General features: G+C 45.6%; 45 protein-coding genes, 3 tRNA genes and 1 pseudogene. 19 read left to right on the plus strand and 30 right to left on the minus strand.

Annotation, left to right across the window (positions count from 1 at the left end; all coding sequences use genetic code 11):
• Positions 1-91: 91 nt before the first annotated feature.
• A pseudogene (locus tag QUA83_RS13700) lies at positions 92-328 on the plus strand (pentapeptide repeat-containing protein); the annotation flags it as partial.
• A 106-nt stretch (positions 329-434) separates the two neighbouring features.
• Here the strand turns inward: QUA83_RS13700 and QUA83_RS13705 are convergent.
• The 9 genes from QUA83_RS13705 to QUA83_RS13745 form a co-directional block, all read right to left on the minus strand.
• Positions 435-788, minus strand: coding sequence for a XisI protein (locus tag QUA83_RS13705; RefSeq protein ID WP_333293668.1), 354 nt, complete (start codon positions 786-788; stop codon positions 435-437).
• Positions 776-1,192 (minus strand): XisH family protein, encoded by a 417-nt coding sequence (locus QUA83_RS13710; RefSeq protein WP_333293669.1) that lies wholly within the window; start codon positions 1,190-1,192, stop codon positions 776-778. Before QUA83_RS13710 ends, QUA83_RS13705 begins: the two co-directional genes overlap by 13 nt.
• A 117-nt stretch (positions 1,193-1,309) precedes the next feature.
• The gene (locus QUA83_RS13715; protein WP_333293670.1) at positions 1,310-2,578 is read right to left on the minus strand and encodes a WcaI family glycosyltransferase; all 1,269 of its coding nucleotides are present in this window, start codon (positions 2,576-2,578) and stop codon (positions 1,310-1,312) included.
• A 161-nt stretch (positions 2,579-2,739) separates the two neighbouring features.
• Complete coding sequence (locus QUA83_RS13720; RefSeq protein WP_333293671.1) at positions 2,740-3,177, minus strand: ATP-binding protein; 438 nt, start codon at positions 3,175-3,177, stop codon at positions 2,740-2,742.
• 547 nt (positions 3,178-3,724) lie between these two features.
• Complete coding sequence (locus QUA83_RS13725; RefSeq protein ID WP_333293672.1) at positions 3,725-4,723, minus strand: sugar transferase; 999 nt, start codon at positions 4,721-4,723, stop codon at positions 3,725-3,727.
• Between the two features lie 396 nt (positions 4,724-5,119).
• On the minus strand, positions 5,120-5,788 hold the full coding sequence (locus QUA83_RS13730; RefSeq protein ID WP_333056576.1) for a DUF3318 domain-containing protein: 669 nt from the start codon (positions 5,786-5,788) through the stop codon (positions 5,120-5,122).
• A 173-nt stretch (positions 5,789-5,961) separates the two neighbouring features.
• A complete protein-coding gene (locus QUA83_RS13735) occupies positions 5,962-7,590 on the minus strand; it encodes a DUF2079 domain-containing protein (protein WP_333293673.1) in 1,629 nt (542 codons plus the stop codon).
• Between the two features lie 26 nt (positions 7,591-7,616).
• Complete coding sequence (locus tag QUA83_RS13740; RefSeq protein WP_333293674.1) at positions 7,617-8,393, minus strand: polysaccharide deacetylase family protein; 777 nt, start codon at positions 8,391-8,393, stop codon at positions 7,617-7,619.
• The gene (locus QUA83_RS13745) at positions 8,386-9,114 is read right to left on the minus strand and encodes a glycosyltransferase (RefSeq protein ID WP_333293675.1); all 729 of its coding nucleotides are present in this window, start codon (positions 9,112-9,114) and stop codon (positions 8,386-8,388) included. Before QUA83_RS13745 ends, QUA83_RS13740 begins: the two co-directional genes overlap by 8 nt.
• Positions 9,115-9,667: 553 nt before the next feature.
• Here QUA83_RS13745 and QUA83_RS13750 point away from each other — a divergent pair.
• On the plus strand, positions 9,668-9,970 hold the full coding sequence (locus tag QUA83_RS13750) for a hypothetical protein (protein ID WP_333293676.1): 303 nt from the start codon (positions 9,668-9,670) through the stop codon (positions 9,968-9,970).
• Position 9,971: 1 nt separating this feature from the next.
• On the opposite strand, the gene QUA83_RS13755 is transcribed toward QUA83_RS13750, so the two are convergent.
• The 10 genes from QUA83_RS13755 to QUA83_RS13800 form a co-directional block, all read right to left on the minus strand.
• Positions 9,972-11,027: a hypothetical protein gene (locus tag QUA83_RS13755; protein WP_333293677.1), complete on the minus strand. Its 1,056-nt coding sequence runs from the start codon at positions 11,025-11,027 to the stop codon at positions 9,972-9,974.
• A gap of 28 nt (positions 11,028-11,055) precedes the next feature.
• The gene (locus QUA83_RS13760; RefSeq protein WP_333293678.1) at positions 11,056-11,262 is read right to left on the minus strand and encodes a hypothetical protein; all 207 of its coding nucleotides are present in this window, start codon (positions 11,260-11,262) and stop codon (positions 11,056-11,058) included.
• Complete coding sequence (locus QUA83_RS13765) at positions 11,243-11,881, minus strand: glutathione S-transferase family protein (protein ID WP_333293679.1); 639 nt, start codon at positions 11,879-11,881, stop codon at positions 11,243-11,245. Before QUA83_RS13765 ends, QUA83_RS13760 begins: the two co-directional genes overlap by 20 nt.
• A 106-nt stretch (positions 11,882-11,987) precedes the next feature.
• Positions 11,988-12,356: a type II toxin-antitoxin system HicB family antitoxin gene (locus QUA83_RS13770; protein ID WP_333293680.1), complete on the minus strand. Its 369-nt coding sequence runs from the start codon at positions 12,354-12,356 to the stop codon at positions 11,988-11,990.
• On the minus strand, positions 12,328-12,597 hold the full coding sequence (locus tag QUA83_RS13775; protein WP_333108421.1) for a type II toxin-antitoxin system HicA family toxin: 270 nt from the start codon (positions 12,595-12,597) through the stop codon (positions 12,328-12,330). The genes QUA83_RS13770 and QUA83_RS13775 overlap by 29 nt, the downstream gene beginning before the upstream one ends.
• Before the next feature lie 84 nt (positions 12,598-12,681).
• Positions 12,682-14,091 carry a ferredoxin:protochlorophyllide reductase (ATP-dependent) subunit N gene (locus QUA83_RS13780; RefSeq protein WP_333293681.1) on the minus strand — a complete coding sequence of 470 codons (1,410 nt, stop codon included), beginning with the start codon at positions 14,089-14,091 and terminating at the stop codon, positions 12,682-12,684.
• A complete protein-coding gene (locus QUA83_RS13785; RefSeq protein ID WP_333293682.1) occupies positions 14,072-14,338 on the minus strand; it encodes a hypothetical protein in 267 nt (88 codons plus the stop codon). The genes QUA83_RS13780 and QUA83_RS13785 overlap by 20 nt, the downstream gene beginning before the upstream one ends.
• Before the next feature lie 228 nt (positions 14,339-14,566).
• Positions 14,567-15,961 (minus strand): DUF5331 domain-containing protein, encoded by a 1,395-nt coding sequence (locus QUA83_RS13790; RefSeq protein WP_333293683.1) that lies wholly within the window; start codon positions 15,959-15,961, stop codon positions 14,567-14,569.
• Positions 15,962-15,995: 34 nt separating this feature from the next.
• Positions 15,996-16,862 carry a ferredoxin:protochlorophyllide reductase (ATP-dependent) iron-sulfur ATP-binding protein gene (gene bchL, locus QUA83_RS13795; RefSeq protein ID WP_006634709.1) on the minus strand — a complete coding sequence of 289 codons (867 nt, stop codon included), beginning with the start codon at positions 16,860-16,862 and terminating at the stop codon, positions 15,996-15,998.
• A 914-nt stretch (positions 16,863-17,776) separates the two neighbouring features.
• Positions 17,777-19,939: a CBS domain-containing protein gene (locus QUA83_RS13800; protein WP_333293684.1), complete on the minus strand. Its 2,163-nt coding sequence runs from the start codon at positions 19,937-19,939 to the stop codon at positions 17,777-17,779.
• 181 nt (positions 19,940-20,120) lie between these two features.
• Here QUA83_RS13800 and QUA83_RS13805 point away from each other — a divergent pair, with 181 nt between their 5' ends.
• Positions 20,121-22,643 (plus strand): PhoD-like phosphatase, encoded by a 2,523-nt coding sequence (locus tag QUA83_RS13805; protein WP_333293685.1) that lies wholly within the window; start codon positions 20,121-20,123, stop codon positions 22,641-22,643.
• Between the two features lie 515 nt (positions 22,644-23,158).
• On the opposite strand, the gene QUA83_RS13810 is transcribed toward QUA83_RS13805, so the two are convergent.
• The 3 genes from QUA83_RS13810 to QUA83_RS13820 all read right to left on the minus strand — a co-directional run bounded on the left by QUA83_RS13810 (position 23,159) and on the right by QUA83_RS13820 (position 25,400).
• Positions 23,159-23,230 (minus strand) — tRNA-Thr (locus QUA83_RS13810).
• Positions 23,231-23,303: 73 nt separating this feature from the next.
• Positions 23,304-23,385, minus strand: a tRNA-Tyr gene (locus QUA83_RS13815).
• A 197-nt stretch (positions 23,386-23,582) separates the two neighbouring features.
• Entirely contained in the window at positions 23,583-25,400 is a 1,818-nt protein-coding gene (locus tag QUA83_RS13820) for an ABC transporter ATP-binding protein (RefSeq protein ID WP_333293686.1), read from the minus strand.
• 350 nt (positions 25,401-25,750) lie between these two features.
• Between QUA83_RS13820 and QUA83_RS13825 the strand changes: the two genes are divergently transcribed.
• From QUA83_RS13825 to QUA83_RS13845, 5 genes are all read left to right on the plus strand, one after another.
• A complete protein-coding gene (locus QUA83_RS13825) occupies positions 25,751-25,981 on the plus strand; it encodes a hypothetical protein (RefSeq protein WP_333293721.1) in 231 nt (76 codons plus the stop codon).
• Between the two features lie 68 nt (positions 25,982-26,049).
• Positions 26,050-26,121 (plus strand) — tRNA-Gly (locus QUA83_RS13830).
• A gap of 248 nt (positions 26,122-26,369) precedes the next feature.
• Positions 26,370-26,774 carry a hypothetical protein gene (locus QUA83_RS13835; protein ID WP_039888086.1) on the plus strand — a complete coding sequence of 135 codons (405 nt, stop codon included), beginning with the start codon at positions 26,370-26,372 and terminating at the stop codon, positions 26,772-26,774.
• 4 nt (positions 26,775-26,778) lie between these two features.
• Positions 26,779-28,044 (plus strand): glutamate-5-semialdehyde dehydrogenase, encoded by a 1,266-nt coding sequence (locus tag QUA83_RS13840; RefSeq protein WP_333293687.1) that lies wholly within the window; start codon positions 26,779-26,781, stop codon positions 28,042-28,044.
• Between the two features lie 332 nt (positions 28,045-28,376).
• Entirely contained in the window at positions 28,377-29,516 is a 1,140-nt protein-coding gene (locus QUA83_RS13845) for a fatty acid desaturase (protein WP_333293688.1), read from the plus strand.
• Between the two features lie 125 nt (positions 29,517-29,641).
• On the opposite strand, the gene QUA83_RS13850 is transcribed toward QUA83_RS13845, so the two are convergent.
• Together QUA83_RS13850 and QUA83_RS13855 are read right to left on the minus strand one after the other, a co-directional pair.
• Positions 29,642-31,345 carry a lipoxygenase family protein gene (locus tag QUA83_RS13850; protein ID WP_333293689.1) on the minus strand — a complete coding sequence of 568 codons (1,704 nt, stop codon included), beginning with the start codon at positions 31,343-31,345 and terminating at the stop codon, positions 29,642-29,644.
• Positions 31,346-31,666: 321 nt separating this feature from the next.
• A complete protein-coding gene (locus tag QUA83_RS13855) occupies positions 31,667-32,800 on the minus strand; it encodes a class I SAM-dependent methyltransferase (protein ID WP_333293690.1) in 1,134 nt (377 codons plus the stop codon).
• 553 nt (positions 32,801-33,353) lie between these two features.
• Between QUA83_RS13855 and QUA83_RS13860 the strand changes: the two genes are divergently transcribed.
• The 4 genes from QUA83_RS13860 (at position 33,354) to QUA83_RS13875 (ending at position 36,512) form a co-directional block, all read left to right on the plus strand.
• Positions 33,354-34,409, plus strand: coding sequence for an adenylate/guanylate cyclase domain-containing protein (locus tag QUA83_RS13860; RefSeq protein WP_333293691.1), 1,056 nt, complete (start codon positions 33,354-33,356; stop codon positions 34,407-34,409).
• 36 nt (positions 34,410-34,445) lie between these two features.
• Positions 34,446-34,919, plus strand: coding sequence for an NUDIX domain-containing protein (locus QUA83_RS13865; protein ID WP_333293692.1), 474 nt, complete (start codon positions 34,446-34,448; stop codon positions 34,917-34,919).
• A gap of 17 nt (positions 34,920-34,936) precedes the next feature.
• On the plus strand, positions 34,937-35,392 hold the full coding sequence (locus QUA83_RS13870; protein ID WP_333293693.1) for an HD domain-containing protein: 456 nt from the start codon (positions 34,937-34,939) through the stop codon (positions 35,390-35,392).
• Positions 35,393-35,630: 238 nt separating this feature from the next.
• Positions 35,631-36,512: a hypothetical protein gene (locus QUA83_RS13875; protein WP_333293694.1), complete on the plus strand. Its 882-nt coding sequence runs from the start codon at positions 35,631-35,633 to the stop codon at positions 36,510-36,512.
• A gap of 301 nt (positions 36,513-36,813) precedes the next feature.
• Here QUA83_RS13875 and fabG read toward each other — a convergent pair whose 3' ends face one another.
• Positions 36,814-37,578 (minus strand): 3-oxoacyl-[acyl-carrier-protein] reductase, encoded by a 765-nt coding sequence (fabG, locus tag QUA83_RS13880; protein WP_172188962.1) that lies wholly within the window; start codon positions 37,576-37,578, stop codon positions 36,814-36,816.
• A 73-nt stretch (positions 37,579-37,651) separates the two neighbouring features.
• Between fabG and trxA the strand changes: the two genes are divergently transcribed.
• The gene (gene trxA / locus QUA83_RS13885; protein WP_333056552.1) at positions 37,652-37,969 is read left to right on the plus strand and encodes a thioredoxin; all 318 of its coding nucleotides are present in this window, start codon (positions 37,652-37,654) and stop codon (positions 37,967-37,969) included.
• A 159-nt stretch (positions 37,970-38,128) separates the two neighbouring features.
• Entirely contained in the window at positions 38,129-38,722 is a 594-nt protein-coding gene (locus QUA83_RS13890) for a hypothetical protein (protein WP_333293695.1), read from the plus strand.
• A gap of 54 nt (positions 38,723-38,776) precedes the next feature.
• Here the strand turns inward: QUA83_RS13890 and prmA are convergent, their stop codons facing one another.
• Positions 38,777-39,667, minus strand: a complete 891-nt coding sequence (gene prmA, locus QUA83_RS13895) for a 50S ribosomal protein L11 methyltransferase (RefSeq protein WP_333293696.1) — start codon at positions 39,665-39,667, stop codon at positions 38,777-38,779.
• 184 nt (positions 39,668-39,851) lie between these two features.
• On the minus strand, positions 39,852-41,435 hold the full coding sequence (serA, locus tag QUA83_RS13900) for a phosphoglycerate dehydrogenase (protein ID WP_333293697.1): 1,584 nt from the start codon (positions 41,433-41,435) through the stop codon (positions 39,852-39,854).
• A gap of 288 nt (positions 41,436-41,723) precedes the next feature.
• On the opposite strand from serA, the gene QUA83_RS13905 reads away from it, so the two are divergent.
• Positions 41,724-42,230: a hypothetical protein gene (locus QUA83_RS13905; RefSeq protein WP_333155102.1), complete on the plus strand. Its 507-nt coding sequence runs from the start codon at positions 41,724-41,726 to the stop codon at positions 42,228-42,230.
• Positions 42,231-42,304: 74 nt separating this feature from the next.
• Entirely contained in the window at positions 42,305-42,919 is a 615-nt protein-coding gene (locus tag QUA83_RS13910) for a Uma2 family endonuclease (RefSeq protein WP_333293698.1), read from the plus strand.
• Here the strand turns inward: QUA83_RS13910 and QUA83_RS13915 are convergent.
• On the minus strand, positions 42,902-44,155 hold the full coding sequence (locus QUA83_RS13915) for a transposase (RefSeq protein WP_333293699.1): 1,254 nt from the start codon (positions 44,153-44,155) through the stop codon (positions 42,902-42,904). The two genes, QUA83_RS13910 and QUA83_RS13915, sit on opposite strands and share 18 nt — an antisense overlap.
• Positions 44,156-44,537: 382 nt before the next feature.
• On the opposite strand from QUA83_RS13915, the gene QUA83_RS13920 reads away from it, so the two are divergent.
• From QUA83_RS13920 to QUA83_RS13930, 3 genes are all read left to right on the plus strand, one after another.
• Positions 44,538-47,816, plus strand: coding sequence for a DEAD/DEAH box helicase (locus tag QUA83_RS13920; protein ID WP_333293700.1), 3,279 nt, complete (start codon positions 44,538-44,540; stop codon positions 47,814-47,816).
• Positions 47,817-47,831: 15 nt separating this feature from the next.
• Complete coding sequence (locus QUA83_RS13925; protein ID WP_333293701.1) at positions 47,832-48,656, plus strand: SWIM zinc finger family protein; 825 nt, start codon at positions 47,832-47,834, stop codon at positions 48,654-48,656.
• Positions 48,657-48,894: 238 nt separating this feature from the next.
• On the plus strand, positions 48,895-49,674 hold the full coding sequence (locus QUA83_RS13930; protein ID WP_333293702.1) for a photosystem II S4 domain protein: 780 nt from the start codon (positions 48,895-48,897) through the stop codon (positions 49,672-49,674).
• Positions 49,675-49,892: 218 nt separating this feature from the next.
• Here QUA83_RS13930 and QUA83_RS13935 read toward each other — a convergent pair whose 3' ends face one another.
• Complete coding sequence (locus QUA83_RS13935) at positions 49,893-51,371, minus strand: hypothetical protein (protein WP_333293703.1); 1,479 nt, start codon at positions 51,369-51,371, stop codon at positions 49,893-49,895.
• 90 nt (positions 51,372-51,461) lie between these two features.
• A partial coding sequence (locus QUA83_RS13940) for a CHAT domain-containing tetratricopeptide repeat protein (protein ID WP_333293704.1) occupies positions 51,462-53,776 on the minus strand: 2,315 nt, incomplete at its 5' end.

Consider the following 53,776-nt stretch of genomic DNA (forward strand, 5'->3'; position numbering starts at 1 on the left):
TATTTTTACCAACGGGGGATGAGGGCTATAAGTCAGATTCAGTCTAGCTCTTAGCCATCTTGTCACCCCCCCAGGTCGAGGAGATTTAGAACGAGCCAATTTAAGCCGTGCCAATCTCAGCTATGCTGATGTGAGTTGGGCTAATCTCAACGGTACTAATTTAGCTGAGGCAAACCTGCACAAAACTAACCTCAGTTGGACGGATTTGGATGGCTCGAATCCCGAACACGCTCGCTTGGGACTGACGGCGCTTACTGGAATTCGCCTCCCTTGGGGCGTCTATGTTATCAACCACAAAAAAGCGCGCAAAGAGCATAACGAGAGTTAGTTTGTAGATTTTGCCCTTTGACTGTCGCGATCGGATATTTTTTATTGATTTATTCAATCCGCGACAGACAAAGGAGTGAAATGAGGCTATAAATTTTTGTCTTTCATCAAACTGTGGCAAATTCTGTCAAAGGTCTTTTGCTAGGATGATGAAACCCCAAAACAATATCGCCCTTAGAAATTCCTGCTGCTAGTAAATCATCAACTACGCACAAATCAGTCCAATCTTCTTCCACCCAAATTTTACCCTCTTTAATCCGAAGATACATGGTAATGTGGCGGAGCCGTTTTTTGCCATCCCAGCCCGAATGAAACCATAGATAGTGATCTCGTTCTTCGTCAAATGCTAGACGATGCTCTGGCTCTAATTCATCTAGTGCGATCGCCCCTTTGACGGTCATTTCATAATATCCAGTCAATATTTGTTTAATTGTATTGCGATAGTATTCTAATTTATCCATTGCAGAATTTCCTCCTTTGCCATTTCAACTACCATTAACAAAACCTGATTTTCATTAGTAATTACTTGGATAGACTTGCGTTTAAAAAAATCTTGGTATACGATATCATCAATTGCCAAATAGAGCCTGTATTCTGGAGCTGTGAGTTGAATCAGATTTCGGTAGACAATGTATTGACCGAGTGCGCCGTGAAAATCATACATTAGCGATCGCCCAATAAAGCTTTTAATTTCAACAACTATTTTTTGTCCTTGGCGTTCTGCGGCGATCGGCTTTTCTGCTGCTATATCGGCATACAACTCGGCATCCTCATATTTGATGAAGTACGGGTCAGCCGTAATTCTCCAACCATCTTTTAGCAGGGCATTTTTAACTGCATTGTGATAGATGTCTTTGGCAGGCATTGTAAAAACAGTTAAATATTACTCGCTCTTTAAATACAGTAAATACATTATAACTCTTAAGATTCGGTTTCACCAAGAAACAAATAACGGTCGGTACTCACTAACCTAATGAGCTTATTATTTCGGCAAAGGCTGCAACAGCTTATCACCATGACTCGCTGCAACCGCCGCAAATAAAGCTTCATAATGATTCAAAGCTTCCTCAAATCCGTAATTCTCTACAGCATAACTTCTGCCTTGCTCGCCCAACGCATCCACCTTAGCAGGGTGCAAGTACAAATCCTCAACAGCCTCAGCCAAAGCCTCCGGATCTTCCGGCGCTACCACCACCCCGCCACCACTTTGCTGCACAGCTTTCTGGGCCGTACCAGTTTCGGGAACCGACGCCAAAATTGCCCTGCCGCTGGCGAGAATTACTTGAATTTTTGAAGGCATATTGAAGTTAGTAACGCGGCGCTTTTGTACGACTAAACTAACATCAGCAGCAGCTAACAATTCGGGCAATTTTTCTCGCGGTTCAAATGGTAGCAGCATTACATTATTAGCTTTGTAAGTTTCGCAATCTTGTTGCAAGCGCGCCAAGGCTGTTGATTCCCCCACAATTACAAAAGCAATTTCGGTTATGTGTTTCAAACGAGCCGCTGCTTGGACAACTGTTTGCAAGCCTTGAGTTAGGGCAATATTGCCAGCATACAGAACGACAAATTTGCCCTTGAGTTTGTGAGTTTCTCGAAATGAGTTACTTTCCTTGGGTAAGGGCCGAATGAAATTGACATCAACCCAATTGGGAACGCAAACTATTTTTTCCGGGGGTACTCCCTGAGAATGCAATTTTTTGACAAAACCGCTGTCGATGACGCTGACTTGGCTGGCTGTGCTGTAGGCCAATTTTTCCAAAGCGTCAGCAATGCGAACTAGCAGTCCGTTTTTTTTGACCAAGCCGACGCGCACGGCTGCTTCTGAGACGATATCCTGAACGTTGAGGACGATCGGGCAAGCGCGAATCCAGCCGTAAAAGGCGACTGGGACGCAAATCGGTAAAGGGGGCATTGTCGAGAAAATCACGTCGGGACGCCAGCCTCTGAAGGCTTGGACGGCGCTGGAGACGACAAAACTGCCGTCTAGGACAAGTCGGTCTAGGAGGCTGGGGTGGGGGCCGTTGACGCGCAGATAGCTGCGCTGAATTGTGACGCCGTTGTGTTCTTCGGTGAGGTAAAATTTGCCCTCATATTGCGGATAAATCCGGCGCTGGGGATAGTTGGGCATTCCTGTGACGACTCGGACTTGGTGGCCGCGCTTGACTAGGCCTTGCGCTAGTTCTGTCATCAGGGGGGCAATGCCGATCGGCTCTGGATAATAGTTATAGGAATAAATTAGAATACGCATAATATTTATTTTGAAGCAAATTGTCCTGCAGCCGCGTGCATCGAGCCTGCACCCGCAGAATTGCAGAGGATGTGCTTGGGTTCCGGGTAGGACAATAGGGGGCGAGGCGATCTTCCACTGCTTGGGAAAGAAGCCGCCCTTACCGGGCGGGTATCGCGCCCTCAGCTAATGTTTTTTCGCATTACCAGGCAGTTGCGGCGATCGTCGGTACGGATATACCGAAGGTCGTCTGTGAGCTTGTACATGAACACCAGTCCCCTTTCTCCCTCTCTGTCCAAAGGATCGCGCTGCTCTTGCATGATCGAGTGCAGCTTTGCTTCTAAGTTGAAGGGTTGACCCCTGTCCCAAATCCTAATTTCTAAGTAATCGGCAAACACTTTTACCTCAATGTCTATGGGCGTTGTGGGGGGCAAGTTCAGGTGAGCGTGGCGGACAGCGTTTGTAAAGCCTTCGTTGATTATCAGCCGGCACTGCCACCAGAAATCCGCTGGTATCATGGGCAAAACGATATTCTCCAACCACTCCAAAACGGATGTTAAAGCATTCAGGTCTGTTTCAACCTGCAGGTGCCACTCGGCCTTTGGTTGCTTGTCTTTCATCTTTCTTCCCCCTGGTCGGCCCCCACCACCGCTGTACTCAGCGGCGGAGGGAGAGAAAAAGGAGGGCAAGGTCTTGGCAACATATTAGTTAAGTCAAGCTTGAGTTGAAGAAGCCCGTTTTGCCTCAAGGTGAGCATTCCTTTCGCACCATTTACTCGCACAGCAAATGAGAGACTTCCGATACTGTAATCCGCCTCGGTAGGGCGTTTAAAGAGGGAAAATTCCCGAGTCAGCTTGCGAGGAAGTGATTTAAGCTTCGACCGTGTTAGCAGTCGCTACTTTTCTAAACACAGGTTAGTTCTTCTCGTCCTCGAAAATCATGCTGGGATCATTCGAGTATGACCTCGAACTGGCTAATTGCTAATTATTAATGCTCTGATTCCAGAGCTGGCAACTAGCTGTGCATTTTCTGGGCGTGTGAATTTTAACACTTAATGCTAACGTAGGTATCGCTAGCGATCGTCTGCTTGACTAAGTATCGAGTTCGAGTTCCCGCCCCCCGTTGGCAACAACACCTCAAAGTTCAGCGGTGGGTTGTTGAGGGTTCCTACACAGCGCCACTATTTTTGTTAAACAGGACTGTTATGGTTTTAACAATTAGTTTGAGGTCATACACCAGGCTCCAGTTTTGTTGGTATTTTAGATCTAAACGGATGACATCTTCAAAATCGCGGACTTGAGAGCGACCGTTGACTTGCCATTCCCCTGTCATCCCGGGTTTGACATCCAAACGCTGCCACTGAGGGACTTCGTAGCGCTCAACTTCGTCTGGAGTAGGCGGTCTAGTGCCGACTAGACTCATTTCGCCTTTGAGCACGTTCCAAAACTGCGGCAGTTCATCGAGGCTGGTTTTGCGTAAGATGCGCCCGACTTTGGTAATCCGCGGGTCGTTGTCATTTTTGAAAAATGCGCCAGAAGCCTGGTTTTTGATTTGGGCTTTCATGGCTTCGGCGTTGGTACACATCGATCGAAATTTCCAAATCCGAAATTGTCTGCCCATCCAGCCACAGCGGGTTTGACCGAAAAATATCGGGCCTGGATCGTTGATAGTGATGGCTGCAGCTATGGGTACGAACAAAATTCCTGTAATCATCAAACCGACGATTGCCCCAACGATATCTATCAGCCGCTTCACCCACGATTGCACTGAGGGGTGGGTCATCGGTAGCTGATTGTCCGAGGGGTTGGTCTCAGTGGGAGTTGAGGTTGCAGAGGGCTGCTCGATCGTCAGCACTTGATCTAGGCTAGTGAGAGCAAATACTGCCATCACCTGCGGCTTGAGGCTTCGGAGCACCAAGTCGCTATCCCGCTGTTTGGCAAATTTCAGATTGCTGACTAAAGCACCTATCCCACTACTGTCGATGAATGTCGTCTGACTGAAGTCTAGGACAATCTTGCTGGGAACGGTGCTGCCCGAAAAAAGTTGCTGGCAGGTTGTCTTGAAGTTTACGGCTTCAAGTACGCTCAAGCGCACGGGTATGTGAACTGAGGGAATCTCGTCCGAGTACGTTACCCGAAAATCTGCCTCTGGGGTTTGACTGACCATGAAGTCCTGGTTTCAAATTTCAAGCTGATGTCTTTAGCCTATTCTGTCCTAGCAGCTCCACCTTTACCAAATATTATGGTTAACAAAAGGCTAGCTTTATACAAACTTTACAAAAACACCTGCAAACTCGCCCGCCGAGAATGATATCAAAGGCAAAAATAGACTTAAGTCTACCAGTGCCAGTTTTGGCCCAAAGATTTTTGAACGCAGTCGCTGCCAAACTTTGATATCGGAATCAAGATTTTTGTGGATTCAGGCCCCTTAATCTTGTCGTTAATCATTTTGGTGCCTGTCTTGCACCGGATAGCCATCGCAGTTAACAGTTAACAGCTAACACAGAAGTCAACAGTTAACGGTTAACTGGAAAACCCCCGTAACAAGCTTCGGGGGATGAGGTTAAGAATTGTAGACGTTTTCTGACTGGGAGGTTTCGCGGGTGATGGGTTTGACTTTGGCTTTGGCTTTGGCTGCGTTGCGTTTGAGGGCCTGGAGACGAGCTTCGTATTTAGCCCGCTGCTGTTTTTTGGAGGTTTGCTCGATTAAGGTTTTTAAGGCGCTGCCAAGGCTTTTGTAGGCGTTTGGGAGAGTGTAGCCGAAGCGGGTGGCTAGGGCGAGGGCTTTTTCGTCGGCGTCTATTGCTTCTTTTAAACTTTTTTCTCCGTTGTTTTTTTGGTAAAGTCTCCAGCCGGAGACGCCGCACAGGGATAGGGCCAGTAACAGCAGCAAGCCGTCTTGCACCCAAAGTTCGCCGACAGCGCCGCCTAAACCAATGGCGAGGGCTGCCATTTCCCAACCGTCTCTGGGGATGGTGTCGTTTTGGATTCTGGCGACTTCGTGCCAAAATAGGAGGTTGCGCTGATCCATTGCTAGCTGTTCCCAGCGGATCAGGTCTATTTGGATTTCTACCTGGTCTTTGCCTATTTCTTCGCTGCGGATCAGGGTAGGATTAACTTCTATTGTTTTTTCTACTGTTACCCAACTTTGGAGTTCTGGGGGCAGTATGTTTTTCAAGCGCCGGATCTCACTCATCTCGGCTCTTGCTGTAGAGGTTGCATAGGATGTCATAGCTCCGGCCTATTGATTTTGCAAAGGTTAATATGTGTATATTTCTGGAGTATAGCAAACCTTTAATCAAAATCTAGTCGAGTAACAGGGGTCGATCGACCAATACTTGCAATTTTACTTGATTTTAGTCTCTGGGGGCGATCGCAACTGCCGACTCGATCATAGACTTTCGACTATTTCATCAATGGTTCGATTTCTTGTCGCAATTTCGACCAAGCCGACAAAACTTCCGCCTTAGAAGTTATGCCTTTTTGAACTAAAACAACTCCGTCCAATACTTCAGCAATTCCGTACAAACCTCGCCGTAGAGCTTCATCGGTAAAACGCACTCCCCCCCGAATTCTACCCCTATCGAGCGGCACTTTTAAATTATTTTGCTGCAACTGCCACAAATCTAACACGGCATAATCGACATCCACTACTTTTCCCTCTTCGTCTTTCATCTGCATCACTTCTAAACGGATGATGTTCCGGCGGCCTGAAAGATGGGAAACTAGATAACCGCTAGTAGAAACGCTAGCATCTTGGGGAATCAAACTTAAGACTTTTTTGACATTAGCTGCGTGTCCGATTTGAGCCGGCAAAGATTGATAAACCCAAGGTTGAAAAGAATAAGGAGAGATGAAATACAAAGCTCGATTCGGATTGGAAGTGTAGGTAAGCAGTATTGACAGACCGATACACCCAATCCAGAAGCGGTGGAACCTGGGTTGGAATTTATCTTGATGTTGCGACCACCACAGGATTGTACCGTAAAATAACCCCGGAATTACAGCAAATGTGTAGCGGGTGTTGATAGAAGTAGCGGACTGATTAACAACTTGCAACAACAGAACCAGTAAAGGAAAAACAGTCATCAACCAGGCGCTTGGAGTGATTACAGGTACAAATGCTAGCGGCAACCAATGACCTAAAAGATATAAAATTCGCCTACTTGCCTCTTTAAAAAATACTTCAATTACGAGATGAGGTTGACTAATAATCGCCCAAAGCAGTTCTAGTGTTGACGGGTTCTCTGTTTTGACAAATTTTCTAAAGTAATTAGCTAAATACAAACGGGAATTGTCAACCGAAAACATCGGCATAATTATATTAGTTATGAACACCACGTAGCTAAAGCTGAGAGCGCACAAAGCTATACCGACGCGGGGGTAGCGGCGACTGACAATTAAATACGCTCCGATGCCAAACAAGCTAATTCCAGTATCTTCGCGAGTGCCTAATGTTAAAACTGCGAACAGCCAAAATAGCGGCCAGCGCTGCTTTTCTAATGCTAGGAGCAAGCTAAATATAAATAGAGGAATTTGGCAGTGTTCGTAAAAATCTCCCAGCGTCGGGCCGATGACACCATTTGCTCCGTAATAGCTGGCTACTATCATTACTGACAGGGTAACAGATAGATAGTGTCTTGCTAAGAAATACAGCACTATTCCGGCTGCTGCAATTAAAGCTACTTGCAAAACTATCAGGGTAATGGGGGATGGAAACAAGGCATAAATCGGCATCCAAATCAGAAAATCGATGACGAAGTGTTGCCCTAAATGGATATAAAATGGGTAGGAAAGTTGTCTGTCCATCAGCGAGGCGCTGGAGGCCGCTGAGGAAAGTGAACCTTGAAAAAATCTGCCGTGTATGCTATTCCAAAATACTTGGTTAAATAGACCGTGATCGTAGTTAGCTAAGAAGCTTTCGTAGCGGATTATACTAAAACTTAAAACTAATATAAAAAAGATGGTGGCTAGGATGGTAACTTGACGCAATCCTGTTTGATTGTTCCAGTAGTAAAGAGGTTTAAATTTCATAGTTTTTGCTGAACCCGATATTTGCTCTAATGTTGACTGAAGTTGTGCTTAAATTCTGAAATAGAAATAAACTTGCCTTGGGTTTTCAGCTTGGTGATGTATTTTTCTAGTTTGTCAACCATTTTGCTGCCTGAGTCTTTTTTGACGTAACCGGGTAATTTAAACTGCGAAATATCTGTGAATTCCCAGGGGTGAAAGTAGATGTTTAGATAAGAGTCTGTTTCTAGGGTTAGTTGGGTTGCTAATTCTATCATTGAGAGGGGAAAGTTTTTAAAGCTCAACCAAAATAAAGGAAATCTGATCAGAGGAGTGACTGACATGGGAAGGTTGAGCAGTTTATTCGTATAATATGCAGTTCTCGGTTTAGATAGGTTGTTGTATCTGCCGGGAATGTAAGTTGGATTCATTGATGAGTTGTATTCGTAGCCTGCTTTTTCTATTTCTGCGTCGTCAACTGGCTGAAGTCTTGCCATCCTGAATCCAGTGATTTGAGTATTAGTTATTTGTTCTAAGGTTTGTTTAGATTTTTGTAAATCTTCTAGGCAAAATTGAGAGTGGTAAAAGCCGTGGGAGGCGATTTCATGGTGTTTGGAAATTTCTCTGATTGTATCTGGGTTGTGGAGTGCAAAGTTAGCTGTAACAAAAAATGTGGCTGTAATATCTAATTTTTCTAGAAGTGCAATAATCTTTGACAATCCTCGATTAGAAATTTCAAATTTGATGTCGGATTCCAGGAGTTGACCGTATTCTTCGGGGATGTCAAATTCTTCTATGTCAAAGCTCAACAAGATTGATTTATTCATAGTAGCCTGCGCGGTCGTTGGCTCTAATTTTAAATAAGCAGAGCAGCATTTTTAGGGAATCTTTGAATATATTGACTTGAGAATTTTTGTAGAGGTGGTGCTGGGAAACTTTTGCGGGAATTTCACCAATTGTATATCCTTTTTTTTTTGCTAAAAAAAGCAGTTCTGCGTCAAACGAAAAGCCAGTAAGTGTTTGTGTTTTAAATATTTCTTGGGCTGGTATTTTGTTAAATCCTTTGAGTCCGGCTTGCATATCTCTATATGGTAAATTCAGAATTTTTCCCGAAATTAAGTTAAATATTTTGCCTGATATTTTTCTGAGCAAGGTAAGATTTCGGAAGTTTTCTCCGTCGAGGTTTCGGCAACCAATTACGATATCAAATTCTTTTAATTTTTTGACTAAGAGTTCGAGGTGTTCGAGGGAGTAAGCTAAGTCGCCATCCATGAAGCAAATGCAGTCCGCGTCTACACATTGGCTGCCTTTTTTGACGGCATATCCTTTGCCTTGACGATTGCTGTAAGAAATTAGTTTGATGTGATGTGTGGGGAAAGTTTTGAGTTGGTTTTCAATAATTTGCAGTGTATTGTCGGTCGAGCCGTCATTAACAATAATAAAATTGTAAGCATGATTTTTTTGAGAAAATTCTAAAATTCTATCAAAGGTTTGCTCAATGCACTTTGCTTCGTTGTAAACAGGCAGAATTACCGCTATCTTCATCATGGCTGTTCGATCGCGCTTTCGGTCAAATATGCTACCACCTCGGGAGGTAAATCACAAGTAAAAAAACTATAGAAAAAATTTTACAGAGAAAATTTCTGGCGGGGAGAGGTATTGTTAACTGCAGATCAGAAAATTGACTTCAACTTCGCCTTGAAAGTGCAAAGACAAAGTGGGACTTTTTGGAACCTTGGAATAGGGGCCAGTTTCGGGGTTGGAGGGTACTCTCGAAATTCCGGCTGTCGATCGCCCATACTGGCTAATTTATCTCAAATGATGATTTTTGAGCAAGCGGAGGATCGCCACTCATCTACCCTGACTTCTGTCCTGTGAACCGGGGTTGGGGGATAAGTGCGATCGAGACAAATTGTATCATGCTGGAGTTGAGCCAGCTTATCTTTACGGAAAACGCGGGCGATCGACAATCTAGATTCTCCCAGCAGCGAAGCCAGAAAAACCCTCTTAGTCCCACCCGAACCTTTTACCTGATGAGGTTGTAATTGTCAATGTAAATTATTTAGTTAACAAATTGCCGGAGTATTTTCAACCGGGTATTATGCTGATAAAAAAACGCATTATTAGCTTTTTACTAGCATTAGTCCTAACTTGCATCACTTATCAAGTAATCTTAGAAATCATCACAGTAGAAATTACATTTTTCGGCTTTCACCATATAGTTTACCTTCCGAATCGCCCGGAAATACCGCCGCTGCGACGACACTTTTCCGGCGACTACAGCCAGCAAAACTTGGAACCTTTTTTAGAGCATTTAGTCAGCCCTAACAATTGGTTTTTGTCATCCCAAAATCTTGGCGATTATTTCATAGCAACTCCCAAAAACTCGGTGCCGATTGAATAGATTAAAGTGACTTCAAAATGCCGCTTTCCAACTGATAAATTGCTGCCATGATTCCACTTTCAGGATTTGTAAGCAGGGACTTTTTGACATCTTTCAAGTATTCTACAATGTGTTCCCGCAAAATCGGTCTTTCTACTTTGACTGTGTGATTATAATCCCACAAATCCCAAATGATAATTCCGATGCCAACAATCGGATCGATTAAACTTACTCCCAACTGACTAGCAACTGTACCGCCTGTTTTTGTGGCTACCTTGGCGGCGGCTTTGCTGGCGACTTTTGCCGTAACTTTGCTGCCAACTTTAGTTGCTACTCCCAAAATTAAGGGTTTAGCAACTAAGTAGCCGCTGCCGCCAACTAATACTTTTAATGATAAATTAGAGACATTTCCTTTGTCGCTAATTGTGGTGGCAATATCGTTCAGATATTTGTCCCACTGTACTTGCGGTATATTATAATTGTTTTGAACTACTTTCACATTCTTGCTAACTTCTGATATGTACAAATTAGCAGTATCTTGAGTGATTAATTGAAATCGCAGTTGAGCGTTTTTGGGTACCAGCACGCGGTTAGCAAATTCTCTTTGAAAGTCTTCGGTTAATTTTTCGGAAACAGCTTGAGAAGCTGCTGTCATATCAAATCTGTTGAGGACGGCAGATTTCACGAAATTAAAAGGTACGGTAAACTCCATCTTTTTTTGAGTGAAGTAATCAAAGTACCAATCGAGGAAACTATTGTCTACTCGTGCAATTACTTCGCTTTCCCATTTATCCAACTCTTTTGAGGCGAAAGTTTCTGCTGTTGTATGGGATTTTTGGATGGCGTTTTTAATGTCTTGGTTGACTTTGCTAAAATCGTGTGGCGGCGAGACTACAACTGCTGTGGTTCCGGTATTTGTTAGTGACTGGGAAATTAGAAAGTTACCGAATAGGGGAATGATGACTACTAAAATTACGATCGTCCAAATCATCGGTGTCACTGTTTTGATAAACTGACCGATAACTCTGAGACGTTCTGTTTTCTCTGAATAGCTAATTTCTTCCTTGTCTTGACTCATGGCGGTTTCTCAACAGATGAGAGTGGGGCTAGTTTCGATTATAGGCGATCGTACCTGCGATCGTGTTACGGGCGTGTGGCCTGGGATTCGGGAGGGGTTGGGGAAAAGTCCGCACGAAGCTATCTCTTTCGTGAATAGTAGGGAATCGCCCATTTTTTATTTTTGTGGGGGTGGTTTGAGTTGGCAGTTGTGTCAATATGATAGTGTGGCTGGCATCAAGAATCGACCTTGGCATAAAAGTCTTCGTCAGCTTGCTGGAAAGCAGGCCGAGCCATCAATCTTTCAGTGTAAACAGTTAAAATTGGCTGATTTTTCAGCATTCCCAATTTTAAAGCCCAGACGAGAACTCCGCCTGCAACAATATCAGCTATAGTAAATTGGTTTTCGACGAGGTAATCTTGATTTTTTACTGCCTCTGTGAGTGGTTGTGAAACGCGGTCAAACCATTCTTGTGCTTCCGGCGCTGAGCATTCTTGGGCTACTTTCTTGGGCAGCAATTTCTCTGGCAAGTGAGGCAAAACATTAAACATGAATTTTTCAACGGGGGGTTCGAGGGTTGCAACTGCATAAAAGAGCCACTGGTAGTAATAGCCTCGCGCTGGTGTCGAGAGTGCTGGCGCTAATTCTTTTTCTGGATATCGGTCAGCGAGGTAAGCACAAATAGCAGCCGACTCGAAGATGGTAACATCTCCATCGATTAAGACAGGTACTTTCCCATGAGGGTGCAGTTTTCGGTATTCTGGTTCTTTCATCACAGCCATCGTTGGTTTTACCAATTCATAAACAATCCCCATCTCTTCCAAACACCACCGAGGTCGCACTGCTCTTGTTGTAGGAATGTAATAAAGTTTCATAGTCTCTCAAAAATTTTTTACTTATGTTAAATTTTCATTCTTTTTGACTTCAGGTCTAAAATCTAAAATCTAAAATCTAAAATTGATTGACTTTGAGGGTTGACTTTTAACCTGCTTTACTTAACACAACCAGAATGTACTGGTCAAGACTAACCCCTTCCCTTTCCGCTTTTTCTGCTAAACTCAAATGTAGAGATTTAGGAATCTGTAAAGAGAGACTTCCGCTATACTCAACCTCCGTTGCAGGTAAAGGAATCTCATGTCCGCACTCATAAGCAGTCTCTATCCACAATTCCCTAGCTTCCTCAATGTTCTCCAGTGCTTCTGACAAAGTTTCTCCTACAGACATACAACCTGGAAGGTCTTTGATGAGGACTGTATAGCCTCCTTCTGGATCTGGGTAAAAACTTATAGCATATCTCAGGCTCAAGTAATATTCTAAAGATTTATTCTTCACTTCTATCTTCTGATTCATTGCTCCATTCCTCCAGTTTCAATAGCGCAACAATTTGCTTTACATATATTCCTTTTACCTTTTGACCGCCTTTTTTAGGAACTGTAATATTTAATCCATCAGCATTGACAAAAGTATGGTGACTTCCTTTCGATCGCTTTTCTTCAAATCCAAAAGCTGTTAGAATATAGCACACATCGTCAAAGCGCACTTCTGGTGGATTTGCTAAAAATTGTTCTACCAGTTTTCCTAACTTGCCCATGAAGTTTTACAGATGCTTGTACTATTCTAATAAACAAGGGCGGGCATTGCCCACCCTTGCTAGGAGTCCGGTGAAATTCAAAAATTAAACCTTCGCTTCATTCTTCACCAAATTACCCCAACCCAAATCCTTCAGCGAATTATTCCGGCGCAACGGACGAGTCACCAACTCCAGAATATCCCGCGCATTACCAAAACCGTGAATCTGAGCAAAAGTAAACTCAACAGACCACTTAGTATTAATTCCCCGCGCTTCCAAAGGATTAGCGTGAGCCATACCAGTAATCACCAAATCAATATTCTGCTCGTAAATCCGCTGCAACTGATTGTAATTGTCTGGTTTTTCCACAATCCGAGGAGTAGGAACTCCCATCTCGTGACAAGTCTTTTCTAACAACGCCAACTCGGCCGCCTGATAGCGCTTGTCCATGTAAGGAATGCCGATTTCCGGGCAATTCATGCCGCAGCGAATCAAGAAACGTGCTAAAGAAATCTCTAGCAAATTGTCGCCCATAAAGAAGACAGATTTGCCGCGAATTATTTGTAGGTAATCTTCCAAACCTGCCCAAATTTGCGCTTCCCGTTCGTCCAAACCTTTTGGTTCAATTCCCAACACTGAGCAAATCTTTTCAATCCAAGCGCGAGTTCCGTCAGGGCCGATCGGGAATGGCGCACCAATTAGCTTACACTTGCGGCGGCGCATCAACGTAGAAGCAGTACGCGACAAGAAGGGATTCATGCCCGATACATAATAGCCTTCTTCCAAGACTGGCAATTCAGTGTAGCGTTTGGAAGGAAGCCAACCGGAAACTTTGATTCCTTGCTTCTTCAATTCTAAGGTTAGCTGAGTAACAACCGGATCGGGCAAAGAACCGAAAAGTACCAGCGGTGTGTGCTTGACATATTCCGATTCATCTGCTGCAACTTCCTCTTTTTTCTTACCGAAATTCAGCAGTTGAGAGATAGCATTTCTTTCTTGCTTCTGAGCTTCTACAACAGGAGCTTTGTCAGGGCATTTAGCAGCCATCGCTGCTAAAACGGTATCTTCCCCTTGAGTAAAAGCGTAATCCAAGCCGTTAGCGCGGGCTGTGACGATGGGAATGCCAATTTCTGCTTCGAGTTTCGGCGCTAACCCTTCCAAATCCATTTTGATGATTTCGGTGGTGCAAGTGCCGATCCAGACAATTACACTGGGGTTACGATCGCGCTTAATTTGCAAACACAGCCGCTTCAACTCATCATAATCGTTTAACTGAGCGGAAATATCGCCTTCTTCCAACTCAGCCATCGCATAGCGAGGCTCAGCAAAAATCATCACGCCCATTGCGTTTTGCAAGAAATAGCCGCAAGTCTTGGTACCGATGACCAAGAAAAAGCTATCTTCAATTTTTTGATAAAGCCAAGCTACGCAGCTAATCGGACAAAATGTGTGATAATTTCCTGTTTCGCATTCAAAGTTTAAAGCTTCCGGTTCATTAGTAGTAATAGCAGTCATATCTCAAATCTTCTCCCTTTAAATTGTTTTTCTTCTCGAACAGGACTTGCGGCGGAGCGAGGAAACACCTGGATTTTGCGATCGTCTCGGTGCGATCGCCCAGGAGAGGAATAGGTTGTTTTTCCTCTCGTTCACGAACAGGCGCAGTGGCGATAAAACACCTGTTTTGCGCGATCGCGCTTTCGCAGCCAACAATAATATAAATACCTGATTTTGGGCTAATTCCTCTGAAAAATAGATGCAACAAACTCAATATTTCCGCAGCCGCAGCATCCTACATTTGAGCTAAAAAATTCTGCGCGAGGGCATACAATCCCTCACAGCAGGGATTTAGTTTTCTTCAACTCGCTAAGGCAAAAAGCCTTTTGGCAGTTGTGAGTTGGAGCTAATTAAAAATTAACAACTCGCAACTCACAACTCACAAATAGAGCGGGAAACTTCAAGACTAGGAGAGACTGGGGCGATCGCAACAACCTCACTTAAAATCAGATAAAAAGCCGGAAATTTCTTCATCCTCATCGTCGGAATCCAAATCGCCGAGACCTAGAGCATCTAAATCATCTTCGTCAGGATCTCCGGTAGTTGCTTCCCCCAGATCGTCAAGTCCGAGATCGTCGAGGTCATCGTCATCAGATACAGAGAAATCGTCAATACCGTCATCGTCCAAGTCCCCCAGATCCATGTCTAGGTCATCTGAGGTCGGTGCCCCAAACGGATCGGGTATTTCTTCGGCGACAAACTCTGCATCTTCTTCCCCAAACGGATCGGAAATCCCCGCTTCGAGATCTCCAGAGGTCAAAGTCCCAAATTGTGAGGCTTCTTCTTCGTCATCGTCGAGGTCGAGACCGTCCAAAGCCGAGGCTTCTTCTTCCTCGTCATCGCCGAGGCCGAGACCGCCCAAAGCCGAGGCTTCTTCTTCCTCGTCATCGCCGAGGTCGAGACCGCCCAAAGCCAAGGCTTCTTCTTCCTCATCGTCGCCCATATCAAAGTCAGATACGGCGTCTTCCTCATCGTCGCCCATATCAAAGTCAGATACGGCGTCTTCCTCGTCGTCTTCGAGACCGAGACCGTCCAAAGCCGAGGCTTCTTCCTCGTCATCGCCCATGTCGAAGTCGGAGACCGCTTCTTCCTCGTCATCGTCCATGTCGAAGTCTGAGACCGCTTCTTCCTCGTCATCGTCCATGTCGAAGTCTGAGACCGCTTCTTCCTCGTCATCGTCCATATCGAAGTCGGAGACCGCTTCTTCCTCGTCATCGCCCATGTCGAAGTCGGAGACCGCTTCTTCCTCAAACTCATCGAAGGATTCCTCCTCTGAGCTCAGTGCTGACGCTGCTGCTGCCAGACCGGCTGCTCCGGCGACTCCGGCGACTACTCCGGCTGCTGCCAAGGCAGCACCGCCCAATTTATTAGATTTGGCTGCGGCGGGTGCAGCAGTGCCAGTTTGAGCTGCTGCGGGTGCAGCAGTGGCAGTTTGAGGGACTGCGGGTGCAGTAGTTGCAGTTTGAGCTGCTGCGGGTGCAGTAGTTGCAGTTTGAGCTGCTGCGGGTGTTGGAGATTTGCCGGCCGTCTGCGGCACGATATTTGAGGGCATACCCAGCGCGATGTCCGGGTCAAAATTTAGTCCCAACACTTCGATCAGGCTGTCTGCATCCGGCTTGAGTTTTGAGAAGGGCAGCATTAATTGCTGGAGTTCCGGCTCCAGGGCAGCCGCAATTCCCAGGATGAGGTAAGAAACAGGCCTTTTCCCGCCGTCGGGTGTGGCGACCGTGTTGTCAGCCGTCATGTGCAGGAGCAGCCAAGCCCGATTTACCTGGTAGTAGTCCAACCACTTCTGTTTGAGAGCAACTGAAAAAGTATCAAAAAAAGCCATAACCTCTTTATCCTCATCCTGATCGCTAGACCTATTAAACCATCATCAGGTCTAGCTCATCTTCCTCCTTCTTGACCACCGGTTGCACTGGATTTAGATAAAAATCTGAAAGTAAGGCAAATAATTCGCGATCGGGCGTGTCGTTGGGCACTACTCCTTCGGGCATTGCCAAAATCTGGTCAGCGATGTTGAGGTAGTAATCGCAGACATAGTTGAGGGAAGGATCGCTTTCTGCCATCTCAAACAATGTTTTGCCTTTGACGCGAGAAACGCGAATGTCTTCAATCAGGGGCAGCACTTCCAGCACCGGCATCGGTACAGAGTCAATGTACTTGTCGATCAAGTCGCGCTTTGAGGTGCGGTTGCCAATTAAACCGGCGAGCCGCAACGGGTGAGTGCGGGCTTTTTCGCGGACTGAGGCGGCGATGCGGTTGGCTGCAAATAAAGCGTCGAACCCGTTGTCGGTAACAATCATGCAGTAATCGGCGTAGTTCAAGGGGGCTGCAAAACCGCCGCACACTACGTCACCGAGCACGTCGAACAGGATGATGTCGTATTCATCGAAGGCATTGAGTTCTTTGAGGAGTTTGACGGTTTCACCGACTACATAGCCGCCGCAGCCAGCTCCTGCGGGAGGGCCGCCTGCTTCTACGCAGTCAACGCCGCCGTAGCCTTTGTAGATGACATCTTCGGGCCAAACGTCTTCGTAGTGATAGTCCTTTTGCTGAAGGGTGTCAATAATTGTGGGGATCAAGAAGCCAGTGAGGGTAAATGTGCTGTCGTGCTTTGGATCGCAACCGATTTGCAAAACTTTCTTGCCGCGCTTGGCTAGGGCAACGGAGATGTTGCAGCTTGTTGTTGATTTACCAATTCCACCTTTTCCGTAAACTGCTAGTTTCACTCTTGGTTCTCCTATAGGTTTCTATCAAAACGATGAGGGCTGGGTTTTCATGCTTTTTTTCGATCGCCCAATTGCAATAGCCCAATTGCAATAGCCCAATTGCAATTCCCTTACTGTCAGTCGATTTGAGATTTCAGATTTGAGATTAAAGAATGGACTCCACAGATGAATCTGGGGCTTCTCTATAACTAAAATTTTCGATCTCGACGACTTTTGTTTGGGGCTTGTATCCGTCTTTGGGTTACGCCAATTTTGGACTCGGCCCTTAGTCACCTCGTTGAAAGCATTATTAGCTAACTTGCGATGAAAAGAAAGGGGGCGTCTCAATGAAAATGCTAGTAAATTTGTTTATTTTGCATCTTTGGGAATCTTAACTGGTTTTGGGATTTAAAAATCTATTTTTAGATTTTTTTTAGATTCTTAATTAATTTTAGGATATTTTTTTAATATAAAGAGGTACAAAAATAAAACAAAAATTAACTTGTCAAACAATCTGGGCTTTTGGCTTTGGGGCTAGGATGCAGGCAGTTGATGGCTTGTGCGGGTAACTGGAACGGGCACAAAGGCGCTAGTGGATGAGGCAAAGGAGATAGTGAGTTGGGCCCATTTGGGTCAGGGGAGGGCAAAGTGATGTTAGCTTTCGGCTGTGGCGGGTGATTTTGCTGGGGTTTTGAGTGTTGTGTAAAAAATTGTGAATTTTTAGGAATTGGCGGGTGAGGGGGAGATTGGGGGAGCGGGAGAGTGGGAGAGTTGGAGATTGGGAGAATATTATTTTTTTCCCAATGACTACTGATACCAGTTAAAAAAAAGAATGCAACTGTAGGCCCGCGCTCCAAACCACGAGCTTCCTCAGTGATTTCCAATTCTTCAATCGAAAATCTAAAATCGAAAATCTAAAATCGTATGGCTGCTGACTAATGACAACTGACGATCGGAATCTCGATCGCAAATTCAGTACCCTGTCCAGCTTCCGAAACGCAGTTGAGCCGCCCCCCGTGCTGTTCGACAACTAAATGGTAAGAAATCGACAGTCCCAACCCAGTGCCCTTGCCGACTGGCTTGGTAGTGAAAAACGGGTCAAATAATTGGCGGCGAATCTCCTCCGGTATGCCCCGCCCGTTGTCGGAAATGCGGATCGCCACAAAATCGTCGCCAACAACTTCTGTGCGAATTGTAATAGTGGGAAGAGTCAATGGAGAACTAGGATTTGACGGGAGTGAATTTTTCCCATCTCTCTTGGCCCATTCCCCTTTCTGGATTTCTTCATCCAAAGCATCAATAGCATTGCCGATAATATTCATGAACACCTGATTGATCTGACTGGCACAGCACTCGATGTGGGGCAAATTGCCATATTCTTTAATAATCTGGATAGGTGGATGTCCGCCGTGGGGTTTGAGCCGATGCTGCAAAATCAACAAAGTGGTTTCGAGTCCCTCGTGAATGTCAACGAGCTTGGTGTTAGATTGATCGGATCTGGAAAAATTACGCATCGACACAACTATTTGGCGGATGCGCTCGGTTCCTACTTGCATAGAAGACACGAGCTTAGATAAGTCTTCTACCAAAAAATCGATTTCCATCTCTGCTGCTGCTTCCCGAATTTCCGAGACTGGTTCCGGATAGTGCTGCTGATAAAGTCCCAAAAGTTGGAGCAATTCTTTGATGTAGTGGCTGGCGTGGGAAAGGTTGCCGTAGATAAAATTAACAGGATTGTTAATTTCGTGAGCGATACCGGCAATCATTTGTCCCAAAGAAGACATTTTTTCGGTTTGCACTAATTGAGTTTGAGTTTGCTGCAACTTTCGCACAGTTTGCTCTAATTGCTGTGCTTGATTTTTCAAGCAAGTTTGCTTTCGCCGCAGCACTTCTTCGACTCGCTGGCGCTTGATAATATCCCGTCTCAACAATTCATTGGATTCTAAAAGTTGAGCGGTGCGTTCTTCAACTTGTTTTTTTAAGTCGTCGTGAGCTTGGCGCAGGGCTTCTTGGGCCCGCTGCCGCTCTAAAATTTCTTGCTGCAAAAGTTCGTTGGCTTTCTGCAATTGGGTGGCTCGATCGTCCACGGCTTGTTGCAACAGCTCGATCGTCCCATACATTTCAGATTGGTTAAAAACTTGCGGCAAACTTGTCTGAGACACAACGCCCAAAAGTTCTCCCTGGCTGCCAACTACTACCAAACGGCGGACGCAGTGGCGCTGCATGGACTGGTGGACACTCCAGAGGGAATCGGCGGGAGATATGCAAAATAAAGGCGCACTCATGACTCTTGCTGCGGGGATTTCCGAGAGGTTTAATTCGAGGGCGTGAAACTGCACGATGTCGCGCTCGGTGACAATGCCGATCGGAATTTGGTAATTTTGTGTTGGTACGATCGCCCGATCGGGATGCTGAGTTTGGTCTTGTACAATGACGACGGAACTAACTCGATGCTTGACCATGAGCTGGGCTAAATCGAGGGCTGAGGCAGTTGTTGGGGCCCAAATGACTTCTTTCGTCATCACATCTGCTGCACAGCGCAAATTGGTTAGCAAGTTAATCGGTTGCAGAGCTTCGTGAATGGCTTCGCGGGTGATGATGCCGACAAGTCGCGAGTCGTCGTCCACTACGGGCAAATGCCGGATCTGGTGCTGGCGCAACGTGAACATAGCTGTGAAAATATCTTGAGACTCGGATTGTTTGAGGGTAATGGGCGATCGAGTCATTACGTCAGCAATTGTCAGTCCGACTGTACAAGCTGCGACGGTAGTTAGCTTGACGATATCCCGTTCTGTAAAAATGCCGATCGGTCGATTATCTTCGACGACTAAGACGCAACTGCGCTTGGCTGCGCTAGCAACAGCGTTTTGTTTTTCCCCACAAAGCTGACAGGAGACGCGCATCGGGTTCATGAGAGCCAACACTTGGGCGATCGGGGTTTCTGGAGCCACGGTGAGGGGGTGGCGGTCGATCGCCCGATCTAAAGGTGACGAGTAGAGCGGCCGGCTGTTGGGGCGTACAGCGGGTTCTGATGATTTAATTACTGGCAACTGCGGGGCTGAATCTCGGAAATGTTGTAATTTTTCTTCTTGTAGCATGATTATTAATTTTAGTTAATGAATTGTTACAATTTTTGAGACTTGGGTTGGCAGACTTAGCATTAATTAAGCGGGTGACAGATGCTCGATCGCCTAAAATCTGATTGCTAGAACACTCTTATTTAATTTTTATTTTTTAAATCCTATGTCGTGGACTCCCTTAAGTCATCGAATTCATCACTTGCCGCTTATCCTTGCGGGCCCGATTTTGCGCCGGACTGAAAGTAGGGCCGTGACAGTTTGGGTGGCTCTGAAAGCACCCCGCCAAGTCGAACTCAAGGTTTATTCGACTGAGGGCGGCACCGGCGAAATTGTCGATCGGCCCTTGCTCCAAGGTGCGAGCTCTACCGTGCAGCTCGGCAAATACCTGCACGTAGTCGCGGTGACTGCTAAACCAATTAATAGCAACCTCTTGACATCTGGGCAAATTTATGCTTATGACATCAAGTTTACTGGGAGTAGCGAGTCGCCGTCGGCGGGTGCAGTCCCAGAAAATGAGACAGAAAATCTCATTTCTTGCCTTTGGCCTGCCGCCCCAGATTTATCGGCTTTGGGGCCGGAGACGATTAGTTATTTCGCTCACCAGTTGCCCACTTTTGCCCTGCCGCCGCAGGATTTAAACTATTTGCGTATCGTTCACGGTTCTTGTCGCAAGCCCCACGGAGACGGCAGAGATGCGCTGCCAATCTTGGATAATTCGATCGAACAGTTTGCTGGAACGGCAAATAGCAGGCCCCACCAACTGTTTTTAACGGGCGACCAAATTTACGGCGACGACGTTGCCGATGCCATGCTGTGGGCCTTGACTGACGCTGGCGATACACTGTTGGGCTGGGAAGAAAGTCTACCCCTGATGGATGATGCCCAAATAAAAAAGAATTTGTGTATCAGTATACCTAAAAATTCGGAAAACGAAACTGCACTTGGCCAAGAGAGGGAAATTTTTAGAGAGTCGCCAATTCAGAAACCGTCTGATGCTGAGTATCAGTCCAAAAAACCAATTGAGTTACAGCCGGGGACTCGCAGCGATATTGCCAGAGATTTTGGCGGCTTTACGGCGATGTTGGTGAATAAACCCAACAATGCTAAAAGTCACTTGTTTAGCTTGGGCGAATATTATGCGATGTATTTGTTAGTTTGGTCGCCGGTACTCTGGTGTACGAGTTTTCCGAAGGGTAAGGATATTTGTCCAAATTCTAAGCAGGCAAAAGTCTGGGATAGAGAAGTTGTTGAACTTAACGGTTTTGCTCGCAATTTGTGGAGGGTGAGGAGGGCGCTAGCAAATATTCCTAGTTATATGATTTGCGACGACCATGATGTTAGCGACGATTTTTATTTGAACCGAGAGTGGTGTTACCGGGTGCTGGGGAAGCCGCTGGGCCGCCGCGTGGTGCAGAATGCTTTGCTGGCTTACGCTGTGTTTCAGGCTTGGGGAAATACGCCTGCACAGTTTGATCGCGAAAAACCGGGAGATAAATTATTAAAGGCTGCTGAAAAATGGTCAGATTCGGCGGGGACTGATGTTTCTGCTTGGGAGGAGGCGGCTTCGTATTTGGGAATTCCAAGACTCGAGCCGAAAACTCATTTGCCTAAGTTGAAATTAGATGAAGATGTTTTTATTTTGGATCGGGATGGCGAGGGTGTAAGTGAGGTTTTGAATTGGCATTTTACTGTGAGAAGTTTTAAGCACGAGGTGATTGTGCTGGATACGCGGAGTTGCCGGGGGTATCCGGTGAAAAGCGCGATCGATCCACCGATGCTTTTGACTCACAAAGGTTTTGAGGAGCAAATTCAGCAGCCTTTGAAGGAGACTGCTTTGCTGAACAAAACTGGGGAGTTTGAGATTGAGGTGACTCTGGTAGTTGTGCCGACAAATTTGGTGGGTTTGTCGATTATTGATGCGGTGCAAAAGTGGGATGTGGAACAGGGGAAGGTTTTTAATAGTGATGCGGGGGATGCTTGGAATTTTCATGAGTTAGCTTTTGTAAAGCTGTTGTCGGAGTTTTTTAAGCAGCGCGATCGGGTGATTGTGTTGACGGGGGATATTCACTATGCTGCTGCTGTGCGACTGAGTTATTGGTCTGATTGTCATTTTGGCGATTCTCGATCGAATATTGAGCCTTTGAAGGGGGAGAATGATCGGTCAAATTGTCAAAATTCTGTGTTGGCGCAGTTGACTGCTAGTGCTTTGATCAATGAGGAGTGGACAACGCATTTAGTTCATACTAAGATTAAGTCGCTGTTTCCTGAGCGATCGCACGAATGTTTGGGATGGAATGAGCCGCTGGAATTAATGAAGATTTCGAGGGGTGGCAGAAAGAAGGCTATGGCGGCTGCTGTCAGAAATAGACAATCTCTGCCTGATTGGGGCTATCGGATTGACTGGATTAAACGGCAAAGAGCTCGGGTATTTTTGCTGCTAGAAAAGGGAACTGCGTCAGATAGATCGCATAAAAATAAACAATTGTCACTGCTGCATAGGTTGTGGAATTTTATATCGCTGTTGTGGCGCAATCGCTGGCTGCAAGAGGGTGATGAGATTGTGGGATATAGCAATATTGCGATCGTCAGTTTTCAGTGGCCTGCTGAGGGTGATGGGGAGAAAGCGGTGATGCAAAATGTTTATTGGCGGCCTCTTTGGGAGCCGGATAGTGTAGTTTATAGTCAATATTTTGTGCCACTGGGATTGGATGAGGATGATTAGATTCACGATTTCTCGAAGAAGTCGGGGATTTCGATACGGGTACAATATTGTGATGAGTTTGTGGCCGTGTCCGCCGGGGGTTGAAACCCCAGTCTCATAGCTAAATTCGGTTGGAACTGAGAGGCTACACCATTCTCGCTTAACAGGCAAGATGCCTGTTCCACAAAAATTCAATGTTCTTGTGGAACAGGCATCTTGCCTGTTCATAAAAGATTTATCGAGAATGGTGCAAGATGTCAGTTGGAACTGAGATGTTTCACCATTCTCGCTTAACAGGCAAGATGCCTGTTCCACAAAGAATAAGTTTTCTTGTGGCGAGTCGCAGAATTTCCATAGCCAGCCGACTTGATCAACCAGTTGAAGACCATACGCAAAAAGTCCGGGGCCAACTTGGCAGATATGGAAGTCGTTTTGGATATATTAGAAAACCCATCAGCACGAAAGTTCAGCGGAAAAATAACCTTCTTGCTGTGCGATGAACGTGAAGCCCTTGATGGATATAGGAGAGAATAGAAAGCCCGTGACGAGATTTGAACTCGTGACTTCCTCCTTACCAAGGAGGTACTCTACCACTGAGTTACACGGGCATAAAAAATTAAGAACCTCCAATTAAAAAATTAATTTTTAATTCTTAAATTTTAACTTTTTATTAAATTGAGGTGGGCCGAGCTAGATTTGAACTAGCGTAGGCGTAGCCAGCGGATTTACAGTCCGCCCCCATTAACCACTCGGGCATCGACCCATTTCCATCACAGTTATACATCCTAGCACCAGAATCTTTATTTGCAACATTATATTTAAAACTCTAATCATTAAGCTGAGAACACATAAGTGAGTTAGGGGCATAGGGGAAAATTGAACACTGTTTAAGGTGTGCATTGCTAAGTCTAGGCTGGGTGCCCGCCCGGAGCACCCTAAGTCTAGACTAAGAGGAAATTCCTAATTCACTAATTCCCCGGTTTCTTGCAGGGAGTGCAGGCGGCGGTAAATACCTTGTTGACTCAAAAGTTCTTCGTGGCTGCCAACTTCGAGGATTCTACCGCCGTCGAGTACGACGATCGCATCGGCTTCGCGAATTGTACTCAGTCTGTGGGCAATAATTATGGTGGTGCGCGTACCGAGGATATTTCGCATGGCTATCTGGATAGATCGCTCGCTTTCATAGTCCAAACTAGAAGTAGCCTCATCAAAAATTAGCACATCCGGCTCCACCAACAGCGCCCTCGCAATCCCCAACCGCTGCCTCTGACCGCCAGACAACCGCATTCCTCTCTCCCCGACCACGGTATAGTAACCTTGGGGCAACAGCCGCACAAAATCGTCTACTTTGGCGATGCGACAAGCATCCTCAACTTGCTCGAAAGTTGCATTTCGGTTTCCGTAAGTCAGATTTTCCAGCAAAGTACCGTTAAAAACGTCTACTTCTTGGTGGACAATCGCTAAACGCTGCCGGTAGCGAGTCACGTCTAAGCTGCAAATGTCTTCGCCGTCGATCAGAATGCGGCCGGAGTTTGGTTCAAAGTAGCGAAACAGAAGTTTAACTAAAGTCGATTTGCCGGAACCCGATCGCCCGACTAATGCTACAGTTTGACGGGGATGAATCAATAAATTCACATCCTGCAAAACCGGTTTTTGACTGTCGTACCCGAAGGTCAAACCGCTGAACTCAACTTTGCCGGTAAATTTATAAGGCGACGCCGATCGAGCATTTTCTGCTAAATTAACCGCATCAACACCGTCTGGCGTTTGCATAAACTCGTGGAACCGGATCATTGAAGAATAACGCCGCGCCAATAATTCGGCGATAATGCTAATCGGACGTAGTTGGGAATATGCCATGCTTGCCAGGGTGTAGACGGTAACAAAATATCCGAGGGAAATTTTGCCTGCAACCGTGGCTGCTAGGCTAAAACCAAGAACTGAAAACAAACACAACTGGACGATCGTCTGCTGGTATGTTCCCAGGGTGACGTATCCTTTGTGAATGCGGTTGAGCACGACTTTTAATTCGCGATCAAGTCTGGTGGTTTGCCTTTTGAGTTCATCGCTTTCTGTCGCAAAAGCTTTGACTGTTTTGATGTTGGTGATAATTTCCGAGTTGCGGCTTTCGGTATCTTCGATGTATTCATCCAGTTTTTCTTCCCGCGCAGTCACCTGTTGCAGGCCTTTGAGGGTGAAACTGAGGATAAATAGGAATGAAACCAAAATTAATAAGCCAATCCGCCACTCAATTAAGCAGATAACGGCAAAAATGCCGATTAAGCGGACGACTTCGGGGATGAATTCGCCAGCAATTTCTGGGTAAGTCCAAGTATGGTTGGCGATGCCTTTGGCGATGCGGCTGGCAATCCGTCCGGCGTTGTTTTCGTCGTAGAATTCTAGGGGTAAGGTGAGGATTTTGCCGATCGCACTTCTCATTTGATCGCGCCTTGCCCTCAATGGTATCGCCCAGTGAAACCAATTTCCCACCCAAGGCTGTACCGGTGCTTTGGCGACTGTTACCAGAAAAATTATGCCCAGCAAGACGGATAGCGATAATATTTTGTTGGGTGAGTGCTGGGTAACAGAGGCGATCGCTGTTATGAGTTTTTGCGTTACTGTATCTGTAGGTTGACTCGACAATACGTTTAATATTTGACCGATCGCGTAAGGAACAAGCAAATCGGCTAGTGCCAAAACGCTGGATGCCCCTATGCTGTAAACTGAGATTTTCCAGTAGCGACTGTAGTATTGGAAGATGTCCTGAAAGCTTGCCATAAATTTGTGTTGAGATACAACCCTTGCAAACACTTGCATCTAAAATTGCGCTCTTGGCGCGCTTTGTTTACAAGTGTACTACAAAAGTAGTTGATCGGGGAGTCATCTCGGCTCATGCTAGCGACTAGCCCGATCGGGTGATTTATGGCAATTCTTTGATCGTCAGCGATCGATCCGCATTCCTGAGCAAGAAATTCAAGATAAAGGGCAAAAAAATGCAAAAGACAGAATTTTTCTTAAATTCTGCCTTCTGAGCAAGACCTGATAAGTTTTACGTTTGAGCAGTCTGTTAGCTGAAGGTGTAGGCTGATTGCAGCGCCCACCAGATCAAGAAGCCGATTCCGCCGGCAATGACAATCGCCGAAATGGCGATCGCTATAGGACTGTCAGCTCCCTTGAACTTCATGATTCCGCGATTTAAATCTGACATGACAGTGTTCTCCCACAATTCCAGCTTGATTGTAGCTTTGCCGTCGGCCGATGGCGGTCAATTTTCACGGCAATTACTGATTTGGTTAATGATCTGGCTGCTGAAATTGCAGGTGGGGACTGGGTTTGGGGAGGTTTTACTGGGTTTGTGAAAAAAACTTACTAAAAAGACTTGACAAATTTAGAGAATTGAGACAATATTGTTAATACCGCAGGAAATGCGGGTGTAGCTCAGTGGTAGAGCGTCACCTTGCCAAGGTGAATGTCGCGCGTTCGAATCGCGTCACCCGCTTTAGAAGATAAAAAAATCAAGGAAACCGAAAAGTATATCAAGAAAGTTTTCGGTATAGTCCTAATGATGGTTGAAAATACTTAAGTTAGTGGTAAGATTGAATCCAGAACTTGCAAGTCAAAATTGCCGATCGGGCGATATCTCGGAACAGGCAGTTGAAAGCCTCGCTAGGGCAGAATTGACAAGTTTGATTAAGTGGATATGTTAACGATTATTTTTGCAAAAACGCTTTTTTTATCCGATCGCTAGTGCCATCTCAAAAAGCTCCAAAGATTGACTTAAACGATGAGTACCCCTGTCCTTGCCGGCGCCGGGGTCGTCTAGTACCCATAACGTTGACAGAAGCCTTTGGCTGCAACCGCTGTCAACAAATATTTGTATTGGACGAAAGTGGATACGTGATCGAGCAACTATCAACGAACTATCCTTACAAGCAGGCTTGGCGGTGGACGGGCAACCAGTGGAACAGAGCGCATCCGGGTTTGAAGGCCCATTATTTGCCACTGGCTTTGGGTATGATATTGGTACCGCTAGTGATTTGGTTGCCCTTGGCGCTGCACTCGCCGGGCCCGAATATTATTCTGTGGGCAATGGTCGCCGTGCTGCTAGCAATGCTGCCGGCGCTGATGGTATGGCTGGCTTATAGGCGTTAGCTAGATGATAATAGAGGATTTCACCCATTCATCAGATGCCGCAAATGTCGCGCGTCGCGCTTATCAAGCTTCTTTGGAGTTGGCTGCGACAAAGAGTGCCGATCGCGCGGCAGCTTTGCAGGCGATGGCGGGCTCGCTGAAACGGCGGCAAAATGACATTTTAGAAGCAAATACTCTGGATCTAGAAGCAAGTCGGGACATGGCGATTCCGGAGTTGATCGTGGAGTGGCTGAAGCTGACGCCGGAACGGATCAAGACAACTGTGCAAATTCTGGAACGGTTGGGGGAAATGCCAGATCCGATCGGCAGGGTGATCAATGCTTCTTATCAGGTAGATCGCTGTCAGGTTTACTGTCAGTCGCTACCACTGGGGGCGATCGCTCTAATTTACGAGGCGTTTCCCGAGTTGGGGGCGATCGCCGCGGGTTTGTCTCTCAAAAGCGCTAACAGTTTGATTCTTAAAGGCGGCAGCGAAAGCTGGCAAACTAATACAGTAATTGGAGAAGCTTTGATTTCGGCGATCGATGAGGTCGGTTTGCCATCGGGATGTTTGCAGGTACTGCCGCCGGATCGGGGCGCTTCGATCAGAGAATTGGTCACTCAAGACCAATATCTCAATTTAATTATTCCCTACGGCAGGCCAAGTTTGGTGCAGCAGGTGGTAAGGTTGTGTACAGCACCAGTTTTGAGGTCGGCAATGGGAAATTGTTACCTTTATTGGTCACCGACTGGTAGTTTGGAGATGGCAAGGTGGATGATTTTGGACAGCCATCAAAGCGTTCCCGATCCGGTTAACGCGATCGAGAAAGTGCTGATCGATCGCAACCAAAAGCCTTCTTCCTTAGTCAGGCTGTGGAACAGTTTAAAAGAAAAAGGCTTTCAAATTAGCGCAGATGCGGATCTGGTCGCAGATTTCCCAGAGTTGAAGCTGGCGGAACCATACGAGTGGACTCAACCGTATTTAAACAAAACGATCGCGTTTAAAGTTGTCGATAGTTTAGAGATTGCGATCGGCTGGATCAACCGCTACAGCAGTGGCCACGCTGACTGCATTGCCACTGAATCTTACTTAGAAAGCCGCCAATTTGCTCTGGATGTTAACAGCGCCTCAACTTTTATCAATGCCTCACCTCGGTTTTGGCGCTATCAAAATCGGGGAGATGCGATATTTTTGGGAATGTCCAACCAAAAAGGTTATCGTCGGGGATTGATCGGGTTAGATACGCTGACGACAATTAAAGAAATTGTTCAGGGAAACGGACTTTTTTAATCTGATAGGTTATTTAGGATTGGTTATTAGGATTAAACCAAACTGAAAAGTGGGAAAGTATTATCGATGCGTAAGCCTTTATAAGGCTTTAATAGTTGTTGGCAAAATTTTATTAAGGAAATAAAATAATATCTTTGTACAACAATTAGGCATCTTTGATCGCAAGTAATTTAGTCACAAGTTCCCGGAACGACACCGTGGACACAGATAAAATTTCCCCGTGCCGACAATAATCCCGCGATTCATTTGTTTTAGGTCAATCTAAAATCGGTAGTGGCTCTAATTAAATTTAGAAAGTTATTAACTCAAATGAAAATACTCTTAGCGATAACATGAAATCCAAAAAATTACTCAATACTCTAGACAAGACGGCAACGCCGACTTTAGGCGAAGAAACGCTACTTCACCACTCGGTATATGTGAAAAAATTGCGTCCGCTGCTGCCGTCAGATGCCTTTGAACCAGATCCCAGCAAGTTAGCAATACTATTCATCAACGCGGCTATTTTATTGCTGGGATGGGGAATTGCTGCTAATCTCGATCGCTGGCCTGTCTATCTTTTAGGGCTTTACTTACCTTTAGCCGTCATCATGGGCAATAGTATCATAGTTTTGCTATTTAGCTCCCACGATTTGATGCACGGTAGCGTTCAGAAAAAGTCGCGCCTCACTTATCCGATCGCCTTTTTGGGACTAAGTATGCTGTTTATGCCGCCTACTCAGTGGAAAAATCTGCACAACCTGGTACATCATAATAACACGAATTCTTTGGCCGACCCCGATCGCAACTATCTGTACCAGCAACCAGATACTTGGGGAAAATGGATTCAAAATCTGTTTGTACCGTCGGTAGAAGTCAATCCGGTGTGGTTAATGGTAGGGATGGCCGGTTCGTGGTTAGTGCATAATTTCCGCAATCTCACCTCGGTACTGTTATTTAACGATAAATCTGTCGATTACGTACCGGCTGCCTTTACAGTTAGTCCTAAAGATAGATTGACAATCGCATTTGAATGTCTGGGAATTTTAGGAATTCATGCGAGCATTTTGTTCTACCTAAATTTTCATCCGCTCAAAATAGCTCTTGCGTACTTTTTGCCGATCGCAATTGGTCATGCAGGCGCAATGTTTTACATCTATACCAACCACATGGGTTGCCGGATGACCGCCATTAATGACCCGCTGATCAACAGTATGTCAGTGCGGGTTCCTAAAATATTTGACCTGCTGCACTTGAATTTTTCTTACCACACAGAACATCATATTTTCCCCAGCATGAATTCAGACTATTATCCGATGGTGCAAGAGTTGTTGCAAACTCACTATCCCGATCGCCTGAATTTAATAGATGCTGGAGAAGCTTGGCGGTTGCTGATGCAAACACCACGGCATTACAAAGATGAAGTCACATTCACTGATTCTGCGGGTACAATGGCGGTGAATTGCTCGATTGTTGAAGACTATAAAAGCTGAGAATTCGCATTGGATCTACATCTTACACAATTCTTAAGAACAGGCTTTCCGGCCTGTTCCACAAAGAATGAATTTTATTTTGGGGAGTAGGGGTTGGGCGTCTCGCCAACCCCAAAAATACACTCCTACATACTGATGCTATTTAGTACCAACGAAGGCTTGAGAGCAATGTAAGGGATTACTCGTTTTTGATTGTTAGCATCAATTTTTTGTTCTGCCATATTCAAATTTTGCTGGAACTGTCTGGCTAAAAGTTGGTTCGGCGTTCCCGCAAAAACTTCGTCGAAGCTCATCCGGTAGAGTTCTCGGAAAGATTTATCGTAATAACCCAAGCGGTCATATCGATAAGCTGACAAAATAAACAGAATTTTCAGTTGTTCAGCCGCTCGCTTGTACGGAGGAAGCAACCGTAAAATATCCTTTTCCGTAATCACTTCGAGAGTACCCGAAGCCGTAATTCTAGGAATGTCCCGGTAGGCTGCCAAGGGCATATTTGCCGCAAAACTCATGTATTCATACTGGGGAAAATTGACTGCTGAATGCTGGGGGCCGCAGGTAAAAATTATAGTTGTGACAATTTGAATTAATTGTTCAACTGTGTTGATTTTGCTGGGCATTCCTTTGACTTTACCGCCATTATCAGACGCTAATTCTTGAGCCCAGGTTTGCAGTTCCACATCTTGTACGATCGCGATCTCCGTCGGGTAAAAGAATTTCAGATAGCCCGATACAAAGGTTTCGATCGCATTCCACAGCAGCAATCCATCATCTCGGTAAGGATAGTGAGGCAGTTGATTTGGATCGTCCATGCCCCGATTTTTCAGTTCGGTTGGGAAGGCAAATTGATCCAGACTCCAGTTACTGCAAGCCTCTCTAGCTATTTCCATTGTCTCTGGCAAGCTACCGCTTAGCAAGTCATCGACTGGCCCGCCCGGAGCGATCAAATAAGAACGCGCCAGCTCGTTGTTAGTCAACATAAACCGAAAGTGCGGTTTCAGCAGCAGGCTAAGGGGGTGATTTTTAGCCAACTGTCGGGCGGTGACGATCGCGATTGGTTCCATCACCAAATGAGTTCGACCTAAATGCGAACTCATTTCGTGGTGATTGGCATCTGCTACTTGCACGCAGAGTTTCGCAAACAGCCAATCCACAGGAGGATCGAACGAGGTGTAAAGATGGCTATTTGGGGTCGGATCTAGTTGAATGGCGATCGGCACCAGTTCACCGCGATCGCGGATTCCCGTCCACCGCCAAGCGAAAAAAGCTCGCGGTTTTGGCAAGAATTTTCTGCCTTTTTCATAGCTGCCGCCTCCAATTTTTGAAGGCGCGCGATAGTGTTGGTCGCTACCCGTATAATCGGCAATGTAAATGTTTTTTTGTTGCAACTCTTGGCCCAGATCGAATAATGGGTGAAAGCTGGAAATTTGTGCCAGTGTTTGCGCCCGAGGATCGCCGGCATCTAACAAACGAAGCATCATCGGATTTGCTCCAGACAGGCGCTGTTCTGCAAAAGAGCGATCGGTTTGGTAGATTTTGGCAACAGCAGGTAGCGGCAGCAGAGTAAACAAATCTTCATAGTCTTGGAGGTCGTCGAGAGGATCGAGAAAACTTCTCGAATCGGCCGCCAGCATATTTCCTGGAAGTTCCGATGTTGCTAGTATCCGCTCTCCAATATACTTGCTCGAAAAGTTCTCGACTGGTGGCACATCTTTCAATAATGCCAAAGGTGATAAACTCTCATGGTCAAACTGATAAGCTTGTTGCTGGCGATTCAAGGAATCGCGGCGCTGTTCTTGGTTCGGGTCGTCTTGAGGAAGAGAAGGTTTCATATTGTCTACCATTGTATAAATCAACTCTCTTTTTGTAGTAAAATCTCGGACATCATCACTACCGATCGAGGATGGAATTTAAAAAGTATTGTGCAGGCTCACGCTTGATATACATCTTATTCACCGAGGAATAATCTTATTCCGGATTTTTTTAAATTTAGAAAAATTTTTCAAAAGAAGGCAACACTTCTCGATCGCCCTAAATCTAGATTGAAAGGTTTCATTCTCCCGATAAGTAGCTCGCACTCAAGAACCCCGACTTCTTTGAGATGTCGGGGTTCGGGGTGTTCTGTTTTTTGAGCTGGGCCTACGGATTAGCGATTAGGCATGAGTCATTAAATATTGACCGTTGCCGTTATATTCGCCGTCGCAACTCGCGAAATTAGCCACAAACCAAATTAAGTAAAACCGCCAAATTCGACGAAATTTGGCATAGTCGATGCCGTAGTCTAAATCTTTGACTATTGCCTGAGAATCGTCAAAGTTTTTCAGCCAGTTAGCAAAGGTGGTGGAGTAATTGTATCCGTTGAGATACCATCTTTGAATTGTTTTGAGGTCTTTATTGTGGCTAGGAACGGCATCGTATTTCCAGTAACGGCCGTGGGGAAAAATGTATTTGTGGGTGAAAACGCTGGATATATTGTTGGGGGTGCGAACTGTGATGATATGAATGAAAACTTTGCCGTTATCCTTCAGGAAAGAGGCGAGTTTTTGGAAAGCCTTTGTTAAATTACCTACATGACAAAAAACTCCGATGGAGAGAATTTTGTCAAATTTTGTCTCGAAGTTGGCGTCGTTCAAATCGCCTTCATATAGGGTAAAGCGACCGGAACTAAGGTAGCTTTCGCGGTCTTCCATCTTGTGCCGCATATACTCGCATTGGTGGTGGCTGAGGTTAATGCCAGTAAAGGTGACATTGGGGAATTTGGAAAGAATGTAATTGGGAACGCAACCCCAACCGCAGCCAAAGTCTAAAATATTGTCGCCATCTTGAATCTCTAGCTTTTCAATCACATCATCAATCATCTGCATTTGCGCTTGTTCAAGGTTGGCGGCTCCTTTTTCCCACAATCCCATGCTGTATTTAGGATAAATGAGTTTTCCATCGCCTAACATCGGATTCAGCATTGCTTGAGGTAAGTCGTACTGAATCTTCATTAAATCCCGCGGCCCTTCGGCTGTATGGTCTGTTTCTTTTAGTACCCATTCGTAGGGTGCAAGCAGGGACGGGAAATGCTTAAAAAAGACGGGCATACAGGTATCAAAAAGCGATCGCAATACTGAATCTGGGACTTCTAATCCGTTGATGTAAGACTCTGCTACTGCCATTTGTACCGTGTTAACTGCACTGACTGCGAGGCGGGTTGCTGCGTAGGCGATCGGACTTTTGCTATGTACATCTCCCACGATGGGAATGTGTTTTTCGATGCTTTGTAGGGCTGTTGATGAAGTCATGGCTATACTGGTTTTAAAGATGCTGCTATTCTATCTCACGAAAATTGGGTGGTTGTTAGAGGGCAAAAAAGCTGAAACTATTGCCAAGTAAGGTTTCCACAGCAAAACTTCCCAAAATCATAAAAATCTATGGCGGTTGAGGGGGATTTGATAACGGATTTATCGGGGTTTGGGGGATCGGAATTTTATTAAGAATTATGTCAGTCTATTTTAGATTTTAGATTTTAGATTTTAGATTTACTCCACAGCTTGAATGGGGGTACTTTCACGGTGCGATGGCGATTTTAGTGTTCAGTTATACCATTCTAGATTTTAGAATTGAGAATGAATGATCAGCTAAGAGTGGGACTATTGCCTAGAGTTGCATTCTTTTTTTAAACTGGTGTCAGTTGGGCGGTTGAGCTGACGAAACGAGAAGCAAATGCCGATCGCGACTTATAGTTAAGGAATCAGGGGATACAGAAAAAATGCCGAGAAACCGGGTTTGCATACAGGTTCGCTGCAATAACAGATGTCCGCGAGATTCCTCGCTAATTAACTAGACGCGCCACATATGCCACAGATTCACTATCTGCCGGACGATCGCACGATCGAGATAGACGACGACGATATAATTCTCGAAGCTTCCCTGCGTGCCGACATTCCCCACACCCACATCTGCGGCGGTAGCGCCCGATGTTCGACTTGCCGGGTATTGATTGTCGAAGGTTTGGAATTTTGCTCTCCGCGTACTTCGCCGGAAGAGGAACTTGCCAAAAAATTGCGTTTAGAACCGGAAATTAGGCTGGCTTGTCAGACACAGGTTGCGGGCGGCAAGGTGATTTTGCGCCGATTGGCGATCGATTCTGAAGACTTGGAATCATTTAACGACGAAATGGCGGGCAAGTCAATTTCTGCTCCTGTGGGTCAAGAGAAAAAAATAGCAATTTTGTTTGCGGATATTCGAGGATTTACGCCTTTTGCAGAATCGCTGTTGCCCTACGATGTAATTTATGTTTTAAATCGCTATTTCCAAAAAATGGGTTATGTGATCAACCGCAATGGCGGGATGATTAATAATTACATGGGAGATGGTTTTATGGCGCTGTTTGGGTTGGAAAATCCCGACAAAGCGGCGGAACAAGCAGTGAGGGCTGGGGTGGAGATGCTGGAGGAACTAGAGAAACTCAATCCCTATTTTGAGACTTTATACCGTCACCGATTGCGGATTGGGATTGGCATTCACTGCGGGTGGGTGGTTGTGGGGAATTTGGGGGCATCGAAGAGTCAAACAGTTACGGCGATCGGGGATGCGGTGAATTTGGCCAGCCGGATCGAGGCTGCTAACAAGAAAGTGGGAACAAGTTTACTGATTTCCGAGGAGACTTATCAGGAAGTTAAGGAATTGGCGATCGTCGATCGGTGCGTATCCGTGCCAATTCCGGGGAAAAGTGGCGAATATCCGCTGTATGAAGTAATCGGGATGCCGCCACTGCCCGTAGAAATCGAAGAAGTTTCTGAGGTAAGGGAAGGTTCTATTTGGCAAAGTATTGTCAATAAATTGCTGGCTTTGTATGCTGCGGCTTACAATTGGATCAGGAAAATTTGGAATCAAATCAGAAAACTATAGAGCCACTTTTTTGAGTTTTGTTATTCCCTCGATAAGATGAATATTCCAAAGTCAATAGTTCGCATTTTTGTAATGCTTCCGAACGGTCAGATAGGGGCACAACTTCGAGATAATATTCCAGGTATTGCCAGTCAAGGAATGCTTTCTACTTTTGGTGGTGGCGTGGACATTGGAGAAAGTCCACAGCAGGCAGCAGTGCGAGAAATGGAGGAAGAAACTTGCCTCACAATCAATGATTACACAATGGAATTTATCGCAACTTTTACTCACCAAAAGACCCAAAATGATACAAAAATTTTACAAAAAAACCATCTGTTTTTGGCTATAGTTAGCGATTGTGATAAAATAGAAATCAAAGAAGGTGTGGGTTTGGTAGTTTTGAGAAAAGATGTAGACTTTGAAAAAGTCAACGCAGGTGAAGGTACTCAAATGGCTTGGAAATTGTTGCAGGAATATTTAAAATCAAAAACCACACACGACCTTTTCGCCGCCAGGGGACTGAAACTTTAATAGAGAACTTCTGTACTATGTTGTCCAATACGAATTCAGATTACGAAGCATTACTACAGCGGGCGATCGTGATCGCCGCAAAAGCTCATGAGGGGCAGGTTGATAAGGCAGGCAATCCCTATCTCGATCATCCGCTATTTGTGATGGAGAATGTAAATTCTCTAGAGCAGAAAATCGTAGCGGTTCTACACGATGCTGTCGAAGATTCTGAACTTACACTTGAGCAACTTAGAAGCGAAGGTTTTCCTGAAGTTATCGTCTCGGCGATCGAGGCGATTACCAAAATAGAAGGAGAAGTTTATGCAGCTTATTTAGAACGTGTGATTGCCAACCCGATCGCACTGCGAGTCAAAATCGCTGATGTTACTCATAACCTTGATATTCGTCGCATCTCCAATCCCACAGAGGCAGATTTTCAACGCATTGCAAAATACAAAAAAGTCCTCAGTCAGTTGCGTAGCGCCCTAAACTAATTATTTGTTTAATAAAGTGAAAATAAGTAATTTCCGCTGAATGGGGCTTAAACATTTTATAGTATAGCCTTTCTCAGAAAGATGAGGTACTCATGGGCATAGGGCATAGGGCATAGGGCATAGGGCATAGGGCATAGGGCATACCTCACTTTTTTGAGAACCGCTATAAGTCCTCATAAAAGGAAATTTAAGGTTTTAATAGGGTATTATCTTATCCAAATGGACGGGAGTCTATAAGATGTTGAAATGGCTGAACAATTGGCGCCAAGCGATCAGCATACTCAAGCCTGCTGTGGAGGAGCAACCCGCGCCTTCTCCTGAAATTCCTAAAACATTTCTTCACCCAGCTCCCAGAAAAACTGTTGCTAAATTATTGAGTGACTATCGACGGTATAAGCTTGCAATTGATCCGCTAGAATCCAGCTTGTTTTATCGATCGCTTGAGGGAAAAATTGTGAGCCGATCATTAGTTTCTGGCGCAATTGAGTGGCAATCTGAAGAATCTGGCTCTCCCCTACGAGTAACAGATCAAATCCTTTGGGCGGTGCAAAGTGATGCAATCGCCGCATATTCCACAATAGATGGTCAACTGCTTATGCGATCGAATCAGTTGTGGCTACCTGATGAACCTGATGAAGTAGCTACTTACTCACAGTGTGATTTATCTGAGCAAACCTTGCGGTTGCTTCTATTTTATGATTATGATCCCTACGATCGGAATGGAGGAATGGCTACCCCGCCGCCCTGGCAGGGTTCACTAGCTTATCAGATTAATCTGATCACTGGAGAAGTCACTAAGATAGATGCTTTTGAGTGTACACCGCGTTATGGTGGGCCTAATTGGATATTGGGTGATGATTGGCGGCCTATTTTCCAAGAAGTCGAGGAGCAAATCTATCCATCGGTTTCTAGTGAGCAGCTTTTCAAAATAAACCGCCCTCTAGGAATTACTGAATCTGCTCAGTTGCAAACCGCTTCAGTAATCATTCACCACTCCCACACTGCCTACTTAACTCAAAAAATTGTAAGTGTCTTTAGTAACCAACCTCCCTATTCACAACTGTGGGAAGCCATCATAAATGAATATAGGCCGGAAAAACTGGAGCCACCGCGTTGCTAACGGGACTTAGACCAAAACTGAAGCCATTTTGGCTTCAAACCCAGATAGAGAAATACTTTTAGCTCAAATGGGCATGAATCTACTTATACCAATGGTTTCAGGCATTTTTAGGTCATCGACCTCTTTCCATTGCCAGCGAGGGGGTTTGAGTTCCTAAATGAGCTATAAAATGTTTAAGTCCCACTAATTAATTTCAGTTCAAATACGCTAACAGACATAAATTTAACCGCAGATATCCGCCTTCATCGTGGCACAGGCATCTTGCCTGGGCGATATCTGCGGTTAAAAAAATCCCGAAATCCTAAGCCATTACCATCCCCCCATCCACATTAAAAACCTGCCCCGTTATATAAGCTGCGGCCGCATCTGCAGCCAAAAACTTCACCATCCCCGCAACTTCCTCAACTTCCCCATATCTCCCCAGCGGAATATACTTCAAAATCTCATCAGACTTGACATCCTTAGTCATATCTGTAGTGATAAAACCCGGTGCAACTGCATTCACAGTAATCCCGCGACTGGCCAACTCCTTCGCCACAGTTTTAGTAAATCCAATTACCCCAGCTTTTGCCGCACTGTAATTAGCTTGTCCGGGATTGCCCATTTGCCCAGCAACCGAAGCAATATTAATAATTCTGCCGCTTCGCTGTTTCAGCATGATTTTACTGGCAGCTTTCGCACACAAAAACACGCCAGTTAAATTCAAATCAATTACCGCTTGCCAATCTTCCAACTTCATCCGCAGCAGCAAAGTATCGCGAGTAATGCCGGCATTGTTCACCAAAATGTCAATCCGTCCCCATTTTTCCATGACATTACTGGTGAGTAAATCTACTTGCTCAGTTTTCGAGACATCTGCTGCAAGCGCGACAGCTTCTCCTCCAGCAGCGACTATTTCTGCTACCACCTCATCAGCAGCAGCACTCGAACTGGCATAGTTGACGGCGACTTTAGCGCCTTCTGCTGCTAGGGTTAAAGCAACGGCGCGGCCGATTCCCCGCGACGCACCGGTCACGACAGCAACTTGACCCCGCAATCTCTGAAAAGTCTCTGGTAATAATTCCATAATTGTATCCTCGCAATCTACCAGAGAATTTTGCACTAAAATCGAGCCAGAACCAAAAAAATTATTTTGTCTTATGGCAGTTCAAAAACAGTTCAGCAGTTTTGAAGAGTTACTATCGGGCTCTGACTTGCCGGTGTTGGTAGATTTTTACGCTACTTGGTGCGGGCCTTGTCAGATGATGGCACCGATTTTGGAACAAGTGAGTGGTCAGATGAAAGACAAGCTGATGGTTGTCAAAATTGACACGGATAAGTACGAACAGTTGGCGTCGCAGCATCACATTTATGCTTTGCCGACTTTGGTGTTGTTCAAGAATGGCGCTGAGGTCGATCGCATTGAGGGAGTGATGCAAGCGGCGCAGTTGATCGATCGAGTGCAACCTTTCTTGTAGCACGAGCTCATCATCTCACACGTAGGGTGCGTCAGCTAATAGACATCTCCCAAAAAGATATTCAAGAACAGGCAGGATGCCTGTTCCACAACAATTATGGGAGATGTCTAATATCTGATTCATTATGAATAAGATAATCCTAGTTGACGCACCCTACTGATGAAGACTCCCAGCCACGCTATTATCAATCTGGCAATTCTCGGCAAACCGCAACTGCCGCAAGCTAATCTCATTATTGCGATCGGCGGAATTTTACCGGATATTCCGATATTTCTATTTTACTTTTGGGCGAAATACATTGCTCGCTTGCCCGAAGCTACAATCTGGTCAAAAGCATATTATGAGCCTTTTGTGCAAGATATTGTGGCTCTGTTTCATTCAATTCCCCTTGCGGTTATTGGTTTGCTAATTGCTTATTACTTTGGCTGGCAAAGCGTGCAAATTCTGTTTATCAGCATGATACTACACTCTCTGGGAGATTTGCCTGTCCACAATGACGACGCTCACCGACACTTTTTTCCGTTCAGCAATTACCGTTTTATCAGTCCGTTTTCTTATTGGGATCGGAAGCACTACGGGTCAATTGTTTCTTTGGTTGAAATGTTGTTAGTGCTGCTGTCAACTTACCGCGTTTTTGGTTTTGTTAATTCTTATGCTGGAAAAACGTTGTTGATTTTGGTGAATGGTTTTTACTGGGCTGGCGCGGTTTATTTTCAGGTGCGAGCTTTATTTAAATTCACTTCCCAAAGATGAAACATGAACTCAAAATTACCAATTAGGAATTAGGAATTAGCCATTACCATATTGTTAACTGCGCCGAATATTAAAACAGCACCAATCTTGGCGCTTCCACAGAGTAGCCACAATCCAGCCGTGCTGTTCGAGAGTGTCAGCAATTGGCTTAGCTTGTTCGAGCAAAATGCCGCTGAGGACAGCCCAAGTAGTGGGTTTGCTAATTGCAGTGAACTGCGGGATTAAATCAATGATTACTTCTGCTAAAATGTTGCAGATCAAACCGTCGATCGGCTCATCGATCATTTCTTTCAAGCGATCGATACTTCCGAGCTCTGCAACCAACTGCTGAGAATTAACGCGGTTGAGTAGTCTGTTGCTAATGGTCGATCGCACTGCCAAAGGATCAGTATCCAAAGCATAAACTTTTGTAGCGCCCAACAACACCGCGCCGATCGACAAAATACCCGATCCGCAGCCGATATCAGCAACAATGCACTCTTTGTCATCAAAACCGAGACGCATTTCCAGCGATTCCAGACACAGTTGAGTAGTGGCGTGAGCACCAGTACCGAAGGCCACACCGGGATCTAAACGCAAAATAATGCGATCGGTATCAGTCGGTGGGGGCAGCCAGGCCGGGTTAATTAAAAAGCGATCGCCCACTTCTTGAGGCTGCCAGTGCGCCTTCCAAGTGCTGCCCCAGTCTTCGTCTTCAATCAAATCCCACTGCATCGCAGGTAAAGGCAAACCTGCACACAGAGCATCTTGGCGCAGCCACAGAGACAGAGCGGCCAAATCCAGCAACCCTGCCTGTTCTTCGGGCAAATAAGCCGACATCAGACAGGAATTGCTTTTGATCTCAGTAGCACTTCCCCTACAGTTAAACCGTTCCAGACGCCAAAAGATGATATCTTCCAGCGCCGGATCGCAAAGAATTCTAATTTCCCACCAGCTATGTGCCATAACGATTTTAGATTTTAGATTTTAGATTTTAGATTGGCCCAGGGGAACTGGAGACTGGGAACTGGGGAGTGAGGAAGGAGGATTGGCTAATAGAAAAATTCCCGCTTTCAGGCCAATTACCAATGACCAATTACCCATTACCAATTATCAGCCCTGGCATCCAAAATCTAAACTCCTAAATCCGTCAAAGATTTACCGTGTAAGCATCCCGAATTCCCGGAACTTTTAGGATCTCCGCCAGTATCCCTTCTGGTAGAGGGTCATCGAGGCTCAAAACCATCACCGCATCGCCTCGCACGATTTTACGGCCTACCTGCATACTGGCAATATTGACATTAAAACTGCCCAATTGGGAACCAATTTTGCCAATAATCCCCGGCATATCGCGGTGCAGGGTAAACAGCATATGGTGAGTGGGGGAAACGTTGACCGGGAAATCGTCAACGCTGGTAATCCGAATTTCGCTTTCGCCGAGCACTGCACCTGTCACGGTGTGTTCGCCGAGGGTTCCCTTGGCCGAGAGGTGCAGGGAGCCGGTGTAGTCGCGAATCGAGGCGTCTCTGGTTTCGACGACGCGAATTCCGCGTTCTTTGGCTTCAATGCTGGCGTTGACGTAGTTAACGCGCTCTCGCAGGGCTTGGGAGAGTAGGCCTTTGAGGGCGGCAACGACTACGGGCTGGCTTTGGTTGCTGGCTAATTCGCCTTGCAGTTGAACGTTGAGGTAATCGACTCGGCCTCCGGCTAGCTGACTGACGAGGTTGCCGAGGGTTTCGGCGAGTTGCAGGTAGGGTTTGAGTTTTTCGATCGAGTCTGGGTAAATTCCTGGTATGTTAACAGCCGATCGCGCGGGCAGCCCCAACAGTACATCGCGGATTTGTTCAGCAACATCGATCGCCACATTCACCTGAGCTTCCGCTGTGGATGCTCCCAAGTGGGGCGTCAGCACGATGTTCTGGCCGACACTCCGCAGCGGGGAATCAGCTTCCAGCGGCTCGTGTTCGTAAACGTCCAAAGCTGCGCCGGCGATCTTGCCTTCTTTGATGGCTTCTGCGAGGGCTGCTTCGTCGATGATGCCGCCTCTGGCGCAGTTTATGATGCGGGCCGTGGGCTTCATTTTCGACAGCACTTCAGCGTTAATTAAGTGCAGGGTTTCCGGCGTTTTGGGGATGTGCAGGGTGATGTAGTCAGATTCGCGCATCAGCAGTTCGAGTTCTACCAAGCGGCAGCCCAACTGGTCGGCTCTTTCGGTCGAAATGAAGGGATCGTAAGCCAGCAGTTTCATGCCCATTGCTTTGGCTGCGGCTGCGAGGTGGGAGCCGATTTTGCCCAAACCGACGATGCCGAGGGTTTTTTTGTAAACTTCTACGCCGAGAAAGCGGTTGCGTTCCCATTTACCACCTTTGACGGATTCGTTAGCTTCCGGGATGTGGCGGGACATCGAGAGCATCATGGCGAGCGCGTGTTCGGCGGCGGCGATCGTGTTGCCTTCGGGGGAATTGACGACTACAATTCCTTTGCGGGTAGCGGCGGGTACATCGACATTATCTACGCCGACGCCGGCTCTGCCGATAATTTTAAGTGAATTCCCGGCTTCTATGATTTCTTTGGTAACTTGGGTGCCAGAACGGATCATTAAAGCGTCGTAATCTGGAATAATTCGTACCAGTTCTTCGGCTGAGAGTCCTGTGTTTACGTCAACTTGCGCGACTTGGGAGAGGATGTCAATTCCGGCTTGGTCGATCGGATCGGATACTAGAACTTTAGGCATAGCAAGCAATTGAGTGCAATAGTAAAAATAGACCGAGCGTTGGCGAGCTCAAAGTGAGACTTATGACTTAGAGCAGTATCTAACAGCTCAGCTCAAGCTTGCCTTTGTGCAGTTTGAATTGTATCTGTATTCGGTCAAGGTCGGCCGTTTTTTGCGTGAAATATTTTAGCTTTGCGGGCGATCGGACTCTCTGACAGTCTGAAAATCCCGCAAGTGCTTAGCTAGTATGTCTTTTCGGGCTATAATAAACTTTGGCTATTCCAGCCTAACTATCAGGAATTATTGTCAATGAATTATCTTATCGCCGTACTGCCCGATCGAATGCAAGCCGAAGCTGCCTACTGTGCTCTGGAAAAAGAAGGCTTGCCTATGAAGCAAGTGAGTATTTTGGGCCGTGGCTACAAAACTGCTGATGAATTTGGCTTGATCGACCCGAACCAGCAAGCGAAGAAACAAGCTAAACTCATGGCTATTTGGCTGATTCCCTTTGGCTTTATTGCTGGGGTTACTTTCAGCTTGATTACTGAGTTGAAGACTTTTGCCTGGGCGGGGGAAATTGGCGATCACGCGATCGGTGGTGTACTCGGTGCGATCGCCGCTGCAATGGGCAGTGTGTTTGTTGGAGGCGCGGGCGGTATGGCTTTTGGTAGCGGCGATGCTTTGCCCTACCGCAACCGTTTGAATGCGGGTAAATTTTTGATTGCGGTTAAGGGTACTGATGATTTGACTGGGAAAGCTGCGAAGATTTTGCAGCAGTTTGAACCGGAAAATATCCAAGGTTATACAGAGACTTAGTTATTTGTTTGTTAACAGTTGACTGTTGACTGTTGACTGTTGACATTCAACTCGTGTAATATTTGAAGGCAGTTATGGAATTACAAACTATCCCCCTACATTCTCCACTAGAATTAACGCTCGAATTAACTGACGAGCAGTTTTTTCAGTTGTGTATAGACAACCGGGATTTAAGATTTGAGCGGACTGCTAGTGGAGGATTAATTATTATGCCACCTACAGGTAGCGAGACTGGTAATTTCAACATTGACTTATCGTATCAACTTCAATCTTGGAGCAGACAAAATAAGCATTTGGGAATTGCTTTTGATTCTTCCACTGGATTTAAACTGCCCGACGGTACAGATATTTCTCCCGATGCTGCTTGGATTCGGCGCGATAGGTGGGATGCTTTAACTGCTGAAGAAAAAAAGAAATTTGCGCCGATTTGTCCCGATTTTGTGGTGGAATTGCGTGAAGCGAAGCTATCCCGAAGGGAATCGACAACTGACTCTCTAGAAAAATTGCGGGCTAAAATGAAAGTGTATGTGAAAAATGGAGCGAGGTTGGGATGGTTGCTCGATCGCAAAAATAGAAAAGTAGAAATCTCCCGTCAAGGTAGAGAAGTAGAAATTTTAGATGAACCTGCAACTCTGTCCGGTGAAGATGTACTACCCGGTTTTGTTTTGGATTTAACTGATATTTTCTAAATTTTTGACACTCCTCGGCTTGAAAGCGCGAGGATTCTTGGATCGATCAGTCGATTTGCTCGTTGATGCTGCCACCAGCGAGTAGAGATCGGTCTGTCCCCAAGCGTTAATTTCGACGTGCCCCGCCGTATTTAAATTAATTCCTACTTGCTTCAACCCGTTAGCCAAAATGTTGCGACCGGCATTATGATCTCGATCCAATGTCGTACCGCAACCGCAAATATGGGTGCGAGTTGAAAGTGTTTTCTTAACGAGATTGCCACAGTTTGAACAGTCTTGAGATGTGTATTGAGGTGCAACAGCAATCACTGTTTTATCATACACTTTTCCCAAATACTCCAACCATTGAGCAAACAGTGACCATGCTGCATCGTTAATTGATTTAGCAAGCTTATGGTTTTTCACCATGTTCCGCACCTGAAGATCTTCGTAGGCTAAAAAATCGCTAGATTTTACTACGCACAACGCCGTCTTGATGGCGAAGTCTTTACGCTGCCGACTGACCTTCAGGTGTTTTCTTCCTAACTTATTAATCGCTTTTTTACGATTACTAGAGCCTTTCTTATTTCGAGAAACTCGTTTCTGCAATCTCTTCAAAGCTTTTTCACTCTGGCGGAGATATCGAGGGTTGGCAACTGTCTCACCATCACTATCAGTATAGAAATGGTTCAATCCCACATCTATCCCAATAGCTTTACCAGTGAAAATAGGCTTCTCTTTCCGCTCCACTTTGATGCAGAATTGGACGTAGTACCCGTCGGCACGGCGCACGACTCTAATTCGTTTGATCTCGTCAGGCACATAGAAATGCAAATCCCGATTGCCAATCAACTTAAACTTCCCAGCAGCAAAGCCGTCTTTAAATGTTAGACACTTTTTGTCGGCAGAAAGCGACCAACCTGAAGTTTTATATTCTACCGACCGAGTATGCTTCTTGAACTGCGGGTAGCCTTTTTTGCCTGGAACCTTCGCTTTGCAATTAGCAAAGAAACGCTGGATAGCAAAAATGGCGCGTTCCGCCGAAGCCTGACGCGCCATCGAATTAAGCTTACCTGCCCATTCAAACTCTTTTGCCATAAGGGCGCATTGTTTGTAGAGGTCAACTAGCTTAACTCCTTGATTTTCTGTCCAATATTTAAGAGTTTTATTTCGGACAAATTGAGCTGTTCTGATCATCTCGTCGATGATCCGATATTGCTGCGCTTTGCCTTTCAATTTAAACTCTAGTGTTATCATTCAAATATATTACCGTATTACGAAACACTATGTTGACAAAATACGTATATTTAATCATTCTTTACACTTATAGAAACTAAATCCGTCCTATAAGGACGGGGCTTTAAACTCAATTTTTTGGTAAGAAGACTCGGCGGTTGAAACCGCATCTATCAAGTCAAAACCCGCAGAGGCTGGTCAAAGAGGACTCGGCGGTTGAAACCGCGTCTACACAAGCAAAACCCGCAGACTCGGGTTAAAGATAGCGCGGTAAAATTACGTTATTCTCTTTAGTCCGCCTCTGCGGACATCGTTTGTATAGCAGCGGTTTCAACAGCCTTATTATCTTTTACCACTCATTCATGGTATGATAGGCTGCCAAAGGTTGCGTTTGGTATAACCTATGAAAATCCTCCACGGGACTTGGATTCCTCAAGCAGAAGAGAGTTTTGTTCAAGGTGGAACTTTTTGTCTGTGGGTTGAAACCACTGAAAAGAAAAAACAGCCTGCTAAGGTTCATCCCCGACAATTGGAGACGGCACAGTTAAGAGAGTTTCTAACGAAAGAAGCCGGGATTCAACTGTCAGCAGTCAGCAATACAAGTGCGATGGGGCGAGAATACGCGATCGTCCCTCGGTATTTTTTACTGCCCACTGCCGATAACCAGCCCTTACCATCTTTAGAGTTAGCGCGATATTTAGAGACAGAGTTACCGGAAACATTTGAGTTGGAGTATTGGCAAGTTGATTGTGTGTGCATCGCCACCCACACTTTGACTAAAGTATTGAACGATCTGCATTTTTTTGCCCTCTACGATTTAGCAGAAGTTCAGTTTGGTTCAGACTTGCTATTTTGGTATCACTACACCCAAAATTTTAAGCAAATTGTTCTGAAAGATCATTATATTCCGGCGTTGCGCTATCGAGAAACTGCTCCGATCGCGATCGCACCCATCGAAACATCCGAACCCGCTGAGAAAGCCACGCGCGGGCGTAAGAAAGCGGGCGAGACAAAAACCAAAACAACTGCAAAAACTCCAAAAATACCTCCCAAAATTGCACCCAGCTTTGAGATTTATCCGGGATGGGAAATTGTTTCAACACAGTACGAAACTGATTTACAACGCTATGTTGAATGGATGCCTTTAGTTTGTGTGTCCGGTTTTCGGAAGATCCAGCTACAAGATACACCAAAGTTCTACGATCGCGAACGGTTGCTGCGGCATTTTTCCGAGTGTGCGATCGTGGAAATTGTCACTCAAACCCCCATCCCAGCATCGTTTGAAAATAAGATTGCGGATTCTTTACTCCAAATCTGCCTCAACCAAACACGAAAAATCGCGCGAGTAAGCCTTGATCAATACCGGCAATGGCAAACCTGGCGCGATCGCATTACGCGCAATCAATCTGCTGACTCATTCTCCCTCTGCTTTCAACTGCAATCTCCCGAAAACCCCGAACAGCCTTGGGTTTTAGAGTTTCAGGTGGCTGCGAAAAAAGACCCATCTCTGCGGATGCCGTTGCAGGATTATTGGCGATCGCGATCGACTCAACAAAAACAGTTGCAAACACAATTCGGAGACAACTTCGAGCAACATTTGCTGACAAATCTCGGCTACGCTGCCCGCATTTATCCCCAACTTTGGCAAGGCCTAGAAACCGACAAACCCGTTAACATTACCCTCAGCTTAGATGATGCTTTCACCTTTCTCAGCGAGTCCGCTTGGGTATTAGAAGATGCCGGATACAAAGTGATTGTCCCCGCTTGGTGGACGCCGAAGGGACGACAACGGGCGAAGATTCGCCTGCAAGTCAAAGGGAAGGGCATCAATAGCGCTGCAATTAAGGGCAAAGGATTGTTTTCGGCGGATTCTTTGGTGGAATATCAATATGAATTGGCGATCGGGGGTGAACGAGTTAGCGAACAAGAATGGCAGGCGTTAGTAAATAGCAAAACACCGCTGGTACAGTTCCGAGGACAATGGATGGAACTGGACAAAGACAAGATGCAGGAGATGCTAAATTTTTGGCAAAAACATCGCGAAGAAAACCCCGATTTAAGCCTGATTGACTTTATGAAGTTGACGGCAGAAGGAGAAGCGAGCGAACAGTTGGAGGTTGAGCGCGCTCGGGCTTTATCGGATATGTTGGAGAAGCTGAACGATAAGAGTCGGTTAGAGTTAATTGCAGATCCAGCAAATTTTCAGGGCAAGTTACGGGATTACCAAAAGCGCGGCGTTTCTTGGTTGAGTTATTTGGAAAGTTTGGGATTAAATGGCTGCCTTGCCGATGATATGGGTTTGGGTAAATCGGCGCAGGTAATTGCTCGATTATTGCAAGAGCGGGAAGTTTTATCTACTACAAAAGAGACAGGAAAAGCGATCGCACCTTCGGTTCTACCCACGCTGCTAATTGCGCCCACTTCCGTAGTTGGTAACTGGCAAAAGGAAATGGAAAAATTTGCTCCAGAATTGCGATCGCTGATTCACCACGGCCCTCAACGTTTGCAAGATGCCAAAGCATTTAAAGCCGCCGTCCAAGATTGTGATATGTTGATCACTTCCTTTACCTTGGTGCGAAAAGACGAGAAACTGTTGAGCAGCGTAGCGTGGCATCGCGTGGTAATTGATGAAGCCCAGAATATTAAAAATCCGAAAGCGGCGCAAACCAAGGCGATTTTAAAGTTACCTGCTACCCATCGACTAGCATTGACTGGAACACCCGTGGAAAATCGATTGCTGGATTTATGGTCAATTTTTAATTTCCTCAATCCCGGATATTTGGGTAAAGAGGCGCAGTTTCGGAAGTTGTTTGAATTACCGATTCAAAAACATGGGAGTCGCACACAATCAGCCGCGCTCAAAAAATTAGTAGAACCTTTTATCCTGCGCCGTCTGAAAACCGATAAGTCAATTATTCAGGATCTCCCCGACAAAGTTGAGCAAAAGCTCTACTGCAATCTCACCCGCGAGCAAGCTTCGCTTTATGAAGCGATCGTCAAAGAGGTAGAACAAGAAATTGATGCGACGGAAGGGATGAAGCGTAAGGGGATGATTTTGGCGACACTGCTGAAGCTGAAGCAAATTTGTAACCATCCGCGCCAGTTTTTGCAAGATGAAAGTGAGTTTACACCAGAGCGATCGCACAAACTGGAACGGCTGATCGAGATGATTGAGGAAGTCAAAGCAGAAGGCGAAAGTTTATTGGTATTTACGCAGTTTACAGAACTGGGAAGCGCGTTGGAAAAATATATTAAACAAACGCTACATTACAACACTTACTACATCCACGGGGGAACCAGTCGCGAAAAACGGGAACGGATGATTTCAGAGTTTCAAGATCCAGAGTCTGAACCTTCGGTATTTATTCTGTCACTGAAGGCGGGCGGCGTGGGAATTACGCTGACAAAAGCCAATCACGTGTTCCATTTCGATCGCTGGTGGAATCCGGCGGTGGAAGATCAGGCGACGGATCGGGCGTTTCGGATCGGACAGGAAAAAAATGTGTTTGTGCATAAGTTTGTGGCAATTGGTACTTTGGAAGAAAAGATTGACCAAATGATTGAGGACAAAAAGAAATTGGCAGGTTCAATTATTGGTGCGGATGAGTCGTGGTTGACTGAGTTGGATAATGAGGCATTTAAAAAGTTAATTAGGCTCAATAAAAATGCGGTTTTAGATTAGGAGAAGCCAAAAAATATGTCACAATTTACTCGGACTTGGTGGGGCAATAAATTTATCGATGGGCTGGAAAGATTTACTGATTCTGGGCGACTCGGGCGGGGACGTGCCTATGCACGAAACGGCAAGGTAAAAAGCTTTGGCATGAATGATGGGTTAGTGATGGCACAGGTGAGAGGCTCGGTTAATCCTTATTTTGGGGTTTATAAGGAGCCTCTGTACACAACTCAAATTGAGTTTGAGCCGATTAGTCAGGAAAAGTGGCAAAGGGCGATCGCCCAAATGGCATCAAAAGCCAGCTTCATTTCCCGGCTGCTACTCAACGAAATGCCCGACAACATTGAAAATGCTTTCTCACCCCTCGGATTGCACCTTTTACCCAGCAGCCGCGAGGACTTTAAGACTACTTGCTCTTGCCCAGACTATAGCAATCCCTGCAAACATATTGCCGGAGTTTATTATTTGGTGGCGGCCGAATTGGACAAAGATCCATTTTTACTGTTTGAATTACGGGGGCTTTCTAAGGAAGTGCTGCACCGCGAATTAGCAAAAACGCCTTTGGGCTTGGCACTTTCTGCGGAGTTGACGGCTGATGCAGCGGCCCCTGTGGCGGTGGATTCCTATTACACGCAGGCGATCGCCAGTGAGGCGCAACCGGTCAGCCTGAAAGAGTTTTGGCATGGTGCGAAGCGATTACCGCAGACGATTGAGGTGGCAGCGCCAAGTGGGGTAAGTGCGATCGTGGTGAAAAAACAGGGAGATTTTCCACAGTTTTGGCACAAGGATGGTTCGTTTATTGAGGCGATGGAAGAATTGTATTTGCGGGTGAAGAAGAATAAGTAGTTGGGTGGACAATTTTGCTGCCATACTCGATCGAGCTCTTGCAAAAACTTGAACTCGAAGACTTCATAGATTTGGTACAATAATCGTGTTCATCATATCAGCTTTACCAGCAACTAAAATCATAAGATCGTTATTTGATGATTTTAGACTATAATTAAGTTAGTGCGACTGTTAAAAAAGTAGACTTTTTAGTTACAGCAAGCTTTGGCAATTTCAAATTAGAATCTAAAATTGACTGATGTTACCAAGAGAAGAACTGTTAAAAGGCATTGAAAACCGCGAATGTGTGGCGCGGGCGATCGACCAAGCGGAACAAGCAATTAAAACTTGGGAAATTACTCTGACTGATTTTCTGTCGCCTCCAGAATTGGCGGACACTCTGACGGTATTTAAGCGCTTAACAGACGTGGAATTAGTGGCTTGGGGCGGCTACCCGCAAGCTGAAAGACAAAGAATTGCGATCGCGCGATCGGATATCCCCATCGACTCTGCTAGCGTTAACGTTGCTGCGGTAGAAATCGCTGGCAATTTCTTGTTCGATACAGCTTCTCACCGCGACTTTTTGGGGGCGATGTTGGGTACGGGAATTGTCCGCGAGAAAACTGGCGATGTGATTGTTTTGGGAGAACGCGGCGCGCAAGCTATTGTCATGCCGGAGATGGTAGAGTATTTGGAGATGAGTTTGCAGCAAGTGCGATCGGTTCCTGTGGAAACGCGGCGCATTGAGTTGAGCGAACTCAAAATTAGAGAACCCAAAAAGAAAGAAATGACAACCGTTGAAGCATCCATGAGATTGGATGCTGTCGCCTCGGCTGGATTCGCCATGTCTCGCAGCAAAATGGCCGATTTAATTGGCAGCGGCGACGTGCGAGTTAACTGGAAAGATGTTACTCAAGCTAGTTATAATGTCAAGTCTGGAGATTTAATTGCTGTTACCGGTAAGGGAAGATTAGAAATTGGGGAAGTTGCTGTTACTAAGAAGGAACGCTATCGAGTACAGTTAACTCGATATTTGTAATTTATGAGCCGCATCTTCGGCTTGTGGAGCAGGCATCTTGCCTGTTCTTAAGAATGCTGAGGCGAAGATGCCTAACCCCTACTCCCCCCAAAAAATTGACTCTTTGTGGAACAGGCATCTTGCCTGTTCCTAAGAATGCTGCAACATATGAGTTATACCACCCAAAAAACCCGAAAAACCCGGTTTCTTTGGTTTTATGCGTAAGTCCTAAATCCAAATTATCGGAGAAAAGTTTTCCTTACCAACAGGACGATACCCAGGATTAACGAGCCAAATAGTAAGCCAAACAGCACACTCCAGATAATTGTCGCAGTAAAGGGATGCAGCGGTAGAGAAAAATCGAGTTGCCATTGAATCGGTTTATCCTTGATTAGAGGATAGGCGGCGGAAAAGATTTGTCCGCCGCCGATCGCAGTTCCGACAAAAAAGATGATATTCTCAAGCTGGCGAGATCGCTTTTTCTCCCTGTCTTCCTGTTGCTTGTATAATTCCATCTGTTCCCTGTCCAATTCCACCTGTTCGATTTCCACCATCCCCCGCACAGTGGATATCGACTGCTGGAACAAATTTTGACTAGCAATCAGGTAGTTTAAATCTATTTCAATTTCCCGCTGATATTTATCCTCCGCTAAATCTAGAAACCTCTGCCAAAAATCCAGATTGTCGCCTGGAATGCACAAACTTGTAATTTTGGTCAAGGCATTGCTATAATTTTCAGCATTAGTATCAACGGTATTTCTATCTTCTTGCAAATATCGCACTTGCTGAGCAAAAGCCAACATTTTAGTGCGAACTTCAGCCAGCCACTCCTTTAACTTCTGCAACTTAACTTGTCGATTTTGTTCGCTTTCTATTGCACCCAATTCGGGAAGCTTCTTTTCTAACTCGCCGACTATTTGCTGTGCTTTGCGATACTTTTTCCTAGCTTCTCGATAGACAAATACAATTTTAGCGCGAGAGCACAGCAGATTCATCAAGTAAAAGTTAAACGTCAAGGTTGCGAATTCCAAAGTTCGGGGATTTTCTTGCAACCATACTAGAATGTGACACCGCTGACGCGCATCATCTTCTCGGCTGTCATACTCAAAAATCGGACTCCCGAATAACTTTCCTTCCGCGCCCAACTCTACGGAGGCTGGCTGTTTATCCTGTACAAAAGCTTTAACAGATTCGTCAGCTAGTTTCCGGTAAGTATCATAAAATGCTGGTTCCGCATATAACAATAACGTTTGTCCCAGCGAAGGTTGAATTGCCGTTGGCAACAAGCAACCTTGGGGATTTAATCGAGTTAAATCCGCTACTTTCATATGGACATTTTGATAGCAAAGTGTCAAGTCTGCCGTGTAAGTGTCGTGGATTCGCAGGGCATAGATAGAACCATCAAGTTTCTGGTTATCTGGCTGAATAATTTGCGGAAACTTCAGAGTTTTTCCACCATCTGGAATTAGCAATTCTTCGTTAGTCAGATTTTCCCGTTCGCCGTCGGGATAATACAGACCGTTTTTGTAGCAAATTAGCTTGTCTCTGAGGGACTTTAGTTCGTTGATGTTAAATTCTTTGCCGACATTATCAGCTAGATTTTCCCACAAATATCGGGCATTTTCTGCTACTTGCTTATACCCTTTGTCCCTATCATCCCGCAGGTGGAAAGGATAGAGGGTAATACTGGGATTTTTAATTTGCCATTCTTGGCTCATAATCAAGTTTTTGAGATGTTTTCGAGTATTTCTATCAGATATTTGGGGCGGGCAAGATGCCCACCCCACAAGAATTTTATGGTTTGTCTTCTAGGAAGGTGTTTCTGGATTATTTGTTGGCGGTGCAGGCGGCGCAGACGACAGAGGCAAACCCAGTCGAATCTGATTTTCCTTCAGCGTTTCGCAAAACTCCCTCCGGATTTCTTCCGGTGCATCGCTATCTGTACCACCCGCACCCATTTGATAAATTTCGTTCTCTAAATTCTCTTCTATTTGAGGTCTAGTTTCGCACCAATCCTTGATTGTTTGAGCGATAATATTGATATTATCGGTCGAACCCACATCAATCGCTGATAATTGTTTGACAAATTGCGGCTCGGATATTTTCAATAACTTACTGAAAGCCGCCACAATTTCTTCGGGTGTGGCATCATCGGGAAGTGACATTACTAATCTCCTTAAATCACTTTTTTCAGTTGACAGGGGTAAAGTTTCTGTTTCGCCAATTAAGGTAAATGCAGCCCAAGCTATGGGACTCGGAAATCGAGCTTTTGTGGTTAGCATAGCACACCGCAAGGCGGCTGCTCGATTCTCGCCCTGTGCTAAATTTTGGTAGAATTCAGTCATTAGTAATTTGGCTGAAATGGCTCCCATATTCCACAGGGAAACGATGATACTGGGGACTCCGGCGAGGATGAAGCAGCGCGACAATCCGATGACTCCATCTCCCGTGATTTTACCGCCTCCGGTGCTGCACGCGCTTAATACTACGAGTTCAGAATCGAGTTTTAATTGCCGAATTTCTGCGGCGTTAAGTGCGCCGTCGTCAGTGTCTCCTGATGGTGCTAAAATAATCGCGCCTGGAATGCCGGAACCTTGGAAATCGTCGAGGAGTCCGTGGGCGGATAAATGGACGATGCGCGTGTTTAGCATCCTGTCTAAAATGGCGACTTTTGTGGCTTTTTCTCCGCTAATTGCTTCGGTTCCTAAAGTTGCGGCAATGGCTTCGGCTGCTTCTTTTGCCCTGGGAATTTGGCGGAGTTTGTAGGGGTTTTTGTTGAATTTTGGGGCGAGGGTTGGATCGCCGACAATTAGGGCGGCTTGTCTCAATCCTTGCACTCGGTTTTGATGTTCGCGGGTGATTTCTAATACTTGGATGGATGGGCTGGTGAGGATGGTATGATTTTCGATTAGGTAGCGGTTGTTGCTATCTTGCAAGGTGGCGAAAGGAACTAAAAATAAGTCGTAGTGGGGGACGAAGATGATGGGGGAATTGGCATCGGTGGGTAGCAAGTCGATGATGGGTTCGATCAGGATTTGATGGAGGAGTTGCAATAGGGGAAAGCGACCTGTTTCGTCTCGTTTGTACTGGGATTCTAGCTGAATTTTGTTGCCTTCGTCGTCGGTTTCATTGGTGCCGATGGAGACGCGGGCTTGGAGGATGATTTGTTTGAGGGTTTGGTTTTGTTGGTTGAGGGGTTCGAGGTTGGCGGCGCGATGGGTGATGTTGCCGTTTGGTTGGATTACCCAGATGTAAATATCTTCAAAGATAATTGAATATTCAACTATTGTGGAGTTTCTGTCGCGGGCGATTTGTTGGATTTTGGGAATTGATAACCCCCCCAACCCCCCCTTGCTAAGGGGGGGCTTTGAGAGGTTTGCTTCTTCCTCAAATCTTGATAACCCCCCCAACCCCCCCTTGCTAAGGGGGGGCTTAAGAGGGAGGAATTGAGATAACTCTTCTTCCTCCCCTTGATAAGGGGGGGACTGAGGGGGAGTTGTTAATAAGGTTTGTCTAAATAACTCGATGAAGGCACGGGTGCGCGACATTTCTGATATTTCTAAGGCTTCATCAAATTTAGTTTGGGCGACTAGGACTTGTTGTAGGTTGCGATAGGCAGATATTTGGGTTTCAAAGATTGAGACTTTGTGATCATTACTTACTAATTCAGAACGCAGAGTTTCATGAATTGCGATCGAGGCGCGAAGTGCTGTTTCAGCTTCAGCAAGTTGGTGAGTTTTTAGGAAAGTATTTCCCAAATTGTTGAGAGAGTTTGACTCTCCCACGCGATCTCCGATTTCCCGTGAAATCTCTAAATATTGTTGGTAAAATTCGATCGCCTTCTGGTATTGCCCTAGGGATTGGTAAGCATTGCCCAAATTGCCGAGGGAATTAGCTTCTCCTTGGCGATATCCCATTTCGCGTGAAATCTCTAATTGCTGTTGGTAAAATTCGATCGCCCTGTGGAATTGCCCTAGGGAATAGTAAGCAATGCCCAAATTGCCGAGGGAATTAGCTTCTCCTTGGCGATCTCCGATTTCCCGTTTAATCTCTAAAGACTGTTGGTGAAATTCGATCGCCCTGTGGAATTGCCCTAGGGAATAGTAAGCATTGCCCAAATTGC

Origin of the sequence: Microcoleus sp. K1-B1 (assembly GCF_036704705.1) — a bacterium.
Classification (GTDB): domain Bacteria; phylum Cyanobacteriota; class Cyanobacteriia; order Cyanobacteriales; family Microcoleaceae; genus Microcoleus.

Bases quoted from the DNA above. Each gene is read 5' to 3' on its own strand.
- QUA83_RS13790 (WP_333293683.1), bottom strand. From the start codon at position 15,961: ATGGCTTTTTTTGATACTTTTTCAGTTGCTCTCAAACAGAAGTGGTTG.
- QUA83_RS13820 (WP_333293686.1), bottom strand. From the start codon at position 25,400: ATGGCAAGCTTTCAGGACATCTTCCAATACTACAGTCGCTACTGGAAA.
- prmA (WP_333293696.1), bottom strand. From the start codon at position 39,667: ATGGCACATAGCTGGTGGGAAATTAGAATTCTTTGCGATCCGGCGCTG.
- QUA83_RS13875 (WP_333293694.1), top strand. From the start codon at position 35,631: ATGTTGAAATGGCTGAACAATTGGCGCCAAGCGATCAGCATACTCAAG.
- QUA83_RS13710 (WP_333293669.1), bottom strand. From the start codon at position 1,192: ATGCCTGCCAAAGACATCTATCACAATGCAGTTAAAAATGCCCTGCTA.
- QUA83_RS13760 (WP_333293678.1), bottom strand. From the start codon at position 11,262: ATGCCAAGGTCGATTCTTGATGCCAGCCACACTATCATATTGACACAA.
- QUA83_RS13855 (WP_333293690.1), bottom strand. From the start codon at position 32,800: ATGACTTCATCAACAGCCCTACAAAGCATCGAAAAACACATTCCCATC.
- QUA83_RS13750 (WP_333293676.1), top strand. From the start codon at position 9,668: ATGCTGATAAAAAAACGCATTATTAGCTTTTTACTAGCATTAGTCCTA.
- QUA83_RS13925 (WP_333293701.1), top strand. From the start codon at position 47,832: ATGTCACAATTTACTCGGACTTGGTGGGGCAATAAATTTATCGATGGG.
- trxA (WP_333056552.1), top strand. From the start codon at position 37,652: ATGGCAGTTCAAAAACAGTTCAGCAGTTTTGAAGAGTTACTATCGGGC.
- QUA83_RS13755 (WP_333293677.1), bottom strand. From the start codon at position 11,027: ATGAGTCAAGACAAGGAAGAAATTAGCTATTCAGAGAAAACAGAACGT.
- QUA83_RS13765 (WP_333293679.1), bottom strand. From the start codon at position 11,881: ATGAAACTTTATTACATTCCTACAACAAGAGCAGTGCGACCTCGGTGG.
- QUA83_RS13770 (WP_333293680.1), bottom strand. From the start codon at position 12,356: ATGAATCAGAAGATAGAAGTGAAGAATAAATCTTTAGAATATTACTTG.
- QUA83_RS13745 (WP_333293675.1), bottom strand. From the start codon at position 9,114: ATGATGAAGATAGCGGTAATTCTGCCTGTTTACAACGAAGCAAAGTGC.
- QUA83_RS13705 (WP_333293668.1), bottom strand. From the start codon at position 788: ATGGATAAATTAGAATACTATCGCAATACAATTAAACAAATATTGACT.
- QUA83_RS13740 (WP_333293674.1), bottom strand. From the start codon at position 8,393: ATGAATAAATCAATCTTGTTGAGCTTTGACATAGAAGAATTTGACATC.
- QUA83_RS13935 (WP_333293703.1), bottom strand. From the start codon at position 51,371: ATGAGCCAAGAATGGCAAATTAAAAATCCCAGTATTACCCTCTATCCT.
- QUA83_RS13890 (WP_333293695.1), top strand. From the start codon at position 38,129: ATGAAGACTCCCAGCCACGCTATTATCAATCTGGCAATTCTCGGCAAA.
- QUA83_RS13915 (WP_333293699.1), bottom strand. From the start codon at position 44,155: ATGATAACACTAGAGTTTAAATTGAAAGGCAAAGCGCAGCAATATCGG.
- QUA83_RS13870 (WP_333293693.1), top strand. From the start codon at position 34,937: ATGTTGTCCAATACGAATTCAGATTACGAAGCATTACTACAGCGGGCG.
- QUA83_RS13825 (WP_333293721.1), top strand. From the start codon at position 25,751: ATGACAATCGCCGAAATGGCGATCGCTATAGGACTGTCAGCTCCCTTG.
- QUA83_RS13715 (WP_333293670.1), bottom strand. From the start codon at position 2,578: ATGCGTATTCTAATTTATTCCTATAACTATTATCCAGAGCCGATCGGC.
- QUA83_RS13735 (WP_333293673.1), bottom strand. From the start codon at position 7,590: ATGAAATTTAAACCTCTTTACTACTGGAACAATCAAACAGGATTGCGT.
- QUA83_RS13860 (WP_333293691.1), top strand. From the start codon at position 33,354: ATGCCACAGATTCACTATCTGCCGGACGATCGCACGATCGAGATAGAC.
- QUA83_RS13910 (WP_333293698.1), top strand. From the start codon at position 42,305: ATGGAATTACAAACTATCCCCCTACATTCTCCACTAGAATTAACGCTC.
- QUA83_RS13780 (WP_333293681.1), bottom strand. From the start codon at position 14,091: ATGACTGCTATTACTACTAATGAACCGGAAGCTTTAAACTTTGAATGC.
- fabG (WP_172188962.1), bottom strand. From the start codon at position 37,578: ATGGAATTATTACCAGAGACTTTTCAGAGATTGCGGGGTCAAGTTGCT.
- QUA83_RS13725 (WP_333293672.1), bottom strand. From the start codon at position 4,723: ATGGTCAGTCAAACCCCAGAGGCAGATTTTCGGGTAACGTACTCGGAC.
- QUA83_RS13930 (WP_333293702.1), top strand. From the start codon at position 48,895: ATGTTACCAAGAGAAGAACTGTTAAAAGGCATTGAAAACCGCGAATGT.
- serA (WP_333293697.1), bottom strand. From the start codon at position 41,435: ATGCCTAAAGTTCTAGTATCCGATCCGATCGACCAAGCCGGAATTGAC.
- QUA83_RS13730 (WP_333056576.1), bottom strand. From the start codon at position 5,788: ATGACATCCTATGCAACCTCTACAGCAAGAGCCGAGATGAGTGAGATC.
- QUA83_RS13920 (WP_333293700.1), top strand. From the start codon at position 44,538: ATGAAAATCCTCCACGGGACTTGGATTCCTCAAGCAGAAGAGAGTTTT.
- QUA83_RS13800 (WP_333293684.1), bottom strand. From the start codon at position 19,939: ATGCTACAAGAAGAAAAATTACAACATTTCCGAGATTCAGCCCCGCAG.
- QUA83_RS13865 (WP_333293692.1), top strand. From the start codon at position 34,446: ATGAATATTCCAAAGTCAATAGTTCGCATTTTTGTAATGCTTCCGAAC.
- QUA83_RS13840 (WP_333293687.1), top strand. From the start codon at position 26,779: ATGATAATAGAGGATTTCACCCATTCATCAGATGCCGCAAATGTCGCG.
- QUA83_RS13905 (WP_333155102.1), top strand. From the start codon at position 41,724: ATGAATTATCTTATCGCCGTACTGCCCGATCGAATGCAAGCCGAAGCT.
- QUA83_RS13845 (WP_333293688.1), top strand. From the start codon at position 28,377: ATGAAATCCAAAAAATTACTCAATACTCTAGACAAGACGGCAACGCCG.
- QUA83_RS13720 (WP_333293671.1), bottom strand. From the start codon at position 3,177: ATGAAAGACAAGCAACCAAAGGCCGAGTGGCACCTGCAGGTTGAAACA.
- QUA83_RS13850 (WP_333293689.1), bottom strand. From the start codon at position 31,345: ATGAAACCTTCTCTTCCTCAAGACGACCCGAACCAAGAACAGCGCCGC.
- QUA83_RS13775 (WP_333108421.1), bottom strand. From the start codon at position 12,597: ATGGGCAAGTTAGGAAAACTGGTAGAACAATTTTTAGCAAATCCACCA.